We start from the raw sequence: 57,671 nt of genomic DNA, 5'->3' as shown, positions 1-57,671 counted from the left end.
AGCTCATCGCGCGCGATACCGAGCCTACATCATGCTCTCGTGGGCTTTTTCCATGTTCATCATGCAGTCGTCCTTCTCCTTCTCCTTCATCTTCATGGAATCCTTCGCCGATCAGCCGTAGTGCTCGATCTTCACTTGCTGCTGGGCCGCCATGTGCGCCATATCCTGCGCCTTTGCCATATTCTTGGGATCATCCATCAGGCGCAGATGCGCGATGGTTGCCGGATCGACCTTGCGCCCCAGATGCTCCTGCAGCCAAGCGGCTTCCAGCCTGAGGTCGTAGCGGACATAGCGGAACAGCGGCCCGCCCGGCATGCGCATGCCCTGCATGTCGCCGACCTCGCTGTTGATCTGCCAGGGAGTCGGCGTCGTGCCGAGCGCCTGCATGATGCCGATGGTCTGGGCCTCCGTGTCGCACATCAGACCGGCGAGCGCTTTGAGCGCGAGGCCCGCAGCCGTCATGCCTGCGGCCTCCTTGGCCGGCAGCGTCGGCCGGTAACCGCCGGTACCGACGGAGACGATTGTCAGCTTGTCCGGTCCGAGTTCCCAGTTCAGGCCGTTCTGGGGCAGGGCGGCCAGCATGAAGAGCGGCAGCGACGGATTGTTGTAGGGCGACACGCCGCCATCGACAAACAGTCCGGGAGGGCCGCTGCCCAGGATATCCAACGGCTCCGGATCAAAATAATGCGGCGCCGCCGTCGAGGCGCGGATGAGCTTTGCAACGGGATAATTGCGGTTACCGATATAGCTCTTGTCGTCGGGATCGTTCCAGTAAAGTGCCTTGGGATTGTTGGAAATGATCCAGGAGCTTCCCGTGTCCATGCGCTTGGTTATGACGCAGAACCCGGTCCGCAGCCGATCGGAGTCGAATGTCATGTCGCCGAAGACGCGCGACAATTCTTTCTGCAGCTCCTTGATCGTGAACTTCGCCTGCAGGCCCACAATACGCCAGCGCGATTTGCGAAACACATTGGGCGCCAGCCGGTCGTAGAGATCACTTACCTCGGCGGCGGTCATGCCGATCGACAGGGCGCCGGCGATGATCGCCCCGGTCGACGTGCCGCCGATCAGGTCAAAGTGTTCATGCAACAAAACGCGGCGGCCGGCCTGCTCGGAGAGTTGGTCCTCCATGAGCCGCAGGAATTGCAGCGTGATCGCCCCGCGCACGCCGCCGCCATCGAGTGACAGGATGCGTTTCGGTCCTTCGGAAAACAAATGTGCGTCGCGCTCGGACATGATCTCGATCTCCCTCGCCAGGAGAAATTAGCGATAATCTCCTCGTCTTGGAAAGATGAATCTGCGCGTTTGGCACGTCAAACCAAGAAGAACGGCAAAATGGCCGGCTCGAGGCACGTGGATACTGGCGGAGCGCGAAATAACGACTTTCCAATTTCGGCCCGCCGTGGAAAAATTGGCCTACGGCTGAGTTCTGTGCAGGGTGTCAACGGCTGCTTGCGGGAGAAGTTCTCTGTATTCCAGATTGAAAGCACGGCAGTGGCCACCTCTCCGCCGGATAGGGCGACGGCATGCGGGAGCGGGCGTGTGAACCGCACCGATGCGAAGCTGTCCGCGCGTCATCTCGTCGCCCGCACCCCTTTCGCCGACCAGGCGCTTGCGGCAGGACAGCGACGTGCGCGGCTGTTGTTTTCGCATGCCTCCCCCACTGCGCTGGAAGTCGTCATCCAGTTCCTCCGCGTCTTCTTCTACGAGGGCATGGAACCCGTACGGATAGACATGCTGTGCAACGATCGGCTGTCGGCGATCGAGCGGATCGTGTCGCGGGCGCCCAACCTCCGGCATATGCTGGAGGACGATCCGGGGACCGATCCATGCCCGCTGCGCTGGGCCGGGCGTCTGATCCTCCACGAGGCTCCCGCCATGGCACTCGGCGATCCGTCGCCGCTTGCGGCGGAACTCGCTGCAGCGGGACTGTTTACGGCGATCATCATCGCAAACAGCGACACGCGTGAAAATATTGCGATTGCGCGCGCCATCCGATCCGGAAACGCAGGAAGCCCGGCCTTGGCCGCCCCGATCTATGTCCAAGCGGGAGAGGCCATTGGTGATGTCGCGCCCCTGGTTCGCTATGACGGACTGCGACCGAAACCGCCAGTCGGGCTGCTCTCGACAATCCCCGGCAGCGTTGAGGCAGGCGAGGTCATCGAACCCTTCGGCATGCCGGACGAAATTCATTCTCCCGATTTTCTGATGGGGGCACGTGAGCGCCTGGCGATCAAGCTGCATGAAGCCTATCGGCAGCGGCGCAACGATGCCATGTTGCGGCAGGGCGAAACCGAACGGACCGATCTCCCCACCTGGGGCGCGCTCGACGAGACCTATCGGCAGGCCAATCGGCGTGCTGTCGATCTCATCCCGTCCCTCCGGCTGGCCGCAGGAATTGACGATTGGTGGAATACCGCTGCCGGTCTGCCGCGCGAACTGGTCGCGGACCCCGCCATGCTGGAAAAGCTATCGCGCATGGCGCATCATTCCTGGCGCGCCGACCGAGAGCTCGATGGCTGGAGACCCGCGCTCGTCGGCGATCCCGCCCGGCGCCTACACACCGATCTTGTCGACTATGATTCCCTGACCGAAGAGAAGAAGGAACTGGACCGCGAACAGATCAGGCTGTTCGCCGAATTCCCGCACATGTGAGGTTCGACAATGCGCACAGTCAGAGTCTTCATATCCTCGCCTTCGGACGCCAGCCGCGAGCGTGATCGCCTCGCCCGCGTGGCCCGCCGCCTCAATCTTATCTATGCTGAGGTCGTCGAACTCGAAATCATCCGCTGGGAGGATGACTTTTACGGTGCGCATGAGACGTTCCAGACCCAGATCCCGGAAGCGAAGGCCTGCGACATCGTCATCGGCATCCTCAAGCACCGGCTCGGCTCTCCCTTACCCTCGACATTCCCGCCCATGCCGGAGCGCGAGCCGTTCCTTGGCGAGCCTTATCCATCCGGGACGGCCTATGAAATCCTTTCGTCGATCGCCAATCGCCTTTTCGAGGACAGTGACAAACCTGACATCTATGTCTTCCGCGATGCCGAACCGCCGGTCGTCACACTGGGCTCCGATGACATGGAACGCATCGGCCGCGAATGGAGCAGGCTCGAGAATTTCGCCCGACGGTTCTTCTTCACGGCGGAAGGCGATTTCCGTTTCGCATTCCAGACCTTTCGCTCCGCCAACCAGTTCGAGCAACAGATCGAGGCGCTGCTCAGGAAGTGGATCGAGACGAATGTTTATGACGAGCATCGATCGATCTGGCCCGTCGATCTTAAGGGTTCGCCGTTCCGGGCACTCGACGTGTTCGACTATGCGCATCGCGACGTCTTCTTTGGGCGCGACCGCGACACGGCGAGGATCGCCGACCTGCTGGCTGAAATTGCCGCCGAGGCGGAAGTCGAAGGCAGTGCCAGGCTTCCCTTCCTGCTGGTGACCGGCCCAAGTGGCGCCGGCAAGTCGTCGCTGCTGCGGGCAGGCGTGGTGCCGAGCCTGACCGCAAGCGATGTCGGTGATACCGAGCAATGGCGGGTCGCGGTCATGACACCGTCCGGCGGCGGCAAGGGGCCGTTTGCAACAATGGCAGCGGCTTTGCTCGGTCTACCCAAGGATAGGGCGGCCGCAGCCAACGCGGAGCCAGCGCCGGCGAAGGGCGAGCAGATTCTCGCCTTGCCTGAACTGCGCGAGGGTCCCTTCGCAACCCCGGAGGCGCTGGCGAAACTGCTGGCGCATGGCGATGCAAGCGCTGCGCTTGTCGTCGCCGATGCACTGCATCGCGTCGAGAAGGCGCTGGCCGCCCGCGAGAAGTTCGAAAAGCCTCCTAAAGTGCGCTTGCTTCTGGTTGTCGACCAGTTGGATGAGATCTTCTCGGGCGAGGTCTCGGACACCGACAGGACGGCATTTGCGACACTGCTGTCCGAACTGGCAGGCACCGGCAATGTCTGGATCACTGCTTCGTTGCGGGCCGGCCTCTACGAGAACCTGTTGAGCGACGCTTCCTTCCTTGCGCTCAAGAATGCCGGCACGACCTATGAACTCGGGCCGCCCGGCGGCACCGAACTCGCCGATATCGTCCGTAAGCCGGCGCAGGCTGCCGATATCGTCTATGAGAAGGATCCGGTTACCGGCCGGACGTTGGACGAAATCCTGCTTGCCGATTTCGATCGACCCGACATGCTGCCGCTCCTGCAGTTCACGCTCGAAGCGCTGTTCCAGCGCCGGCAGACGGGCGATGGTGTCATCACGCTGACGCATGCGGCCTATCGGGACATGAACGGCATTGCCGGCGCCGTGCAGAATGCCGCCGAGACAGCCATGTCGAAGCTCGAAGGGAGCGAACGGCAGAAGCTTCCGAAGCTGCTCAGGCGGCTCGTTACCATGGGCCATGCCGGGGAAGGCGAGACCGCGCCTCTCATCCTCAACGATGTTCCGGTGGCGGAGCTTCGGACCGATGCGGAGATGCTGCGGCTCGCCGAGGCACTGACCGAATCCCGCATTCTGGTCGCCGGCGGTTCCTCCTCCGATACACGGACATTCCGGCTGGCGCATCAGCGGCTTCTGACCCTCTGGCATGCCGCCGAAACTGCCATTCGCGAGAATGCCACCTTCTACCGGGTTTTCGAAGAACTCGAACAGGCCCATCGCCGCTGGCGGCGCAACGGCGGAAAGCGCGTGCAGCTCATCCGCGATCCGGTGCTGCTCACGGAGGCGAACAGGCTCGCGCATACCTATCCCGACGAAATCCCGCGTGACAGCCGGGAGTTTCTGCGCCGCTCGCGGCTTCAGGCCCGGCTCGGCATGATCGTGCTCGGCACGTCCGCCGCGGTGTTTGCCATGTTCTTTGCAGCCACCATCTGGTTCTATTTCAGGGCCAGCGAGGCGGAGGCGCTGGCGGTGGACCAGAAGCAAGAAGCAGAGGAAAATCTACGCCTTGCGCAGGATACGCTTGAAGGCGTCGTCATGCATGTCGCCAGCGGACTCAAGAATGTCGAGGGCATGAGCGTCGCGAGCCGGCGCGTGATCCTGACGCGCGTCGCGAGCGCCGTCGAGATGCTGCAAAGGCGTGGCGAGGAAAATCCGGCACTCGACGAAACCCGTTTGCAGATGTTCGATGCCTTCGGTCAAACCTATGCCCAGGGCGGCGACGTCGAGAGTGCGCTCAATTCCTTCCGTGAGATGATCGCACTGAACCGAAGCATATTGGCGCGGACCGAAGGTCCGGCCCGCGCGGATATCGAGCGCAATATCGCGGTGTCCCTCGAGCGCATCGGCGACCTGCTCATCGGCCAGGGCAAACGGCAGGAGGCGCTCAAAGCTCATCAGGAGGCCCATGATATCCGCAAGAGGTTGCTCGCCGCGGAACCCGACAATGCAACCTTGAAACGCGATGTCTCGGTCAGTATCGACAGGATCGGTCAGTCACGCCAGGCGCTGGGCGATGTCGAGGGCGCCATCGCGGCGTACCAGATGGGTGTCGACAGCAGCCGCGCAGAGCTCAAGCGTTCCCCTGAAGACAGAGTCGCCAAGCGCGATCTCAGCGTCAGTCTCGAACATATCGCCGATCTCGAGACGGCGCGCGGCAACCGGGCGCGGGCAGCGGCGCTGAATGACGAGTCACTGGCGATCCGCAAGGCAGTGTCGGAAAAAAACCCCAGCGATACGCTCGCGACAGCGGACCTCATAGACGCTCTGTCGAGGAAGGCTGGGTTCTCGCGGACCGATCGAGATCTTGTCTCCGCCGAAGCGTCTTATGATCAGGCGCTCGGCCTCGCCAGAAGACTTGTCGCGACCGATCCGGAGCAGGTCGCCTGGCAGAGATATGTCACCCTCGCGCTCAACGGCCTGGCAGATATCGCAGCCGACAAGGGTGACAGTGCAAAAGCGAGTGCGCATTATGAAGAAGCGCTTGCGATCTCCCGACGCACGGCCGGCATCAACCCGACAAACATCGATCTGCAGAATGACGTAGCTTTCGGTCTGAACAGAATCGGCGACATACGTAAGGCGGAGGGAAGGTTTCCCGAGGCGATATCCGCATTTGAAGAATCGTTGGCCATCTCGCGGAAGCTCTCGGAGTTGGACGCGGCGCGCGCCGAGACCCATCGCAACATTGCCTATACGCTGCGACGCATTGCCGACGCGCAGCTTTCGGCCGGCGATCCGAAAGACGCCCAGAAACGCTTGCGGGAGGCGCTGCCAATCCTCGAAAAGCTCGTCGCCGCCAATCCTGCGAACATCATCTGGCAGCTCGATACGGTTTCGACGATCCGGCGGATCGCAGACATCGACTTCCTCGCGGGGCGGGCAACCGAAGCGCGCACCGGCTATAGGCGTTCCGTCGAGATGTACAGGCCGATCATCGCGCGCAACCCGGATCAGTCGGACTGGAAGCGCGATCTGTCGGTGACGATCAACAAGCTCGCCGACGCCAGCCTCAAGGCCGGCGACAGACCGGCGGCGGCGGCATCCTACCGCGAAGCTCTCGCCATGATCGAGGCGCTGTTGATACGGCAACCCAGCAATGCCGGCCTGAAGCGGGACCTGGCCTATTGCCTCGGCAAGGTCGGTTCCATCGATCAACTGGGCGGCGATGCGGCGGGCGCGCTGACGCAATATCAGAAGGCGCTCGCCATCGTCCGCGAACTCGCCGCCGCCGGCCCGGAAAATGCCCAGGCGCAAACGGACCTCGCCTATTCGTTGCTGACGCTATCGGGAGTGCAGACGGGCGCCGACCGGATCGCGAGCCTCACAGAGGCGGCCGCGATCGCCGAAAAAGCGCGCAAGGCCGGGCTGCTCACCGGTGCACATACCGTCCTGCCCATGATCATCCGATCGGCCATCGACAAGGCCACGCAACCATAGAACCGCGTCGCCTTGCCGATCAGGATGTTTCAATTTCAGGCGCCAGCGGTCTCGGCCGTCTCTTCCGCTTTCACTGGCTCCTTGATCCGGAACCACGCCACATAAAGCGCTGGCAGGAACAGCAGCGTAATCGCCGTGCCGGCGATGATGCCGCCCATCATTGCAAAGGCCATCGGTCCCCAGAACACCTCGCGGGCGATCGGGATCAGTGCAAGGCTCGCAGCAGCCGCTGTCAACGCAATCGGACGCATACGGTGTTCCGTCGCTTCGATCGCCGCGTCCCAAGCAGCCTTACCTTCCCGGATCAGGTCCTCGATCTGCACGATCAGGATCACCGAATTGCGGATCAGGATACCAATCAGCGCCAGCACTCCCAGAAGAGCGACAAAACCCAGCGGTGCACCGCTCGGCAAGAGCGCAGCCACCACACCGATGAGGCCGAGCGGCGCCACGGCCACGACGAGGAACAGGCGCTGGAAGCTCTGGAGCTGGAACATCAGGATGGTTGCCATCGTCAGCAGCATCAGCGGCAGGACCGCGAGGATCGGTCCCTGACTGTTCTTGCTCTCTTCCACGGAGCCGGCGGTCGTCACCGCATAGCCAGGTTGAAGCTTGGCCGCGAAGGCATCGACATCAGGTTTGAGCTCGGCCACGACAGTGGCCGGCAAGGCATCGCCGACCAGACCTGCACGGACCGTGATTGTCGGGATGCGGCTGCGCCGGGCAATCGTCGGCTGCTCCAGCCCGTACCCAATCGTGGCGACGGTGGCGAGCGGTATGGCCTCGGTGCTGCCAGTGGAAATCTGGAGATTCTGCAGCGTCTCGATCGAGCGCCGCTCACTCTCTTCGGATCGCGCCACCACATTGACGAGATAGGTGCGGTCGCGCACCTGGGTGATCGTCACGCCGCCGACAATGCTGTTGAGGCCGTTGGCTATGTCCTCCGACGTGATCCCGAGTTGTCGCGCCTTGTCCTGCAGGACATCGATCCTGATCACGCGCTGCGGTTCCATCCAGTCGAATGTCGGCGCGGTCAGCTTGCCGTTCCTGGAGATGAGACCGCCAAGATCGAGCGCCAGCTGCCGCACTGTCTGGATGTCGGGTCCGCTCACGCGATACTGCACCGGCCTGCCCACCGGCGGGCCGAGTTCGAGCAGTTTGACGAAACCGTCAACGCCGACAAAATCGTTGCGTAGCCTTTCTTCCATCCCCTTGCGTAGCCGGTCTCGCGCTTCGACATCCTTGGCGACGATCACCGTCTGCCCGAAATAGGGATTGGCTGGCTGGACATCGAAGGCGAGGACGAAGCGGACCGCACCCTGGCCGATATAGGAACTCCAGTGGTCCACGTCAGGATTGCCCGCCAACACCTCCTTCTCGAAGCGCTCGATCACATCGCGTGTTTCCGCGATCGAGGAGTTCTGCGGCAGGTTCCAGTCGATGACGAGTTCCGGCCGGTCGGATGAGGGGAAGAACTGCTGCTGGACGAAGCGCATGCCATAGAGCGAAACGCCGAAAATCAGCACGGTGGCGACGATCGTCACCCAGCGCCAGCGGACCGAAGCCACCAGGAGGCTGCGGAAGATGCGGCCCATCCGGCCTGGGCCTTGATGCTTGTGCTTCAATTGCTCGGGCAGGATGGTGACGCCAAGCAAGGGCGTGAAGAGCACGGCCACGATCCATGAGACGAGCAGCGAGATGGCGATGACCACAAAGAGCGTGAACGTGTATTCACCCGCCGAACTGGTATTGAGCCCGATCGGAATGAAGCCCGCCACCGTCACCAGCGTGCCTGTCAGCATCGGGAAGGCCGTGGACGTGTAGACATAGGTCGCGGCGCGCCGGAGCGTATCGCCCGCCTCAAGCCTTGCGATCATCATCTCGACTGCGATCATCGCATCATCAACGAGAAGGCCGAGCGCGATGATCAGCGCGCCGAGCGAAATGCGCTGCAGCGAGATGCCGGTATAGAGCATGAAGACGAAAGTGATGGCGAGCACCAGCGGGATCGACAGCGCGACCACCAGGCCAGCGCGCAGGCCGAGGCTGATGAAGGATACCGCGAGCACGATGACGACAGCTTCGAACAGCGCCCGGGTGAAGCCCGACACCGCCTCCTCCACGATCAGCGGCTGATCGGCCACGAGGTGTACCCCGACGCCAATGGGCAGGTCCGCAGTCACCTCCTCCATCTTCTTTTCGAGCGCCGCTCCGAATTCCAGAAGATTGCCGTTCGGCTTCATGCCGATCGCGAGCCCGATCGCATCCTGGCCGTTGAACCGGAAGATCGAGGTTGGCGGGTCGACATAACCACGGCTGATCTTGGCCACGTCGGTCAGTCGGAAGAAGCGGCCATCGACACGCAGATTGACGTCCTCGAGACTCTTCTCCGAGGTGAATTGGCCGCTCACCCGGATGCTGACGCGTTCCGGGCCGGCCTCGATGACTCCCGACGGCGTCACGGCATTCTGCGCCTGCAGGCTGGCCATCAGCGCTTGCTGGTTCAGTTGCAGCGCGGCGAGCTGTCGTGTCGAGAATTCAAGATAGATCGCCTCATCCTGCGCGCCGACAATATCGGCCCGGCCAGCATTCGGAACCGTCAGCACCTGCGTCCGCACGATCTCCACATAGTCGCGCAGCTGCCGCGGGCTCAACCCGTCCGCGGTAAATGCATAGATATTGCCGAACACATCGCCGAAGCGGTCATTGAAGAACGGCCCCTGCACGCCGGACGGCAGCTGCGGCTTGATGTCGTTCATCATATTGCGGACCAGCGTCCAGTTGGCCGCAACTGCATTGCTTTTCGTCGTCGCCTTGAGATTGACGAAGATGACCGCCTTGCCGGCGCTGGTGATGCTTCGCGAAAAATCGAGGCTGTCGAGCTCTTCAAGCTTCTTCTCGATCCGATCGGTGACCTGCTGGATGGTCTCGTCGACGGATGCGCCCGGCCAGTTCGCCTGGATAAGCATCGTCTTGATCGTGAAAGTCGGATCCTCCTCGCGGCCGAGGCTGACATAGGCCCCGGCGCCGGCGATCATGAAGAGCAGCATGAAATACCAGACCAGCGATTTGTGGTCCAAGGCCCAGTCGGAGAGATTGAATGCCTTCACGACGCCGCTCCGTCCACCCTGATCTTCTGGCCGTTCTTGAGGCTATGCACGCCTGCCGTCACCACGCGCTCGCCCTTGCTCAGGCCGGATTTGACGACAAAACTCTCCGCATCCCGGTCGGCGATCGTGACGGTCTTCAACTTCACGGTCTGCGATGCCGGATCGACGACCCAGACCTGCGTCGCGCCTTCCGCCTCGAGCAGAGCCGAGAGGGGTAGCCGGATGCTGCCCTCCGCCCGCATCTTCGGACCGGCCGTGATCGTCGCCCCAAGCCGGAAGCCGGGCGGCGCCGCCTCAAGAGCGATCCGGACACGGCGCGTGCGGGTGGCGCTGTCCGACTGTGGAGCAATCTCGCGCAAAGTGCCCATGGCCGATACGGAGGGCAGCGCCTGGAGCACGACCGCGAACTGGTCACCTTCATGGAAACCAGCGATCAGCGCGTCGGGTATGTCGACGACTGCCTCGCCGAGGTCCGGGCGGGCGACCGAGACAACCGTCTGGCCTGCGGACACTGTCTGGCCGACATCCGCACTCACGCCTGTGACGACGGCGTCGAAGTCGGCGGAGAGCTGGGCATAGGAAAGCTGCTCCTCGGCCTTGTCGAGCGCTGATTTCGACCGCTCGGCATTGGCCTTGGCCCTGAGGGCTGCTTCATGCGCCGCCTCGTAATCGGCCTTGGCGATGGAGCCGGTCGCGAGCAGCTTCTCGAGACGCGCATCATTGGCGCTCGCGTTGGTGACTTGCGCGAGCGCGCTGGAATAATCCGCCTTCGCCGACTGGACGGCCAGGAGCAGCGCCGTCTCGTCGAGCGTGGCGAGCGTCTCGCCCTTCTTCACGGAATCGCCCGTCTCGACTGGCTGCGACGTCAGCCGGCCAAGCAGCCGGAAGGACAGGTCGGCGGTATAGCGGGATTCGATCGTTCCGGCGAAACTCGAGGAACTCGCCGCCTCGGGCTCGACCACCACCGAGAGAACAGGTCGAACAGGCTCCGGCTTGTCGTCGCGATCATGCTCGTCCGAGCAGCCCGAAAGCAGGGGGACGAGGAGAGCTATCAACAGCGCAGGAGCGAGGTGACGGGTGGTCATGGCGTCTTTCCTTCACGCGCCTCGACCACCTGGCCGGTACTGAGCAGTTGCGCGCCCGCGACGACGACCTGCTCGCCGGACTCCAAGCCGTCGCGCACGAAAATCGAGCCATCCTCGTAGGCCGCAATCTCGACGGGCTTCAGCGACACGACCTTGCTGTCTTTATCCACGACCCACACCGCCGGCCGTCCGCCTTGGGAAAAGAGTGCGCTCCATGGCAGTTCAATCACATCCTGCGACGGGCTCGTCACCGATCCGATGATGGCCGCCCCCAGCGTCATCGCCTTGGGCGTGTCGGGGATCTCTGCCTTGACCCGTACGGATCCGGTCTTGGGATCGAGCACAGGCGCGACCTCCCTGATATTGCCGACGGCGGTCACATCGGGATCAGACAGGAGTCGCAGCGCAATCACCGGCGGTTTCTCGTTTGCGGCGACAACGATCTCGGGAACGTTGAATACCGCATCCCGGTCGCCATCTTCTGCGATCGTGTACGCTGTCTGGGCCGCCTGCACGGTCTGGCCGGCCTCGACCGAGCGGCTGGTGATGACGCCGTCGGATGCCGCCCGCAATTCCGTGAATGTGAGGTTTTCCTTGGCATTGGACAGTGCTGCGTTCGCGGCATCGAGGCTGCCCTGGGCGACGAGCAGGGATTCCTGGGCCTGGTCATAGACCTTGCGCGAGGTCAGGCCTTTCGGCAGCAACTCCTTCTGGCGGGCGAAATTGGTCGAAGCCTGCGTCAGTTGCGCGTTTGCGGCGTCGACATTGGCCTGGGCTGCGACGATGTCGGCCTGCTGTTCGGTGGGGTCGAGACGCGCGAGAAGGTCGCCCTTGGATACGTGCTGCCCGACTTCGGCGCTCCGCTCGATGACCCGGCCGGCGGTGCGGAAAGCGAGATTACCGGTCACGCGCGCGCTGATAACGCCGGTCAGATAGGCCTTGCGGCTGTGTTCCTTGCGCGCCGCGACGACGACATCGACCTTGGTGGCCTGCCTTTGGACCGCCTTGGCGCTGTCGTCATTGCATCCTGAGAGCAAGGACACCAGGCAAAGGAACAAAGGCACCGCAGCCGAAAATGGAATGCGACGGCGAACCAGCATCACTGTCATCCACGGACACCACTGTCTGGAGCTTCCCCTTCGAGAATCTTAACAGAACAGTTTCGATACTCAAGGGCGCCGACGACCCGGGCAGGCCGGCGCCTGACGATTCGGAGGGCTGCAACCCGCGCTCGGCAACTGGCTTCTACAACGAACCGGCATGTTTCGGCGGGCAGTCGAATTGGCAGGAATCTCGGTAGCCTGAAAAAGATTTGCCAAGACGGGTGCAACCTTTGCTACCTTGTCGCCAATCTGAATCGTCAGATCATTCATTGGGAGGAATGCATGACTATTTCGATCGGCCGCGTGTTGACGGCTGCGGCACTGGTATTGTTGGCAACGTCCGCACAGGCTGCAGACAAAATTCGGCTCGCAAATCTCAAATTCGCGCATTACGGCGCCATTTCCTACATGAAGGAACTGGCCCCGAAATATGATCTGGAAATCGAAGAACGCTTTTTCGCCAAGGGAATCGACATCCTGCCGGCCATCGTTGCGGGCGAAGTCGATGTGGCAGCCAGTGCCGTCGATGCCGCAATCGCGGGCCGCGCCAAGGGTGTGCCGATTTACGTCGTCGCCGGTTTTGCCAAGGGTGGCGCCAGGATCGTCGCCGGTCAAAACTCTGGCATTGCCAAGGTCGCCGACTTCAAGGGCAAGAAGGTTGGGGTGGCGCGCGGTGGTGCCCAGGAACTGCTGTTGCTAGCCGAGCTCGACATGGCCGGACTGACATGGTCGGAAAAGCCCGGCAAGGACGTCCAGCTTCTCTACATGGCTTTCGCCGACCTGAACCAGGCGCTGATGGCGGGTGATATCGATGCGATGTGCCAGTCCGAACCCCAGGCTAGCCAGGCGCTCAACAAGGGCTTCGGCATCGAGATCCTGAAACCCTATGATACGCCGCTCGGCACGCCGATCCGGTCGCTGGTCTTCTCCGAGGACTTCTACAAGAACCAGGATGTTGCCGAGCGCACGATGAAGCTGTTCGTGGAAGCGACGAAGACCTTCATCGATAATCCTGATACTGCCGAAAAATATGTCATCAACGACATGTTCAAGGGGCAGATCACCGAGAAGGACTTCAAGGACGCGATCGGCAATTCGCCCTATAGCTACGAGATCACGCCCGAGCATGTGCAGAAGACGACCGACCTCATGGTCAAATACGGTGTCGGCAAACTCGAGAACCCGCCAAAGGCGACCGACTGGGTCAAGACCGAACTGCTCGACAAAGCGCTGCAGGCACAGTGAAAATGCCGGCGCGGCTATTCCGGAACCTGGCGGCGCCCGTCCTCATTCTCGGGGTCTGGCAGCTGCTTTCCTATCTTGGGCTGATCAAGCCCGTGATCCTGCCGTCGCCGGTGGCGGTCGTTGAAAGGTTCGGGCTCTATCTCTGGCCGGCGCAGTTGCTTTCCGAAAGCGCCGGCATCTCCGATTGGGTCTGGTCAAGCGAGTTGCTTGGCGATCTGGTGGCGAGCCTGCGCCGCGTCGCGCTTGGTTTTGGTGTAGGCGCCGGCCTTGCCCTGCCGCTTGGTCTCATGATGGGGACAGACCGGCGGATCGAGGGTTTCCTCAATCCGGTCGTCCAATTCCTGCGACCTATACCGCCGATCGCCTACATACCCCTGGCAATTCTCTGGTTTGGCCTCGGCGATCCGCCTGCCGTCTTTCTCATTGCGATCGGTGCATTCTTCCCGGTTCTGATCAACACGATAGCCGGGGTGCGCAATGTCGATAGCATCTATATCAGGGCCGCCACAAATCTGGGGGCCGGCAGGATGACGATGTTCCGCCGGGTCATTCTGCCTGCGGCCATGCCCTATATTCTGACGGGCATGCGGATCGGTATCGGCACCGCCTTCATCGTCGTGATCGTCGCGGAGATGATCGCCGTCAACAGCGGTCTCGGCTACCGCATTCTCGAAGCGCGCGAATATATGTGGTCGGACAAGGTGATTGCGGGGATGATTGCAATCGGGCTGCTTGGCCTGGCGATCGACATCGGGGTCAACCGACTCAACGACTACCTGCTGCGCTGGCGCCGCGGCATCGAATCCTAGCGGGGTCACTCAATTGGCTGGAGCGAATCGTTCCCATGGTGAACCGCAGATAACCGTATCGGGCGTGAACAAGGTTTTCGGTGAGGGGTCCTCGGCCGTCGTCGCGCTTAAGGATATCAACTTAGAAATCACGCCGGGCGAATTTGTCTGCGTGCTTGGACCATCCGGATGTGGGAAGTCGACGCTGCTCAATGCGATAGCCGGCTTTTCCCTGCCGACCAGCGGTGTGCTCGAGGTGGCGGGAAAGGCGGTGACGACGCCCGGGCCCGATCGGGGCATGGTGTTCCAGGAATATGCGCTGTTTCCCTGGATGACCGTCGAACGCAACATTGCTTTCGGTCTGGAAATCCAGGGGATGCGGAAGGCCGAGGTCAAGGCCAAGGTCGATGCGCTGCTTGACATGCTCGGCATGAAGGAATTTCGCCAACGCTATCCCAAGGATCTCTCCGGCGGCATGCGCCAGCGCGTCGCCATTGCCCGGATCCTGGCGCTCGATCCACCGATCATGCTGATGGACGAGCCGTTCGGCGCATTGGACTCGCTGACGCGACGGTCGCTTCAGGACGAACTGCTGCGCATATGGCGGGCTGTCGGCAAGACGATCGTATTCGTCACCCATTCGATCGAGGAAGCGGTCTATCTTGGAACCCGGATCGTGATCCTGACCTACCGGCCAGGCACGATCAAAAGGGATGTCCGCGTCGAGCTGCCCCATCCCCGCGACAGCAATTCGATCGCCTTCAATGAGATCAAACGGGATCTTTCGGAGATCGTCCATGCCGAGCACGATCGGTTTGTTTCGGATGAACGGGCCGGCAAGACGCTGGATTGACCCCGCGGGGGTACGCCGGGCGCGCTGTGATGGAATCGGGAATTCGCGTGAGTGTCCGCGCATCGATGATCGGGGGTACAACACTTGGTAGGCAGTCCTCCGGCATTGTGCTAGTCCAGTGAAGACCGCAAGCCAAACGGCGGAAGCGTCCGCCGGAAAATGCCATGCCCGATAGAAAGCCTTTCCTAGCACCGCTCGCTAACGAAACGTTCCGCAACATCTGGCTGGCAAGCATCGTGTCCAATCTTGGCGGGCTGATCCAGGGCGTGGGCGCCGCCTGGATGATGACGTCGATCACATCATCCGAAAACATGGTGGCGCTGGTCCAGGCGTCGACGACGCTGCCGATCATGATGTTTTCGCTGGTCGCCGGGGCGGTCGCCGACAATTTCGACCGCAAGCGCGTGATGCTTGTGGCGCAGGGCTTCATGTTCGCGGTCTCCGCATTGCTCGCCGCGACCGCCTATTTCGGCGGAATGTCTCCCTGGCTCTTGCTGGCCTTCACCTTTCTTCTCGGCTGCGGGACGGCGCTGAATAATCCGGCCTGGCAGGCTTCGGTCGGCGACATGGTGCCGCGTGAAGACGTGTCGGGTGCAGTGTCGCTGAATTCGATGGGCTTCAACCTCACCCGCAGCGTCGGGCCGGCCATCGGTGGTCTTATCGTCGCTTTCGGTGGCGCGGCTGTGGCGTTCATGGCCAATGCGGCAAGCTACGTCGCGCTCATCACGGCACTTCTCAAATGGGACGCGCCGCGATCGACGGCCACGCTGCCGCGCGAGGAGATAGGACAGGCGATTGCCGCGGGTCTGCGCTATGTTTCGATGTCGCCGAACCTGCTCAAGGTCTTCCTTCGTGGCTTCGTGTTCGGCTTCTCCGCCGTCGCGATCCTGGCGCTGCTTCCTGTCGTGGCGCGCAACGTCATCGGCGGCGGTCCCTTGACCTACGGCCTGATGTTGGGCGGGTTCGGTATAGGCGCGGTGGGCGGCGCCTATTTCAACTCTGCGCTCAGGGAGAAGATGACGAGCGAGACCATCGTCCGCTCATCCTTCGCGGGTTTTGCACTGAGTGAGGCGATCATCGGGGCGACCAGCAATATTGCCCTGATCGGTATCGCCGTCATTCTGGCCGGCGCCTGCTGGGTGCTGGCGCTATCGCTGTTCAACACCATCGTCCAGCTTTCGACGCCCCGGTGGGTGGTGGGCCGCGCACTGTCCTTCTATCAGATGGCGACGTTCGGCGGCATGGCCGCGGGCAGTTGGCTCTGGGGTAGTCTGGCCGAGAGCTATGGCGTCAGCACTTCGCTGTCCGTAGCTGCAGTCGTCACGGCCTTGGGGGTCTTGGTCGGTCTTGGTCTTCCAATGCCGGTGCTGGCGTCGCTGGACCTCGATCCCATGAATACATTCCGCGAGCCTGAACTGCAGCTTGATATCCTGCCGCGCAGCGGGCCGATCGCCATTCACGTCGTCTACGAAATCCGCGACGAGGATTTGCCTGTCTTCCTCGATCTGATGGTCGAGCGCCGGCGTATCCGTATTCGCGATGGTGCCCAGGCCTGGGCCCTGATGCGGGATCTGCAGAATCCCCGGCGATGGACGGAAACCTATCATACGCCGACCTGGGTCGATTACGTGCGCCACAACATACGGCGCACAAAGGCCGATGCGGAAAATCTCGAACACCTGCGCAAGCTACATCAGGGTGATGGCTTGCCCGATGTGCACCGGATGATCGAGCGGCAGGTCATACCGCCCGCCGGCGACGTCTTCCATCAAATGCCGATCGAGCCGCACTGAAGCGTGCTGGAGTGACAGCGGCTGTCACTTTCATGCCCGCGGAGTGAGTCCCTCTAGCAGGAAGTCGAGGCCCTTCATGAAGGCGCCGTCCCAATCGTTGTCCAGCAGCAGACGGGAGCGTTCGATTGTCGGGTAATGTTCGCTGACACCCGTTAGGCGCTCTTGTGCGGCAGCCCTCTCGTCGTCCGAGAGGTGGAAGCTGGCCCTTGTGACGGTGGCGCCTATCACGAAATTCCAGAGTGACCATATCGCGACGTTTAGGTCCGGGTCCGCCACACCGGCTCTGGACAAGGTTTTGCTCAGCAATTCCAGGCGAGTCAGGATGTTCGGGCCGAGTGCCCGGCGCGGCAGCAGTGACGCCGACCAGGGATGGCGCAGCATGCTGGTACGCCAGTCTTCAAGCATATGGACGACTTCCGCGCGCCAGTCTTGTGACTCGATGGTCGACGGTGGACCATGATATTTAAGCACTGAATCGAGCGCGAGGTCGAAGACCTCGTCCTTGTTGTCGACATGCCAATAGAGGCTCATCGCGCCCGCGCCGAGGCGATCGGCCAGCCGACGCATCTTCAAACCATCGACTCCTTCGGCGTCCAACAGCTCCACAGCGGTGGCTATGATCCGTTCCAGCGAGAGAGCCCCTTCGCTGCCGGGTACCTGCGCCGAGGGGGACGACGCATTTGTCCGTCGAGACCGCTTGCTCTGTGCGCTGGGTTTGCTTGCCATCCGCTTTCCTTGCTGCTCCCTACGCTGAATTAAGCCGGTAACGCGACAATGTCGATCCTCAGCAGTTGACTCGTACGCCGTACGATGACACATAATCGTACAACGTACGAGTCAATCTTGTCGTCAACGAATCGGAGTTCCGTCTGGCAGGCCGCGGCTAGGCCGCTCGCGGAGCTCAGCGCCAGGAGAAAACCATGTCACGCGCAATCAGCCATCAGCTTATCGGAGGACTAATCATCATGATCACAGGCGTTTCCACTGCAACGACAGCCAATGCGCAAGATCGCAAGCTGACCCTCGTCAACCCGAAAACCCTCTATGACCCAACGCCGAATGGCTACAGCACCGCGGTGATCGTGCCCGCCAATGCCCGAGTGGCCTATATCTCCGGACAGGGGGGCCAGGACAGCAGGGGCGCCTTGTCGTCCGACTTCGCTACCCAGGTGAAGCAGGCCTATGCCAATCTGGGCGCTGCCCTCGACGGGATCGGGGCAAAGCCCGATCAGGTCGCCAAGCTCACGGTCTTCGTAGTCGATCACGACATGTCCAAGCTCGAGGTCTTGACCAGGAACGCCAAGGAAATGTTCGGTGAAACACTGCCGGCGCAGACGCTGGTTCCCGTTCCCAAGCTTGCCATTGACCCCATGCTTTTCGAAGTCGAAGCCGTCGTCATTCTGGAGTAACGGCGACGGCGAATCAGGTCGCTCTGATCCATCTACGCGTTGCAACTGAACGAGGTCATCGGCATTGTTGCTCTGATCACGCGAGGAGAAAGCCATGCCGAAGGTCGTTGGAATTGGTGGTGTTTTTTTCAGAGCGATGGATCCGGCTGCGCTCGCCGAATGGTACGAGACGCATCTTGGCATCGACGATCTGCACAGGTCGGTGTGGCGGCAGGAAGCCGGGACGACGATCTTTGGGCCGTTCTCCAAGGATACCGACTATTTCGGGCGAGCGGAGCAGCAATGGATGATCAACTTCCGCGTCGATGATCTCGATGGTCTCATGACGCAACTTAGCGCAAGCGGGATTGCGGTGGAGACGCGGGCGGAATGGGATTCGGAGGTCGGGCGTTTTGCCCGGATACATGATCCCGAGGGCAATCCTGTCGAGCTCTGGGAGCCGGCGAAAGAATGAGGCGAGGCGATGGCCTCGGTGGTTTGAACCGAGGCTGAGGTTCGATTTTGATCTGGCAAATATGTCAATGCGCGCGGTGTGAAGCCGCGCGCATCCATTTTGTGGATCGCTTTGTCAGCCTGGGAGCACGAAGAACCAGTTTGCCCAGAGGACGATGGCGAGCCCGGCTGCGAGCGTCAGGTAGGGGAGGAAGCCTGCTCGCTTTACACCCATATCCTGCCCGGTCAGGCCGAGATCCCTCATCGCTTCCTCGGGGAATCGTCCGCCGTCCCTGATGTAGTGACGGTAGGCGAAGACCGGCAAGATCAGCGCCGCGAAGATGAAGCCCACCCAGAGCGCGTTGGAATAGCCCCAGACCTTGGCGCCGGCGCCGAGGAACAGCACGTTGACGAAGGCGAGGATCGTGTTGACGCCGATCAGCCAGGTCGGTGCCTTCCAGGGACGCTCGATATGCGGTGAATCCATCCGATGGATCCAACCGGCATTGAGGTTGAGGAAGTTGAAGATGATGTAGCCGACATTCGACACGGCGAGCACGAAGAAGTAGCCCGCGACGTCCGAGGCGATCGCCAGGAGGAAGAGGTTGAAGGCAAAGTCGGTCCACATGGCGCGGGTCGGCGCGCCATGTTCGTTGGCATGGTCGAGATATTTCGGCAGCCAGCCGTCCTTGGAACCCTGGTAGAGCGTGCGCGACGAGCCCGCCATTGCGGTCATGATCGCGAGGAACAGGGCCATGATCATCAAGATGACGAGGATCTGGGTCACCACCGCGCCGCCATGCACCATGTTGGCCAGCGCTTCACCGACACCCGTGCCGTCGACGATGCCGGGCGCGAGCATGCCGGCATGGCCGAGAACGCCCTGGAAGGTGAAGGGGATGATGAAGAAGAATACGCAGCACAGCAGGCCGGAGAAGAAGATCGCCTTGAACGTGTCGCGCTTCGGATCCTTCAGTTCGCTTGTGTAGCAGACCGCGGTCTCGAAGCCGTAGGTCGACCAGGCAGCGATATAGAGACCGCCGAGGAAGAGCGTCCAGCCGCCGATCGTCCAGGCGCCGTCGACGCCGGAATAGCCGGCGGTCGGCGGCACCAGGCCGGTGACGTTGCTCCAGTTGATCGCGCCCGTCAGGATCGGATAGACGCCGATCAGGAAGAGCGGCACGAGCACGATGATCGCCAGCCACTTCTGCACATTGGCAGTGCCCTCGATGCCGCGATGCTGGATCGCGAAGATGATCAGCATCAGGATGCCGCCGATGACGAAGGTGGCGTTGATGTTGGCAGTGGCGAGATAAGGAATGGAGAAGCTCGCAAGCGACCAGTTGCGGATCGTCGGGGTCAGCGCCGAGATCGCATCCGTGGTCAGCAGGGCATGCATGGCCGCATCGGGCGTGGCGCCGGCATTGGCCGCGATATATTCCGCCACGCGCGGGCTGTCGGCCGCGAGCGAAGCGGCATTGGCCTTGATCCATTCCAGCACCGGCGCCGATTCGGCGATCGGGATCGGGAAGAGTGAATTGAGGATATAGCCCGCCGCGATGGCGCAGCCTAGCGACAGCACCGGCGACCAGGCGAACCAGTTGCACCATACGGAAAGCGGCGCGATGAACTTCGAGTAACGCAGCCAGGCAGTCGCGCCATAGACCGAGGCGCCGCCTGACTTATTGCCGAACATGCCGGCGATCTCGGCATAGGTGAAGGACTGCAGGAAGCCCATGATCATCGAGATGATCCAGACGAGGAAAGCCAGCTTTCCCGTCGTTCCTGCAATGCCGCCGATAGAAAACAATACGAGCGGTGGCACGCCGGCCGCCACCCAAAATGCACCTTTCCAGTCGAGTGCGCGCACGAGACTGCCGTCTGCAGTCTTTACCGCCCCCGCGTCCACTACTTGTGTCATTGATGTTGATCCCTCAGCCAGTTTTTCCGACGCGCTGACACGCGTTTCCGGTTTTGCGCCGCATCAAATTTGCTCGCCCGGCAGCCGAGTTTTCCCGGTTTTTGCCCCTGCCGGCCGGCGGGTTCCCATCCACCGGCGCAATACTAAGAGTGAATTATTTTTCATACAGGTCAAGAGGCCTTTACATCGGCAGTCGGTTTGGGGATGATATTTTTGATTGCTTCAACCGATTTGAAGGGTGTGTCTTCCCTGAGGAGTTGAGATGCAGGAAATGCTGCTGCAGCAGGACAGGTTGCTGCCGCCGAAACCGAGCCTGGTCAGGCAACCCGGCCTGACGCTTCCACCAGGCCTTGAGCGCTATCGTGTCCGCGGCGCGGGGTCGCTGGTCGTGCGCGTCGCGCCCGGCGACAGGCTGACCTTGATCGACAGCGAAGGAGCTCAGCCATGCGAAGTCACCTTCGTCGACCAGAACGGCAAGTTCGATGCCGGCGCCCTCGGCGCGCCCTTCACCTGTCGAGCGGAGGGGCTGAAGGCAATCCTGTCATCCGGTGAAGCCAGTGCGGCGCGAACACTTAGGGCGCTGACACGCCGGAATGTCGATCTTGCCCAAGCTGGCGCCGTCAGGTTGTTCGGCAGCTCAAGCCCGGCCGGCAGCACGGCCGAACTCTCTTTCTCCCGGGAAGGCCTGTTGATCGTTGCGGCACCGGGCATGCCGATGTTGCCGGACGAGCAAGAGACTGCGACGCCAATCGAACTCCGCATCCAGCGCAGCAAGATCGACCGCTCCTATGAATCGCTGTTGCCGGAACCGATGGCCGATCCGCTGCAAGACATCAGGATACGCGCCGCAGCTGCTTCGGCTTATTTCGTCCGCGCAGGCGAGTTCATCCAGATCATCGACGTGTCGGGCCGGCAATGCACTGACTTCCAGGCCTTCGCTGCCCGCAAGGTCGACAAGGGCCTGGACTATGCGCTCGACGCGACGGTGACGCGCACCTTGCTCGGCCGCAGCTACCCCACCCCCGGCCTGCCCTCCAAGGCCTTCGATCTCGATTTCGAGCCGTTGGTGGAGGTCGTGCAGGATACGGTCGGCCGTCACGATGCTTTCGCGACTGCCTGCAATTCACGCTACTACGACGACATGGGCTATCCCGGCCATGTCAATTGTACCGACAATTTCAACTATGCGCTCGCACCCTATGGCATCAGGCCGCGCAAGGGCTGGGAAGCGATCAACTATTTCTACAACACGCGCATCGACGACCATAACCAGCTCTATCTCGACGAGCCCTGGTCGCGGCCGGGCGACCATGTGCTGATGCGGGCGCTGACCGACCTCGTCTGCGTCAGTTCCTCCTGCCCCGACGATATCGATGCCGCCAATGGCTGGAACCCGACGGACATTCACGTCCGCACTTTTTCCAGCGCCGAGAAATTCACACGAGCCGTGGCCTATCGCATGACCCCTGATGCCGACGCCGAACTGACCCGCGAGACTGCGTTCCATCCGCGCTTCTCCGAACTGACGCGGGATTTCATCGAATATCGCGGCTACTGGCTGCCGAACACTATTACAGGCACCGGCGCGGTCGAGGAATACTGGGCCTGCCGCGAGGCCGCCGTGGTGACCGATCTCTCACCGCTCAGGAAATTCGAGGTCACCGGCCCGGATGCCGAAGCGCTGCTGCAATATTGTCTGACGCGCGATGTCCGAAAGCTGTCGGTCGGCCAGGTCGTCTATTCGGCCATGTGCTACGAACATGGCGGCATGGTCGATGACGGCACGCTCTTCCGCCTGGGCGAGAACAACTTCCGCTGGATCGGCGGCGATGACCAGAGCGGCATCTTCCTGCGTCAGCAGGCGGAGAAGTTGGGCTATCGCGCCTGGGTGCGATCCTCGACCGACCAGATGCACAATATCGCCGTGCAGGGGCCGAAGAGCCGCGACATCCTCAAGGATATCATCTGGACGGCGGCGAAGCAGCCCTCGGTCGCCGAGCTCGAATGGTTCCGCTTCGCCGTCGGCCGGATCGGCGATTTCAACGGCCCGCCGATCGTCGTCTCGCGTACCGGCTATACCGGGGAACTCGGTTACGAGATATTCTGTCACCCGAAGGATGCGGTGGCGGTATTCGATGCCGTCTGGCAGGCCGGTCAGCCGCATGGGCTGAAGCCGATGGGTCTGGCTGCCCTTGACATGGTCCGGATCGAGGCGGGCCTGATCTTCGCCAATTACGAATTCAACGACCAGACCGACCCGTTCGAGGCCGGCATCGGCTTCACCGTGCCGCTCAAGACGAAGACGGACGACTTCGTCGGTCGCGACGCGCTGATCAGACGCAAGGAGAATCCGCGGCATATCTTCGTCGGCCTCGATATCGATGCCAACGACGCCGCAGGCCACGGCGATTGTATCCATATCGGCCGCGCCCAGGTCGGCGTGGTCACGAGTTCGACACGCTCGCCAATCCTCAAGAAGTCGATTGCTCTGGCACGCATAGATCCGCTTTATGCTGCACCCGGCACCCATGTCGAGATCGGCAAGCTCGACGGCCATCAGAAGCGCATGCCGGCGACCGTCGTGGCGCTCTCGCATTACGATCCGAAGAAGACGCGGCCGCGAAGCTGATTGTCAGGCTGATTTGCGCTGGCCCTGCGCCTGTGAGATTGCGCGGGCTGCCGCTTCCGAGTCATTGGCAAGGTTGCGCATCTCACTGGCGAGAACGGCAAAGCCCTGTCCCGCCGAACCGGCGCGGGCGGCCTCGATGCCGGCATTGACGGCGAGCAGCTTGAGGTAACGCAGCGAATGCAGGATTTCCGATGTCTTGGAAGCCGTGATCCTCATCTCCGAGGTCTGGGCGTCCAGGCGCTGATAAAATGACTCGATATTGACGATGCTGCCTTCGAGATAAAGCAATTCGCCGTCGTCGCCCCAGACGCCGCCGCCGGTCTCGGTGACCCAGATATAGTGGCCATGGCTGTGTCGGATGCGATATTCCATCGTCCAGTCGCCCCTGATATCGAGCGCCTTGCCGACCGCCTCATCCATCCGCGGCACGTCTTCCTCGCACATGATCGAAGTGAAGGTGCGGACACGGTTGCCGAGGATCTCGTCCATCGGATAGCCGAAGACCCGGCTGATGCCGTCGGTCATCTCCAGCATCGTATAATTCTCGTCGGCGCGGCATCGATAGAGAAAGCCGTTCATGCGACCTAGGACACTGCTTTGAAAATCCATGACGGGCGCTCGCATCCGAAAGTTGATCGGAGGAGTATTCTTGATCGTGGATAATAAAGGCTTACTGAACGCTGCGATTGCTGGAAAATAGCGCATTTCTGGAGGGCGCGGCGCAAATTGCGCCGCGCCGAACGCACTCAGTTGCGGAGATAGGCCTCCATGGAATCGTCGAGCTCCTCGAGCCACGGCGTATGGTGCTTGGGGGACATCGTGCCGGTCATCAGCGAGCGATAAGCATTGTCGCGGAAGCCCATGATGTTCTCGGCCTTGTGGTGCTCCCACTCCATGAAGGTCTTGTTGGTGCCTTCAATGTCGAAGCTCGGATAATCGGTCTCCGCGATCAGTTCCTTCACATAGTCGCCCTGGAACCAGATGCACTGCTCCGCATCTTCAAGAGTTTCCTCCCGCGCGCGCCATTTGTCGAAGTCGGCCTTGAGCTCAGCTTCGCCGGGCAGCTTGATGCGGCCGAGAATGAGGTCGCGGACATACCAGGCCTGGGCGTCGAACATGTTGAATGTGTAGAACTGGTCCTGCATGCCGATGAAGAAGAGGTGCGGATTCTTGTCCGACACGACGCCCTTATGGAGTCCGTCCGACCACATGCGGTTGGCGGTGGTCAGCCGCAGGCTGTCGGGCAGGAATGGGAAGTGGTGGAGATAGCCCGTGCAGAGGATCAGCACGTCGACATCCTTGGTCGTGCCATCACGAAAATGCGCGGTCTTGCCTGTCAGTTTCATCAGCAGCGGGCGCTCCTCGAAACGCTCCGGCCACTTGAAGCCCATCGGCCGGGAGCGATAGGTCGTGGTCACCGACTTTGCGCCGTATTTCCAGCACTGCGAGCCGATGTCCTCCGCAGAATAGCTGCGGCCGACGATCAGCACGTCCTTGTCCTTGAACTCCAGCGCGTCGCGGAAGTCGTGGGCATGCATGACGCGGCCGCCGAAGCTTTCGACGCCTTCGAAATAGGGAACGTTCGGCGTCGAGAAATGGCCGCTGCAGACGATGACGTCGTCAAACTCTTCATCGTACATCGTGTCACGAACGCGGTCATGGGCGGTGACGGTGAACTTTTGCGTCGGCTCATCGAAGGTCACCATCCGGACCGGCGTGTTGAAGCGCACCCATTTCTTGACGTCGGCCTTTTCCACTCGGCCCTTGATGTAGTCCCACAGCACGGCGCGCGGGGGATAGGAGGCGATCGGCTTGCCGAAATGTTCCTCGAATGTGTAGTCGGCGAATTCTAGGCATTCCTTGGGGCCGTTGGACCAGAGATAGCGATACATGCTGCCATGCACCGGCTCGCCATGTTCGTCGAGGCCGGTGCGCCAGGTGTAGTTCCACAGGCCGCCCCAGTCGGCCTGCTTCTCGAAGCACACCACTGCAGGAATGTCGGCGCCCTTCTGGGCAGCGGACTGGAAAGCGCGCAGCTGCGCCGTGCCAGAAGGTCCGGCGCCGATGATTGCTACTCTCGTCATTCTCTCGTTCCCTCTTTGCTTGTTCTTATGTCGTGGCGATATCGGGCTCAGTCCGGCCAGATCCCCGGACTGGTCGGCGCGCCGTCGTCATGTTTCGAAAGCCAGTCGATGGTCATCTCGCGGTAGCGGGTCAGGCCCTTGTAGTCGATGAGTTCCGGCGGCAGCGTCCGGAGAACGCGTGGAAAACGGCGCGCCCATTTCGGAACGGTGACGAGTTCGTTCATGTTGATGAGATAGCAGCGGATGACGAAGAGGATGGCGTTGGAGCGTGGCAGGCGCCAGAGGCTTTGCAGCTCGACGCGGAGATGAACCTTTTCGCCGACATTGTCAGGCGTCACGGTCGCGCGGTCCGTGCCCCATTTGTGGTAGTTTTCCGGACTGGTATCGAGGCGGGGATTGATGGTCATCGTCCAGTTGAAACGGCGGGTCGGTTTGCCCTGCTGCAGGTTCAAGAGGAACTTCAGCGCCCGGTCGAAAACCCCGATCTGATGCGCCAGCGGCACTGGCCCATGCCACTCCATGAAATTCATGCCGATGTCGAAATCGAGCGACCAGTCGGCCTGGGTGGTCACCATGCCGGCATCCATCCAGAGATTGTTGTCGCGCTGGTCGACGATGCAGAAGTCGCCCTGGGCCTGGCGGGTGATATATTCCATCGGCTCATAGGGCAGGGTCGAGCGGTCGCCGAAGGTGAAGGTGTCGTCGATGCCCATGGGGCGGTTGATCCAGCGCCACTGGTCGCCATTGCGGATCAGGGTGAAATGCTCGGGGTAGCCGGCGGCCTTCTGCTCCATCAGCAGTTCCAGCGTGTCCCACTGCGCCGTCATCATATGCGGCAGCGCCTGGCAGCGTAGCGGGTCTTCCTTGAGCACCAGCGCCCGGTCGTGCATCTCGGCGACATAGTGCTCGTCGACGTCGATCAGGCTTTCATAGATCGTGTCCTTCCGGCCCAGAACATGCGGTTCCATGTTGACCGAATACATGTATTCGTCGCGGTCGAACGGGAAGGGGAACCGCCTGATATTTTCGGGACTGTTGCGGTAAGTGAAGTCATCGCGAAACGTCTCTTGCTTGAACATGATCGCCATCAACCAACTCCTTCGCTTTTCCCGGCCAGCCTAGATGTCCAGCGCCAGCGCCTTGCCCCGGAAGCGGGAGACGCAGACCATGATCTTCTTGCCGGCCGCCTTTTCCTCGTCCGTGAGGTAGACGTCGTTATGCTCGAGCGTGCCATCGCAGCTGAGCACTCCCGTTTCGCACTGGCCGCAGGCGCCGCCGCGACACATGTATGGCGCGTCGATACCAGCCTCCTCGATCGCTTCGAGAATGCTCTGGTGCTCGCCGACAGGGACCGTCTTGCCGCTGCGCACCAGCTCGACATTGAACTTCTGCCCCGCCGGCGGCGCGAGGAATCGCTCCGAATGCAGGTTCTCCTTCGGCCAGCCCGCCTCGCGGGCTGTGCGAAGACAGAAGTCGATCATGCCGCCGGGACCACAGACATAGAGATGCGTGCCGAGCGGCTGGTTGTCGAGGATCTTGGCGAAGGGCACGAAGGTCTTTTCCTCGTCGAAATAGACCTTTACCCGCTCCGATCCATACTGCCCGATAAGCTGTTGCCAATAGGCGCCGTGTGAGCGCGAGCGCATCGCATAATGCAGTTCGAAGGGCATATGGGCGCGGTTGAACTGCGACATCATCGCGAGAAACGGCGTGATGCCGATGCCGCCGGCAATCAGGATCTGCTTGCGCCCGCGATGGTCGGCGGGGAACAGGTTGACCGGCTGGCTGATGGTCAGCTGATCGCCTTCCTTGACGTGGGTGTGCATGAAGGTCGAGCCGCCGCGCGAATTCTCGACATGCAGCACGCTGATCTCATAGGCCGTGGGATCATGCGGCACCGACATCAGCGAATAGGGATTTCGCCGCGCATGGCCGTCATCGCGCATCGTGACGACGATATGGGCGCCGCCGGAGAAGATCGGCAGTGGCTGGCCGTCGATCCGCTCGAAGCGGAAACGCTTGATCTTGTCCGTGACATCAGTGACCTTGGTCACGCGAACCGGAATGTCCGAATTGACGCTCAAGGAAACAATTCCTCCGGTTCAGGGGCCGTGCCGGGTTCCTCGGCATCGATATTGACGCCCTGAAAGGCGGCAAGGCGGCGCGAATAGTGATCCCGCACCAGCAAGGTCAGGCCGCAATGGCTGCAGGTGAAGGGGCTGGCGGTCACGTCGTCGGTGATGCCCTTGCAATGGACGCATTGTACCCGACGGGCCATCGATCCGCGATGCTCGGTGATGATGGAGCGGAAGTCGATGCCGAAGTCGATGCCGAGCTGGATCACCCTGCCCATGAAGCCCTCGGTGCCCGACGTATAGAGCCGCGTGCCCATGGTGGCGTTGGTGAGCGAGCCGCGCAGGCGGAAGATCAATGTGTCGACGGACGGCGCGAGCCAGCATTGATCGGCGCCGAGGGCGGATAGCGTCGCGAAGTGCTCCTTCGGACGGGCTGCGCCCGCCGTGTAGAGGATCTCGCTGCGCGACATGGCCGCCTGGTCCGGGCGCTGCTCGAGGAGAGCGAGTGCGCCTTCGCCCTCGAGCGCGAAGATGTGCCGCTTGGCATGGGGGTCGATTGCTAGGCCGTCATAGACCGGGCGGCTCTTGATGCCTTGGACAAGCATGGCTGATCTCCTTCAGCCGACCGCGTTCCGCTTCGTCTTCTTCGGATCGTCGAAGGTGATCGTATGCGCAATTGCCGGCGCCTTGACACTCTTGCCGCGCACTTCGAGCTTGGCGCCCTGAACGGCATAGGGAACGTCGACGCGCATGATCGCCATCGAGCGGTTGGTCAGCTTGGAATAGCAGGGGCAGGTGATGACGCCCACCTTCTTGCCGTCGGCCCAGACCTCGTCGCCGAGATCGGTCGGGGCATCGGCTTCGGCCAGCAGGCCGAAGATCTTGAAGCGCTCCTTGCCCTTGAGACGGTAATGCTCCTCGGCGCCGCGGAAGCCGGTCTTGCCGGGGCTGACGGTGAAGTCGAGGCCGAGTTCCCACAGGCTGTCGCCGGGCTGTTCGTTGGCGAAGGGATACATCTGCGAATTGTCGTAGGGGTAGAAAAGCAGGTAGCTCTCGACCCGGAGCATGTCTAGAACGCTGAAGCAGACGGGGATGATGCCCATCGACTTGCCTTCCTCAAGGATCGTATCCCAGACGAGGCCGGCGTCCTGACCGCGGACGAAAATCTCGTAGCCGCGTTCGCCGGTGTAGCCGGTGCGCGAGATCATGACCGGCGCGCCGAACAGCGATGTCTGCATGTGGTGGAAATATTTGAGGTCGCGGATCGCTGGGACGTGCTTTTCGAGATAATCGACGGCGAGCGGGCCCTGGAGCGAAAGATCGTGCAGGTCGTCGTCGAACAGCACCGCGCAATTGCGGCCCGCAGCCTGCTTGACGACTTCCTCATGGCCGGAGCCCGAGCCATGCACCAGCATCCAGGAATTCGGGCCGGTGCGATAGATGATGCAGTCGTCGGTGAACATGCCGCGCTCGTTGAGCATGCAGGCATAGACCGACTTGCCCGGATAGAGCTTGGTGACGTCACGGGTGGTGATATAGTCGAGCACCGCAATGGCGTGTGGGCCGACGAGGTGGATCTTCTTGAGACCCGACACATCCATCAGGCCGGCCTTCGTGCGGACGGCGATATGCTCGTCGTAGATGTCCTTGTCATAGGTCCAGGCGGTTCCCATTCCGCTCCAGTCCTCGAGTTTCGAACCCAGTGCGCGATGACGGTCGGCCAGCGCGGAGAAACGCCAGGATGCAGTCATTTCCAGTTCCCTCTTTTTCACTATGCGGAAAAATTATTTCCTGACTATAGCCGCGATTGCGCGCTTGGCAAGACACATCTGCGCCCCGATGGCCATGCAATTTGTCTCACTCTAGCCGACAGCACTCCCGGCGTCGGAGAACACATCCGTGGCCGCGGTGTGGGCAGAGCCTCGGCAAATGATAGCCGATTTTGAAGTCAGTCCGTCACGCGAACGCGGGCCGACCGTCGACGGACTTGATCAAGGCAGCTGATGCGGGCTCCAGCTAAGCTTTTCCGTTCGACGTCGCGCTGAGAAACGACATTCTCCCGGGCGGCGATTTCGCGGCCAATAATATCTATCTTTTTATATATATTCTATAAATAATGGATTACAGCTCGGCCGCACAGGGGCGGTCGGCACAAAGGGAGCTATTTCGATGCCTATTTCCAGACGCACATTCACAGGTATCCTCGCCGGCGGTCTCGCCATGCCGTTCATCAGCAGCAGGGCGGCCTTCGCGGCCGACAAGGTTCTGCGCATCGGTTTCCAAAAGTACGGCACGCTCGTGCTGCTCAAGGGCAAGGGCCTGCTGGAGCCCAAGCTGGAAAAGATCGGCTACACGGTTGAATGGACCGAATTCCCGGCCGGTCCGCAGCTTCTGGAGGGGCTGAATGTGGGCGCCGTCGATTTTGGTTCGACTGGCGAAACGCCGCCGATCTTCGCGCAGGCCGCCGGCGCGCCGTTGATCTATGTGGCGCATGAGCCACCGGCACCGCGCGGCGAAGCCATCCTCGTCCAGAAGGACAGCCCGATCAAGACGGTTGCAGATCTCAAGGGCAAGACCGTCGCGCTCAACAAGGGCTCGAACGTGCACTACCTGCTCGTCAAGGCGCTCGAGGAAGCCGGCCTGAAATATAGCGACATCACCACATCCTTCCTGCCGCCGGCCGACGGACGCGCCGCTTTCGAGCGTGGCGCCGTCGATGCCTGGGTGATCTGGGATCCCTTCCAGGCCGCCGCCGAAGTGGCGATCGAAGCGCGGGAGTTGCGCAATGGCGAAGGCATCGTCCCCAACCATCAGTTCTATCTCGGTGCCCAGAGCTATGTTGAAGCCCATCCCGAGGCCATCGATGTCCTCATCGAAGCCATCGGCGAGATCGATGTCTGGACCAAGGCCAACACCGCCGCCGCTGCCGCCGAACTCGCGCCTTCGGTCGGCATTCCGGAGCCGGTTCTCGTCAAAGCGCTGGATCGCCAGTCCTATGGTGTCAAGGCCATCGATGATGCCGTCGTCGCCCAGCAGCAGGCAATCGCCGACACATTCTTCGATCTCAAGCTGATCCCGAAGAAACTGTCCATCGCTGACGTCGTGCGGAAAGGCAAAGCCTGATGGCAGAGGTGACCATCTCCCAGTATGCGCGAGCAGAAAGGGAGGCGTCGTCGCTCCCCCGCCTGAGCACGCTCTGGAGAATCTTCGCACCATGGGCATTGCCTGTAGTGCTCTTGATTCTCTGGGAAATCGCCGCCCGGACCGGCCTGATCACGGCCCGGCTGATGCCCGCACCCAGCACGATCGCGGTTGCTGGCTGGACGGCGTTGATGGATGGCACGCTCGTCTATCATACGCTGGTGTCCACCCGGCGGGCCCTGATCGGCCTTGCGATCGGCGGCGGTCTCGGATTTGTGGCGGGTATCGTCAACGGACTCTGGAAGTCCGCCGAAACGCTGCTCGACAGCACCTTGCAGATGGTGCGCAACGTACCGCATCTGGCGCTGATCCCGCTCGTGATCCTCTGGTTCGGCATCGACGAGTCCGCCAAGATCTTCCTCGTCTCGATCGGCGTCTTCTTCCCGATCTATATCAATACGCTGCATGGCGTGCGCACGGTCGATCCGCAGGTGGTCGAGATGGCGCAGATCTATGGCCTCGATCGCAAGGCGTTGATTACCCGGATCATCCTGCCGGGCGCGCTGCCGTCGATCCTGGTGGGCTTCCGCTACGCCCTGGGTTTCATGTGGCTGACGCTGATCGTCGCGGAGACCATCTCCGCCAAGGACGGCATCGGCTATATGACGATGAACGCGCGCGAATTCTTCCTCACTGACGTCGTGCTTCTGGGCATCATCATCTATGCGCTTCTCGGCAAGATCGCCGACAGCCTGACCCGGCTGATCGAGCGGCGCGTTCTCTCTTGGCATCCCGCCTATCAGGTCCAAAAGGAGAAGAACTGATGGCTCTTGCAGAAACTTGGGGCCACGAGGAACCTGAAGACGACGTGAGCGCCGGCGGCGGCGGATTGCCGATCCGGCTCACCGGTGTGGACAAGGCCTTTGGTCGATTGCGCGTGCTCAATCGCTTCGAACTCGATGTGCCCGCGGGTCAGTTCATCGCCATCGTCGGTCGCTCTGGCGGTGGCAAGTCGACGCTGCTGCGGCTGATTTCGGGACTCGACCAGCCGACCGCCGGCCGGGTCACCATCGGCGGCAAGCCGCTACAGGGATTGAGCCCTGATGTCCGCCTGCTGTTCCAGGAAGCGCGCTTGGTGCCATGGCAGCGGGTCGTCCAGAATGTCGGCATTGCACGCGGTCCGAACTGGCAGCAGGACGCGCTGGCAACGCTCTCGGATGTCGGCCTTGAAGGTCGCGGCAATGACTGGCCGAGCGTGCTCTCGGGCGGTCAGCGGCAGCGTGTTGCGCTCGCGCGTGCCCTGGTCAGCCGGCCGCGGGTGCTGCTGCTCGACGAGCCTTTCGGCGCGCTCGATGCGTTGACGCGGCTCGAAATGCACAAGCTGCTGGAGGGCATCTGGCGCAAGCGGCAGTTCACGACGGTGCTGATTACCCATGACGTGGCGGAGGCGGTCGCGCTCGCCGATCGGGTCATCGTGCTTCGCGAGGGGGCCATTGCGCTCGATATCCCGGTACCGCTCGAACGGCCGCGCCGCGAGCTGGCCGACGCGCAGGCCGTCGACCTGCAGCGGCAGATCCTCGAGGCCGTCTGAGCCGGAAATAGGCGAGGGGCGACCTCACGCCATGACGAAAGGACCGGTTCGGATGAAGTCCGAACCGGTCTTTTCGTTTCGAGCATTGATAGTGTGTCGAATGCTGGGCCATGGAACCCCGCATTCCTCGTGTGAGCTTACGAGCCGGAGCCGTGCACGACCCTGAGGTTGCCGCCATGGCCGCCGCCGCCGAAGACCTGTTCATGGCCGAAGGAGGTCGGCAGGCGATGATGTGGAATGCCGAGTCCGATCTCCGGGAAGAGCAGTTCGGAGACGCGATAGGCTTCCTCGAGATGCGGATAGCCGGAGCCGATCACCGTATCGATGCCGACATCCTGGTATTCGCGCAGTCGTGCCGCGACAGTCTTTGCCGAGCCCACGAGTGCCGTGCCGGCGCCGGAGCGGACGAGGCCGATGCCGGCCCAGAGATTGGGCGAAACTTCGAGCTTGTCGCGACGGCCGCCATGCAGCTCCCACATGCGGGTCTGGCCGACGGAATCGTTCTGCTTGGTGAAGCGCTCGCGGGCCGCCTCAATGGTGTCATCCGACAGCTTGGAAATGAGGCGGTTGGCGGCATCCCAGGCTTCGTCGTCGGTTTCGCGTACGATGAAGTGCAGGCGGATGCCGAAGGAGACCTTGCGGCCGCGTGCCGCAGCCGCCTTGCGAACGCGCTCGATCTTTTCGCCGACCTGTGCCGGGGTCTCGCCCCAGGTCAGGTATTTGTCCATATGCTCGGCGGCGAAGTCTATCCCGGAGTCCGAGGAACCGCCGAAATAGAGCGGAGGCCGCGGCGATTGCACGGGTGGCAGGCCAAGCTGCGCATTGGTCGCCTTGATATACTTGCCGTCGAGCGTCGAGTGACCTTGTGCCAGCAGCTCGTTGAAGACTTTGAAGAATTCCTCTGCATGGGCATAGCGCTCGTCATGCGGCAGGAAGATGCCGTCGCCGGCCAGTTCCTGGGCGCTGCCGCCGACCACGACGTTGAGCAGGAGACGGCCATTGGAGAAGCGGTCGAGCGAGGATGCAAGACGCGCATAATAAGCGGGCGACGCCACGCCGGGACGCACCGCAACGAGGAATTTCAGCCGTTCGGTGGTCTGCGCGAGCGCCGCGGCAACAATGAAGGATTCCTCGCAGGCGACGCCGGTCGGGATCAACACGCCGGAATAGCCGAGGCGGTCGGAGGCGGCGGCAATTTCCTTCAGGTAGGCGGGATCGGTCGGACGCGCGAGGTCGTTGGAGCCGAGATAGGTGCCATCGCCCGAGGTCGGGATGAACCAGAGGAAATCAAGGGGTTTGGGTGAGGACATGAGTTTGCTCCGTTATTCTGAAACGATCGTCAGCCGGCGTTGGGCAAGGCGCTGTCGCCGCTGGTGAAATGTGTTGGCTGGCCGCTCCATCGGGGAAGCGTGTCCGCCTGATCTGCGGCGGGCTGATCACTTTCCGAGTCTTCCGGACCTGCAGGCGCTGCCAGCGTCTCGGGTGCGAATGCCATCTGGAAGGTGGGAAAAATGCCCACGGCGATTGAGGCGCCGATCCATCCGAGTCTGTGCTTGTTCATCATGAGTCTGACAGCCCTTGGTGATTAATTGCGGTAATCATATTGATATAATCTACAAAAACAATCGACAATATAAAATCGCAAAAACGAACTTCTCTGCGCCTCCCTTTTCCGAAGATTCGAGGACGGAAGAAATCTCATTCCAAATGGTTCGATACGGTCGCTTTCTCAGGAAATGAGAGCATGCGGACCCGGTGTCAGGGCCGGATCCGCATGCCTACGGGCGGCGGTGCTGGAGGGCGATACCGCCGGATCCCGTTAATTCCTTCGCTATGCTGGTGCTCTCGATGCTCCTGTGTCGAAGTGGCATTGACAATCAGGCGGCGTTCTCTGCCGCGGTATCGCGACTGAGAACGGCGGCAACTTCTTCGGCCACGGCGGCGGCATGTTCCGACACTTGCGGCAGGCCCATCAATTCGCCGAAAGTGCCGCGCGCCAAGGGTCCGGCGACATAGAGACCGGAGACCGGCCAACCATCACGATCGAGCAGGCGAGAATGCTTGTCGCAGGCAAGGCCGAGGCCGGTTGGATCCTTGGCGACCAGGCCATGATCGGCGAGCCCGCTCAGATAACCTTGGCTATCGAAGATGGCGCCATGCGCCGGACCTGTGGTCACGACCACGGCGTCGAAATCCCGGATCAACGTGCCCTGGCCGTGAGCGCGCTTGAGCGCCACCCGGATCCGCTGGCCATGGTATGACACCGCTGCCACCGATGCCGCCAGCGTTTCGAGCTGGCCTCGGGCCGTCGCTTCGGCGAGCGCATTCTCTACTTGCGGGGCGATGCGGAAGCGATGGACATCCCAGAAAGCGCGGAGATGTCGGACTACCCTTTGCCGCTCGACCAGCGGCAGATTGTTCCAGATCGCGCCGCCCTGCGCGCGGACCGCATCGATCACGGCGTGCCAGCTCACGTCGAAGAGTGCCGCCTGTTCGATCGCTTCGCGGACGCGACGGGTGGCCAGGCGTGCAGAGCGGATCGGCCGGGTCAGGAAATCGCCATGCGGATCCTGTGGCCGCGGCGCGTGGCCGCGTGAGCGCAGTCCGCGGCGCGAGATCGACGTGATGCCGCGTGTGTGCCCGCGCTCGAGCAGCGAGGCGATCGCATCCGCCGAGGTCAGCCCGTTGCCGACGACGAGCACGGCGTCGCCGGCGCGAATATTGGCCAGAGCATCCGGCTCGGTCGCATCAGCGACGAAGCGTGGGTGGCCTTCGAGCATCGAAGAGAGCAGCCGCGGGGCGGCGGGCGCAGGGTGGGTCGTCGCGACGATGACGCAATCGGCTTCCGCGCTTGTCCCGTCCTCCAGAGTCAGCCGCCAGCTGGCGCCAGCGGGCTCGACATTTGCCACGCGCTTTCTGACATGCTCGACGGCACCGGCAGAAACATAGGGCTCGATTCGAGACCATACATAGGCGCCGAAAGCGGCCCGGCGGGGAAATACGCCACCGTCCGCGGTCAGCGCCCTGGCATCGCTCGCAGCATAGCCGGTTTCTGCCAGCCAGCGCAGGAAGTCCTCCGGGTCTCCGGGATGCAGGCTCATCTTCGCGGCAGGCACGTTGATCCGGTGGACCGCATCGTTCGTGTCATAGGCAAGGCCGCCGCCCAGTCGTTCGCGCGGTTCGAAGACGGCGATGTGCGTTGTCGAAGCCGGCAATGTCCGGGCAAGATTCCAGGCCACGGCGCCGCCTGTGAAACCTCCGCCGATAATCGCTATCTTGCGCATCGCTCCATTCTCCAAACCGTTCGGCCATAATCATGCAGGATGATCATATTGTCTATAAATTTAATTGACAATATGTCATGATGCAGGTTTATTGTCGATCCCGAGCCAGGTGCATGAGGGAATCGACAGTGGCCATCCTGCAGAATTTTCCGCCGGTTGCTGAAGCAAAGCCAGACAGCAACGGTTGCAGCGGCATCTCGATTCCCTGAAAGAGAACATCATTCCATGCTGACAAAGAAGGGCAAATATGGCTTGAAGGCGCTTATCGCGCTCGCTCGCCTGCCCGAAGGTGAAAAGGCGTTCAGCGCCGAGATAGCAGCCTCGAACCAGATACCGAAGAAGTTCCTCGACAATATCCTGATGGAGCTTCGCAACGCCGGCATCGTCCGATCCCGCAAGGGGCCGATGGGCGGCTATTCGCTCTTCCGGCCGGCGTCGGAAATCCGGATCGGTCACGCGATCCGGGTCATCGATGGCCCGCTGGCGCCGATCCGCTGCGCGAGCCGCACCGCCTATGAAGGATGCGAGGATTGCCTCGATCCGAAATCGTGCCTCGTCCGCAAGGCAATGACCGAGGTGAGGGACGCCATGTCGGCGATCCTCGATGAACTGACACTCGAGCAAATGGCCGGAAATCCCGGGCTCGAAGAGGATGGCGATTTCGATTCGATCATGCTCGACGGCATACCGCAGCAAATGAAGGAAGAGCTGGCGACGTGATTGCCGGCACGCGGGCGAGCAAGCCCGTGCCTTCGGTTCCCGCACTGTTCCCCGATCAAATGCCGTGCGCGGTCAAAGACAAGAGGTCGAGAGATGTCCACAGTGTCTCAGATAAGAGCCGGCATTCATCGAATTCACCGCATCGCTGATGAAGGCGAAGCGCTCGAGGTCGCCCATCGTCTGGCTGAGCGCTTCAAGACGGGTGCAGCAGAGCGTGACCGTGAGCGGCAGCTGCCGCATCAGGAACTCGACGATCTTGCCATGTCGGGCCTGCTGGCTATCACGGTGCCCGAGGAATTCGGCGGCATCGATGTCTCCAATTCGGTGCTGGCCGAGGTCACGGCGATTCTGTCGGAGGCAGACAGCTCCATCGGCCAGATCCCGCAGAACCACTTCTATATCCTCGAGGCGCTTCGACTCGATGGCAGCGAAGCGCAGAAGGCTTTCTTCTATGAGCGCGTGCTGGCCGGCGACAAGTTCGGCAACGCGCTCTCCGAAACCGGCACCAGGACGGTGGGACACTACAACACCAAGCTCACGCCCGATGGACGGGACTACCGGATCAATGGCCGCAAGTTCTATTCCACCGGCGTCTTGTTCGCCGATTGGATCGTGATCTTCGCCAACGACCCCGAGGACAGGCTCACCATGTCCTTCGTGCCGAAGGGTAGCGAAGGCATCGAGATCGTCGACGACTGGGACGGCTTCGGTCAGCGCACGACTGGCAGCGGCACCACCATTCTCGACAATGTGCCTGTACCCGCGAACTCGGTGATCTGGCACCACAGGGGTTTCGAGCGGCCAGGAACAATCGGTTCGGTCGGGCAGATCATCCATGCGGCCGTAGATCTCGGCATCGCGCGCGCGGCGCTGGCCGAGACGATCGAATTCGTAAGGACTCGCGCGCGGCCGTGGATGGATTCGGGCGTCGAAAGCGCCGCCCACGATCCGCTCACTATCAGCAAGGTCGGAGAGATCGCGATCCGCATCGAGGCCGCTGCTGCACTCCTCGACATCGCCGGCCGCAAGGTGGATACGGCACAGCTCAGCACGACGGAGGCCAATGCGGTCGCCGCCTCTCTCTCGGTGGCCGCAGCCAAGGTGCTGACGACGGAAGTCGCGATCGACGCCACCAATGTGCTCTTTGAACTCGCCGGCACATCGTCGGTGCGATCGGGCCTGAACCTCGATCGCCACTGGCGTAATGCCCGCACCCATACGCTCCACGACCCTGTCCGCTGGAAGTTCCACGTGGTCGGAAACTATCACCTGAACGGCGTTGCTCCGCCCAGGAACGGCGCGCTCTGAGCGTGATCGACAGGATCCTCGTCCGAGGAGAGGAAGCATGAGCCGCGCCGCGTCCGGCGCTGCTACCGGATCAGCTTGGCGTGGCGATTGACATCCTTGTAGAGCAGATAGCGGAATTTGCCGGGGCCGCCGGCGTAGCAGGCCTGTGGGCAGAAGGCGCGTAGCCACATGAAGTCCCCGGCCTCGACTTCGACCCAATCCTGGTTCAGCCGGTAGACCGCCTTGCCCTCGAGCACGTAGAGGCCGTGCTCCATCACATGGGTCTCGGCGAAGGGGATGATGGCGCCGGGCTCGAAGGTCACGATCGTGACATGCATGTCGTGCCGGAGATCGGAGGGGTCGACGAAGCGCGTCGTCGCCCATTTGCCCTCTGTGCCGGCCATTGGATTGGGCTTGATGTCCTGCTCGTTGAGGAAGAGGGCTTCGGGAATATCGAGACCCGGTACCTTGTCATAGGCCTTGCGGATCCAATGGAAGCGGGCGTGATCCGCGCCATGGTTGCGCATTTTCCAGCTGCTCGACGGCGGCAGGTAGGCATAGCCGCCGGGCGTGAGCAGATGCGTGTTGCCGGCCAGTTCGACGGTCACCTCGCCTTCGGTGACGAAGATCACGCCCTCCGCCCCAGGGTCGAGTTCCGGCTGGTCGCTGCCGCCGCCGGGGGCGACCTCCATGATATATTGCGAGAATGTCTCGGCAAAGCCGGAGAGCGGACGGGCGATGATCCACGCCCGTGTGCCGTTCCAGAACGGCAGGTAACTGGTGACGATATCCATCATCACGCCCTTGGGGATCACCGCATAGGCTTCGGTGAAGACGGCGCGGCCGGTGAGGAGCTCCGTCTGGGCCGGGTTGCCGCCGCGCGGCGCGAAATAGGTAGGCTTGGTCACTTTGCACTCCGGGATCTGTGTGCATATGTCGTTGAGCGATCGACGGTGTCGGTCGACGCAATGGAAGGTGGTGTCGATTTACCCGTATCCGATGGTTTTGTTTAGTCGTTTCTGGTTCTCAAAAGCAAAACAGCGCGGCCGATATGGCTCCGATAATTTGAAAGTCTTTCGCGTTTTCCCTGGAGATCCCGATCTAGCTCGCGGTCGGCGCGAAGTACAAGCTGCCCTGCCTGTATGTGGTCGTGAACAATTCCTATCTCGGCCTTATCCGCCAGGCGTAGCGCGGCGTCAGCATGGATTTCGAGGTCAGTCTTTCGTTCGACAATATCAATGTGTCGGAAGAAACTAGGAAGGGCTATGGCGTCGACCACGTTGCCGTCGCCGAGGGGCTCGGCTGCAAGGCGATCCGTGTGAGGAACCCCAGTGAATTCCAGGAAGCGTTCACCACGGCACAAGCTTTGAAGCGGGAACATCGGGTCCCGGTCGTGATAGAGTTCATTCTCGAGTCACTGACATTGCCATGGGCGCCGATATCAATGCCGTCGTCGAGTTCGAGAAGCTTGCCGAGCGTGGCGAGGATGCTCCGACCGCCACGCTGGCTTTGCTCGATTGAGGGGAGAAGAGGAAAATCATGCCGAAATTTGCAGCCAACTTGACCATGCTCTTCAATGAAGTGCCGTTCATGGAGCGCTTCGCGCTGGCCGCGAAAGCCGGCTTCGAGGCGGTCGAATTTCTCTTCCCCTACGAATTTGACAAAGACGAGCTGCGCGCTGCACTCGACAAGCATGGTCTCAAGCAGGCGCTGCACAACTTGCCGCCCGGCGACTGGGCGGGCGGCGAACGTGGCATCGCGATCCTGCCCGACCGCATCGACGAATTCCGACGAGGTGTCGCCACGGCGATCGACTATGCGACTGTTCTGGGTTGCAAGCAGCTCAACTGCATCGCCGGCATCGTGCCGTCAGGCGTGTCGGAGGACGTGCTGCGGACGACCTTCGTCGCCAATCTCAGATTTGCGGCGAGCGAACTCGGCAAGCATGGAATCCAAGCGCTGATCGAGCCGATCAACCGCTTCGATATTCCGGGCTTCTATCTCAACACGCTGGACCAGGCAGCCTCTGTCATCGAGGAGGTCGGCAGCGACAACCTGTTCATCCAGTACGACCTCTACCACCAGCAGCGCACCGAGGGTGAACTGATCGGGACATTCAGGAAGCACCAGGCGAAGATCGCTCATATGCAGCTCGCCGACAATCCGGGCCGCAACGAGCCGGGCACTGGCGAGATCGCTTATCCCTTTGTTTTCGAGACGCTCGACGCGCTAGGTTACGACGGCTGGATCGGCTGCGAATACAGGCCGCGCACGACGACGGAGGACGGACTCGGCTGGTTCGCCGCCGCCCGGCGGCCGACTAAGAGCGGAGACATTCTCAAGATCGGGAGCTAATAGCAATGGCAACGATAGGTTTCATCGGCCTTGGCATCATGGGCACGCCGATGGCGCGCCATCTGCAGAATGCCGGCCACACGATCGTCACCTCGAAATTCTCGATCCCGCCGCGGCGGGAGCTCGTCGATAATGGACTGGAATTTGCCGAGACACCGAAGGCACTCGCCGAGGCCGTCGACACCATCATCCTGATGCTGCCGGATATGCCCGAGGTGAAGGATGTGCTCTTCGGTGAGAATGGCGTAGCCTATCGCCTTTCGGCCGGCAAGCTCGTCATCGACATGAGCTCGATCTGCCGATCGAGACCGAGGAATTCACTGCATCGCGGTGGTTTCGGCGATCTGCGCAAGCCGGCAAGGGTCTGACATAGGGGGCTCGCAGGTGGACTGTTCGCCCCCTGCGAGCCTTGGCGTTGTGTCGTCTCGGCCTCGCTGTCGAGGACGGATCATCTTTTTAGTAGCCGCTGTTGCACTTGGAGACGATGATGCGGCAATTGTAGGAATAGCCGGTGCAGGCGTGGACGGCCTTGTTTTCCGCAGCCTGAAGATTGCGGCCCCAATCGGAACCCCAGCCACCATCGCCCCCGACCGCCAGCGCGCCGCACGCGTCACGGAACCAGACGGCAATCTTGCAATCATTCCCGCGCTCACGGCATCTTGCGAGCGCCCCCTGCTCGGCCGCGCGTTGTGAGCTGAAGTCCGTCGACCAGCCGTAACTTCCGGTGTTTTGCGAATAGGCTATCGCGCCGTAGCTGTTCGCAGCATAAGTCGCCTGGGGAAGGCAGAAGCCAAGTGCTGCAAGCGCGGTGGCTTTGAGAAGCAAGTTCATCGTCGTCATGTATTCCTCCTCATCCTTGGTTCACATGCGAGTGAGACAGGAAAAACTATGTCGCGCGGTTTTGGTCTGTCCAGAGGAATTTTTGGACTCCCGGTCGCTTGCGCGCTTGATGGGGATGGCAAAGCGGCAGGTGGCGATCCTCACGCCGTCTTCGCTTCCTCGATGCCAAGCTCCTTCTTCATGGCGTCGCGGATCAGGTATTTCTGGATCTTTCCCGTCACCGTCATCGGGAAGCTCTGTACGAAACGCACATAGCGCGGGATCTTGTAATGTGCGATCCGGCCGCGGCAGTAGTCGATGATCTCCGCTTCCGTCGGTGTCTCGCCATCCTGCGAAATGATCCAGGCGCAGAGTTCTTCGCCGAGCCTCGCATCAGGAATGCCGACGACCTGAACGTCGCGGACCTTCGGATGCGCATAGAGGAATTCCTCGACCTCGCGCGGATAGACGTTCTCGCCGCCGCGGATCACCATGTCCTTGATGCGGCCGACGATGTTGCCATAGCTTTCACCGTCGATCGTGGCGACATCGCCGGTATGCATCCAGCCCTCGGAATCCACGGCCTCGGCCGTCTTCTCCGGGTCGTCCCAATAGCCTCTCATCACCGAATAGCCGCGGGTGCAGAGCTCGCCGGGAACGCCGCGGGGCAGGGTGTTGCCGTCTTCGTCGACGATCTTGACTTCGCAATGCGGCTGCACGCGGCCGACGGTGGACACGCGGTGTTCGATGGTGTCGTCCGTGCTGCTCTGGAAGGAGACGGGGGATGTCTCAGTCATGCCATAGGCGATCGTCACCTCGTTCATGCCGAGGACGTTGATCACCTTCTTCATCACCTCGACCGGACAAGGGCTGCCCGCCATAATGCCGGTGCGCAGTTTGGGGAACTGATATTTCGGCCTGTCGGGATGGTCGAGGAGCGCGATGAACATGGTCGGCACGCCATAGATGCCGACACAGCCTTCCTCAGCGACTGTTCTCAGCACCGCGGCGGGATCGAAGGACGCCGAGGGATATACGATGGTGGAACCGTGGGTGAGGCATCCGAGATTGCCCATGACCATGCCGAAGCAGTGATAGAGCGGCACCGGGACGGCCAGTCGATCGCCGGGCTTGAGCCTGATCGCCTCGCCGACGAAGAAGCCGTTGTTGAGGATGTTCCGGTGGCTCAGCGTCGCGCCCTTTGGTGCGCCCGTCGTGCCAGAGGTGAATTGGATGTTGATCGGGTCATTGGCGTCGAGCGTCTCGCCGAGCGACTGCAGCGTTTCCAGTTCACCTTTGGACGGAGGCACCAGGAGATTGTCGAAGTTCAGCATGCCCTGCGTCTTCTCTGCCCCCAACCGGATGATCCAGCGCAGCGACGGCAGATTGTGGGCTTCAAGGCCCCCGGGTGCGCTATGCGCCAGTTCCACGGCGAGCTCGTTGAGCATGGCGACATAGTCGCTTGTCTTGAAGGACGGCGAGATGACCAGCGCCCGGCAGCCGACCTTGTTGATCGCATATTTCAGCTCCCAGGTCCGGTAGGCGGGGTTGATATTGACCAGGATGATGCCGAGCTTGGCGGTGGCGAACTGGGTGAGCGCCCATTCGGCGGTGTTGAGGGCCCAGATTCCGAGCCGGTCGCCCTTGCGCAGGCCGAGGCGCCGGAGCGAGACCGCGAGCGCATTCACCTTGTCGCGAAGCTCGGCATAGGTCAGGCGGATATTCTGGTGGGCCGAGATCAGCGCGTCTACATCGGGATAGTTGGCGCATGTGGTATCAAAAAGCTGTCCGATCGTCGTCTCGATCAGCGGATGGGTTTTGTCCCCACTTACATGCGCTAGATCAGTCATGCCAACGTCCTCCCGTGGGCCTGCAAAATCGACGCGCCGGACAGGTGCATCACCGCCCGGCAGTTCCTGACGCCCTGAACCGAGCTCCTCTTCCCGATCCGGATCAGTATCTGCTCAAATGCTTACGCCTTCACTCGGGCGGCGACAATCATCCTCCGCATTGCGCCGAGCTCGCCCTCAGGCGTCGGCAATCACCTCGTGCAGCGCCTTCAGCACATAGCGCGAGCGCAGGTCGTCAGGATCGATTCTCATCTGGTTCATCGTATAGGAAAAGCCCGTACCGACAGAGGGCCAGCCGCCATGAATCGACCCGCCGGCGCCAGAATGGCCGAAGGCATCGGGCGGGGGGCCGAAGCGGCCCTGTTCGGTCTGGAGCGCGAAAACCGTTCCATAGGCCATGGGTTCGACAACGAAGGGGTCGTAGAATTTCGAGCGCAGTTTGAGACCCTCCTTAATGGTCTCCGGCTTCAGGATACTGCTACCGTCAAGTTCGCCGCCCTGTGCGATACAGCAATAGTAGCGCGCCATGGCGCGGGCCGTGGCGATGCCGCCGGCGCCGCCGATCTCGGCGGCATGATAGGCGCGGCTGTTCCAGGCAAGATCCTCATAGCTCGGAAAGAGCAGGGGATTTCCCCAGATCGAGCGATGGGTCGCGTCTTCGGGCGGATCGTCATTCCAGGCGCTTTCCGGATCCAGTTCCATCCTGCCGACGCGATGCTCTTCGCTCTCCGGCAGGCCGATCCAGGCTTCGAGCTTGAGAGGGCCTGCCACTTCGTCGGCGAAGAAGCGGCCAAGCGTGCGGCCGTCGACCCGGCGGATGATAGCCCCGCAGAGCCAGCCGATCGTGAGCGCATGGTAGCTATGATAGGCCTCGGGATCGGTCGACGGCGCCTGGGCTGCCAGCAATCCCTCCATCTTCTCGTAGTCGGGGATGTCGGCACTTGCGAGCGGCAAGACGATGCCCGGCAGGCCGGCGCGATGGGACACGACGTGTCGCACGCGTATTTTCTCCTTGCCGTTGGCGGCAAATTCCGGCCAGTATTTCGCGACCGGCGCATCGAGATCGATGAGGCCGCGCTCGATCAGGATCAGCATGCAAGAGGCTAGCAGGCCCTTGGTGCTGGAATAGATGACCTGGAGTGTGTCTTCCTTCCACCGCGTGCCGGGGGCCGCCATGCCACCCCAGAGGTCGACGACCTTGCGGCCCTTGTGCACGGCTGCGAAGGCGGCGCCGACATCACCGCGTTCGGTGAAATTGCGCTCGAACTCGGCGGCGACCGGCTCGAAGCCATTCGCGACAGTGCCCTTGATCGTGCCGTCGTAAAAGACGTCGTCCACGCGGTCCTCCCCTCACGTCCCTGCTCAGTCGCCGTGACTGGTGGCGTCGAATTCCTCGCCGCCCGCCATCAGGTTCAGCACTTCCTCACGTGATTTCTCGCCGCGCAGGAATTGCGATGCGACGCGACCCTGGATCAGCACGGTGAAACGGTCGCCGACCGAGAGCGCATGCGTGGCATTGTGCGTGATGAAAACCAGCGCGATGCCCTTGGCGCGGGCGGTCTTGATGAGATCGATGACGACACGCGCTTCCTTGACGCCAAGCGCCGCTGTCGGTTCGTCGAGGATCAGGAGCTTCGCGCCGAAATAGAGTGCGCGGGCGATCGCCAGTGCCTGCCGCTCGCCGCCCGACATGGTGCCGACCAGCTGCTCGGCGTCGTTGACGCGGCGGATGCCCATGGCGCGGATCTGTTCGAGCGAGACCTTGTTGGCCTTGTCCTGGTCGATCCGGATGAAGGGCCCCCAACCCTTGGTCGGCTCCTTGCCGAGGAAGAAATTGCGCGACACCGAGATCAGCGGGATCGTGCCGACATCCTGATGCACGGTGCCGATGCCGAGATCCTGGGCTTCGCGCGGGCTTTTGAAGCTGACGCGGTTGCCGCCGAATTCGATGTGGCCGCCCGACGGTGTCACGACGCCGGACATGGTCTTGATCAGGGTCGACTTGCCCGCGCCGTTATCTCCCAGCAGGCAATGGACTTCGCCCGGATAGGCTTCGATCGTGACGTTGTCGAGCGCGAGATTGTTGCCGAAGCTGCGGGAGACGCCGCGCAGCGCCATCAATGGTGTGTTCATGGCGGTCACCCCTGCTTCTTTCGGCCGAGGGCCAATTCGCGGATCACGTTGTTGGTGAGCACCGCGATGACGAGCAGCACACCGATGAAGGTCGCGAGCCAGTCGGTCGGCCAGCCGGTGTAGAAAAGACCGAGGCTGACGATGCCGTAGATCATGCAGCCGAAGACGATGCCGACAACCGAACCGAAGCCGCCCTGCAGCAGCACGCCGCCGATGACGGCCGCAATCGCCGTCTGGAAGACATAACCCTGGCCGGAGACGGCGTTGCCCTGGTTGTACATGACCGCGGACATGATGCCGACGAAAGCGGCGCTCACGGCAGTCCAGATGAAGAGCACCAGCTTGACGCGGGAGACCGGGACGCCGGCGCGGCGCGCGGCATCCTGGTTGCCGCCGACGGCGAAGATCCAGTTACCGAAAGGCGTTCGCTTCAGCACCCAGGCGGCCAGCGCTGCTGCCAGCATCCACCACAGGATCGAGACGTTGAAGAACTGGTATTTCGAGGCCAGGACATACTCGGCCCATCCGGCATCGCGGATCGACACGTTCGCGGAGCCGGAGATCAGGCGCGAGAGGCCGAGTGCGGAGCCAGCAAGGATGAAGTTCGATGCGAGCGTCACGATAAAGGAAGGCAGTCGCGTCTTGTTGACCAAGAACGCGTTGAAGCAGCCGACAACGACGCCCAGGCTAAGCGCCATGACAATGGTAGCCGCGACCGGCAGGCCGTAAAGGCCCGTTCCCAGCGCCACGATGATCGAAGCCGATCCGACAACGGAGCCCGTCGAAAGGTCGAATTCACCCGCGATCATCAGGAGCCCGATCGGCAAGGCGATGATGCCGAGTTCGGCCGCGGCGTTCAGCCAGCCCGCGGTCCCGGCAATCGATGTGAAACCCGTTGCGCCGCCGAAGATGGCGAAGAAGACGTAGATGACGAGTGCCGCCACCGCTGGCCCGAGCCAGACAATACGGAGGAGGCGGGTAATGAGCGTCATTGTACGGGGTGTTGTTGTCTGGGAAGTCGTCGTCAGGCGTGAAGTTTCGGTCATCGTCATTGTCCGGTCTTCCGTTCAAACTGATGAAAGGTAAGCCGGTCGTGCCGGCAGTCACAATAGACTTCGTATGGCGACTGAGCCTCACCACGCTGCGTCCCGCGGTCCCGTCTCCCGCCGGAGCGGGAAACGTGTCAGGTGAGGGGGCAGTCACGTCCTGGGAGGTCAGTTCGCGCCGCGCGAACCGGGATATTTCTCGCTGACGGCCAGAACGGCTGCAGCATTCGACTGGTCGATGAAGAACGGACCCGTGTTGATCTCGTTTGCCGGCGCCAGACGATAGTTGACAAACTGGTGCGAGATCAGCACCCCGTAATAGCCCTGCATGAAGGGCTGCTGATCGATGGCATAGCTCATTTCGCCGTCGCGGACGGCTTCCAATACGACCTTGCCAAGGTCGATGGTGCCGAGATCGACCTTGCGTCCGGCGGCTCGCACAACCTTCACGGATTCGAGCGCATCGACCGCCACGGCAGCGCCGAGAGTGATGATGCCGTCGATGGTCGGGTCGGCCATCAGCATAGCGGAGACTGCGGCCTGGACCTTCTGGCTGTTGCCGATGTCCTCGGAAGGCAGGGTCACGAGCTTGGCCTTTCCGCCGGCTTCGACGATTGCGTCGATATAGCCCTTGCAGCGCATTTCCAGCACTGGATTGGCGGCGATCTGGTTGATGCAGAGGCCATTTTTGACGCCGTTGGCAACCGCCTTCTTGCCTCCGGCATTGCCCATCAGCCACGGGTCCTCGCCGACGAAGCCAATCCCGCCGATTTCCTTCCAGTTGTTGCGGCCGGAATTATAGACGAGCACGGCAATATCCTCGGCAACCGCCTGCTTGATCAACGGCTCAAGGGAATCCGGGAAGAAGTTGCCGACCACGATCGCTGCCGGCTTGCGGGCGATCGCCGCTTCCATCATCCTCGTGAAGACCGGTACGATATCGGTGAAGTCCTGTGGCGCGGACCATTGAGTCTTGACCCCGAGCTCCTTGGTCGCTGTGTCGAAGCCCTGCTGAACCGCGCCCCAGAAGGGGTCGGAGCTCGGCCCTGCCAGGAAGATGATCGTGTTGTCTTCGTCTGCGTGGGAATAGGTCGCGGGCGCAGCCAAGGCCACGACGGCGGCGAGCACGAGCGTGCCCAGTCTTGCCAGTTTCATTGTCTTCCTCCCGTTATAGCGGATTCCGCTCCTCACGGATGACCGCCTCCCTGCGGCAAATGGCGTGCCGCCAAAGCCTAGAAGGAAACATTATTAGATAATATGTATGATGTAAATAGGCTATTTGGTCTCGCGAAGTTTGAGGATTGCCCGTACCTCATCCGCGAGCGCGCGGCCTAGCGCCTCGTGATCCTCTGGCTCCATATGGCAGCCGTCCATGCCGGCCTTTGCCACGCGGTTCGCGTCATAGTGGAAGCAGCCGGTTCGGTTGGCGACCTGTTCGAGATAGTAGGCGTGGTCGATGCATTTCTTCCAGGCTTCCCCCCACATGGCGGGTTCGGCGATGTCGGTGATCGAGGGTGGCGTGACGATCAGTATTTCGGGGGAGGTTTCTGTCAGCGCGTAATGGCCTTTGATGGTCTGGACCAGGGTCAGCATGCCGCGCGCGGAATTATAGGCGGAGATGCCGTATTGCTCTTTGAAATCATTGCCGCCGAGCATGATGATCAGCACGTCGAGCGGTGCGTGGCTTTCCAGCACCGGGATGATCGTGCGCATGCCGTTCTTGTGAATGCCTTCGATCGGGTCGTCGAAAACGGTCGTCCGCCCACTCAGTCCTTCCTCGACAATCCAGCTATCCGGGCCGAGATAACGGCCGAGCACATTGGGATAGCGCTGGTGCGGCGGGATTCGGTCGGGCGTTTGCGCAATGTTGGCAAAAGGCGGGCAGCCCCATGTGTTGGAATCGCCGAAGCAGACAATGGTATGCATGTCGAAATGTCTCCCCGAGCGGCGACGCAGCGGATTGCCAGGTGGTTGCAATCCATGCCTTGGCTGCTATATAGATCATACATGTCCAACTTAGCAACGAGACCTTGAAACCGGGTGGCCCGTTTGAGCGGGCCGAAATATCGATCGCCGGTTTCATAGGAGAACGATTTGAGCGTCTATCGCAGACCAGATCCGATCCCTCGCCCCCGAGCCGAGGCATCGGCGACTTCAGGACCCTTGCAGGCCATTCGGTCAGAACCGGATGATCTCTCACATCTTGTTGCGCGCAAGATTTTTGCCGCCATCAACGCCGGACATTTCGCTGAAGGCGCGATACTGCCGAACGAGCATGCGTTGGGTGAGACGCTCGGCGTCAGCCGCACCGCGTTGCGCGAAGCCATCAAGGGCCTGTCGTCGAAAGGCATGCTGGAGACTCGTCGCCGTCGCGGCACCCAGGTGACCGAGCGCGACCAGTGGACGCTTATCGACGGCGAAGTCATCAGCTGGTCGCGCAAGGACGGCGACAGCAGGATTTCCGAGGAGCTATGGCAGGCCCTGAAACTGGTCATGCCAGAACTGGCCCGGCTTGCAGCCGTCAATTCCATGCGGGTTCGGCTCGGCTCGGCGTCCATGGCAGACGGCCAGCGGACGCTTGGCATCGCCGCTCTGCTCACTGAGATCGCGCGGCTGTCCGGCAATCGCTTTCTCACCTCGCTCGCCTCGATCAGCCTGATCAATCTGGCCAGAGACGACCGGCCGTTTCTCGACAAGCGCTTCGGCGACGTCTCCGAGAACACAGTCGAGACGCTGCGGCATGCGGTGATTTCAGGTGATGCCACGGGTGCTGCTCTGGCGATCGGTACCTTGTTCGAGCCTGCGGGGCAGGCGGCCCAGGTAGAGCCAGATATCTTTGCCGAGTAGGCTTGCGGCGTGAATTCCCGCAAAAGATCATGAATCGCACCCAGGCACGCCGCGCAGAGTCACATCCCAAGATCTTCCTATTTCGCCGACACTGGTGATCGGGCAAACTGGACGTGTGCTCAGGGAGCAATCCATGATGGCCGACCGAGAGTTGTTCTATAATCTCGTGACACGAGACGCGCTGCTCATTCATAGCGACGTGGCCCATTCGCTTGAAGGGCCGTTCGACTCGCGCGACGATGCAGAGCAAGCAGCGGAGGTGCTCATCGACCGCCTGCAGATGAATGATGAGCAAAACGGTTCTCGCGGATTTTCGATCGTGACCCCGACAACAAAATGAGGAACCCAAAGGCCGGTTGCGTCATTCCCCAATAAGCGGAAATGTCGCAAAGCAGGGTAATGGGTCGTTTAGTTGTAGTTTCGAACAGAGTGCCTCTTCCAGACAAAAATGGTGCACAGGCGGGCGGACTGGCGGTTGCGCTCCAATCCGCGCTCGAAGCGCGCGGTGGCGTCTGGCTGGGATGGTCGGGGAAGATCAGTGACGACGGGACGCTACAGGTGTCCCAGGTCGGCAATATTGAATATGCGCTGACCGATCTCACAGAACGTGACATCGAGGAATACTATCGCGGTTTTGCAAACCGCGTGCTGTGGCCGATCTTTCATTACAGGCTGGACCTCGCCGAATATGGCCGTCGGGAAATGGCGGGCTATTTCCGCGTCAACCGCTTCTTCGCTGATCAACTGATGCCGCTGATCAATGATGACGATGTGATCTGGATTCATGATTATCATCTCATTCCGCTTGCTGCGGAGCTCAGAAAGCGCGGCGTGAAGAACCGGATCGGCTTCTTTCTCCATATTCCGTGGCCGGCACCCGACGTGTTCTACGCGATGCCTGTCAACGAGGAGATTCTCCTCAGTCTGGCTTCCTACGACGTGATCGGCTTCCAGACCGAAATCGATCTGGAGAACTTCGCCGATTCCGTCACTCGTCAGGGATTGGGCGAAAGAGTGGATGAAGCGACGTTCCAGATGTCGGGCAGGCAGTTCCTGGCGCGGCCTTATCCGATCGGCATCGAGACCGATGCGTTCGCGAATATCGCCAAGCGAGCGTCAATTACCCCTCTTGCCAAACGAATGCATGAAAGTCTCGGCGGCAAGGATCTGATCATCGGTGTCGACCGGCTCGACTATTCGAAGGGCATCACCCAGCGCATCGATGCCTTCGAAAGGTTCGTGACGCATTATGCCGATGCGCAAGGCAATGTGACGCTTCTGCAGATCACACCGAAATCGCGTTCAGAGGTGCCCGAATATGAGGCCATGCAACGAGCCCTCGCTGAGCAGGCCGGTCGCGTGAATGGAGCGGTTGGGACGGTCGATTGGGTTCCGATCCGCTATGTGAACCGGTCGTTGAGCCGGCAGGGGCTGGCGGCGCTTTACCGTATGGCGAAGGTCGCGCTGGTCACGCCGCTGCGCGATGGGATGAACCTCGTTGCCAAGGAATTTGTCGCTTCGCAGAGTGAGGACGACCCGGGTGTTCTGATCCTGTCCCGTTTTGCAGGCGCGGCGAAAGAATTGTCATCGGCACTGATCGTCAATCCCTACGACATCGAAGGCACCGCTGATGCCATCGGGCGGGGCATACGTATGCCTCTCGAGGAACGTCGCGAGCGCTGGCAGGATATGATGGTGATCATTCGCAAGAACGACGTCTTCAACTGGTGCTCGACCTATCTGTCGGATCTGACGGCGGATGTTGCTCGCCCATAGGCGAGTTTCGACACCAAAGTGGAACTGCTTTCCGAACTTCCAGCGCCCTTTCGCGTTTCATGAACGATTGAGAGAAAAGTGCCATGACTGACGCGATATTTCCGACAGAACGATGGGCCGCTGTGCGCGCCGACATGCAGCACCAGCAGCAAACCAACGGCGGCGGGTTCGAAGCACGTGCCGGATCCGACATTCGCGTGGAAGGTCGGCTTCCCGACGCGATATCACTTCCCATGACCCAATATTTCCAGCGACCTACCAGACAATACGGTCGCGTTGCCGGATAGGGGGCTCCCGCTCATACCATGGGCCGGGCGTAGAAATCCACAATACGGAGTATCTCTCACCCTATCGCTGTTCCGCAACCTCATTGAGGCGTTATGCTGGATGTGGAATCACAGGTGAGAGTCTTGCATGACCGGGCAAAGCCAACAGTATTTCGGGGAGAGGATGACGATCCGCGGGCGGCTTGATCCCGCGTCTTTCGTCCCCTGGATCCGGCGACACGCGGCCAAACTCGGTCTTGTACACAAAATCGCCCAAACGAGCCCTGATATGATCGAGCTCGAAATATCAGGGGCACCAGAACTGATCGACATGATGGAAATGGGGTGCTCGCTCGGGCCTATCGACGTCTGGGTCGAGACCATCGATCGCGCCCCTGTAGCGCGGGGAAATACCTAATTTTCCGTGTGATTGGAGCCTGTTTGCACTTAATTTAATCAATGTTGCAATTGCGAAATAACTATGCAAACGTCGCTCGGTTGAGTGTAAAGAGACTCTCCGGATGCGTCCCAGGCTCGACATTGTTGATTGTGAGATACAGAGAGTAAGGTCATGCTGACCGATCGGACGGCTTCCTGGATGCCGGTCGCCCTTTCCCAGGACCTGCCCGTGGGAACCGTGATACCGGCGCGGATATCATCCGGCTCCATCGCCCTCTGGCGGAGTCAATCGGGACGGGTGGCGGCGTCTGTCGACCGCTGTCCCCATCGCGGGATGCGGCTCTCACACGGCTTCGTGCGCGGCGAGGCGCTGTCCTGCATCTACCATGGCTGGAGCTATTCGCAGGCCGGGACCTGCCTGCGCATTCCTGCCCATCCGGGACTTTCGCCGCCGGAGACAATCCGCGTCAAGACCTATGTGGTCGAGGAAGCTGGCGGTATCGTCTGGATTGCCGAGGGAGAGCCTGCGGATAAGCCGCTAATATCGGAGGGTTTCGTGCCGCTCCGGTCGTTGACGATCCGAGCTGGGCGGGAGGCGATCGAGACGGCATCGGGAGAAAAAGCCGATGAAACTGGAATCCTCTGTCAGTTGCCGGGCGCCCCGGCGCTGCGGCTGGTGCCGGTGATGCAAGACAAGGATGAAACGCTGGTCCATGTTCTGGTGCCGCAGAACTGCAGCGCCTCAGAGCGCATCGCCGCTTCACGCGCCGCAGAGCGTCTGCGGCGAGCCGCGGAGCAGATCCAAGCGGAAGGAGCCGTGTCATGATTGGTGGTGCGATGCTCGACGAATGGTACCCGGTCGGGCTCTTTCGCCAGCTCGATCGCGAGGGCTTGGAGACCGCGCTGATGGGTGAGCCGATCACGGTAGCACTCGGCGCCGACGGCATTGCCAAGGTGACCGGGAAAGGAGGGCGCGCACTGCCCGTCTCGGTGCGCTACGGCCATGTCTGGTCTTCGCTCGGGGAACCCAAGAAGCCGGTATTCCCGATCCCCGAGGCGGACCAGCCGGGTCGTCGTCTCGTCGAGGTCGGCGTGGTGCGGGTACGCTGCTCTCCGCTGCGCGCGGTGGAGAATTTCCTCGACATCGCTCATTTCCCCTTCGTCCATACCGACGTTCTCGGTGCCGAGCCGCATACCGAGGTGCAGGATTACAAGGTGGAAATCCGCGATGAAGACGATGAAGTCTGGGCGACGCAGGTGAAGTTCTACCAGCCGCAGGCCGCGAAGTCGGCAGAAGGCGGCATCACCACGGAATATATGTATCGCGTGCCGGCTCCGACCTGCTCGGTTCTCTACAAGACTTGCCCGCCGCGGCCCGGTGAATGGGATGTCATCACGCTCTTCGTCCAGCCCCTCGCCGAGGATCTCTGCGACGTCTGGCCGTGGATGGCGCTGTTCGACGACGAGACGCCGATGACCGACCTCATCCATTTCCAGCAGATGATCTTCCTGCAGGATCGCTCGATCCTTGAAAACCAGATCCCGCGGCTTCTGCCGCTCGATCCCGGCATGGAGATCCCGACCCGGGCGGACCTGACCTCCGTCGCCTATCGCCGCTGGCTGAAACGCCACAATTACACCTATGGCGCACAGCTGGTGGCGCAATGAAGCTTTACGACTACATCCTGTCTCCAAGTTGCTACAAGGTGCGCCTGATGGCGTCGCTGACCGGCGTGAAGCTCGAGATCCGCCCGGTCGATTTCCATCCCGGCATGGAGCACCGTGGTGCGGAACTCATGGCGCTCAATCCGGGAGGCTCGATTCCGATCCTGGAGGACGGCAATCTCGTCCTCACCGAATCCTCCGCCATGCTCGCCTATATCGCCGCAAAGGCCGCGCGGGACTGGCTCGGCAGTGGTGCGGCTGATGAGACCGCGCGTATCCAGCAATGGCTGTCCTTCTCGCACCGCCTGACCGCCAATCTTGGCGGCGCGCGCCTGCACGAAATGCTGTTGCGGCCCGGCGACATCGGAAAGCTGCAGTCGCAGGGCATCGCAGCGCTACGCGAGCTGGAAGCCGGTCTCTTCGAACAGAAGCTCCGCGGCTTCAGGTTCCTGGCGTCGGATCGGCCGTCGATCGCCGATATCGCCTGCTTTCCCTATGTAGCACTCGCGCCGGACGGCGGCATTTCGCTGGACTCCTATCCAACGATCCGGCTCTGGTCACGTGCGCTCCGCAGCCTCGATGGCTTCATCGAAATGCCCGGCATCCACCGGCTGCACGACTTGAAGCCCGAACCACAACACGAACCGGGCGAAGCGTGACATGGCGGGTTATCTCCTGAAAAATTGCGCTGCTGTTATCGTCGATGACGGCAAGGGCTTGAGCGTTCGGCGCAACGTGGACGTTCTCACCAACGGCCCGGCGATATCAGCGATCGGCGAGGGGCTGAGCAGGGGTGGTTTGCCGGCGGGCACAATCACCCAGGACGCCAGCGGCTGGTTCGTCTATCCCGGCCTCGTCAACACGCACCATCACTTCTTCCAGTGCTTCGTGCGCAATCGCGCCGAACTCGACTGGACCAAGCTCTCGGTCATCGAATGGCTCGATCGCATCTATCCGATCTTCTCGCGGCTGACGGAGGATTGCTTCTACCACTCCTCCGTCACAGCAATGGCAGAGATGATCAAGCATGGCTGCACCACCGCCTTCGACCATCAGTACAATTTCCCCCGACATGCGGGGAAGAGGATCGTCGACCGGCAATTCGAAGCGGCCGAATTGTTAGGCATGCGTTTCCATGCGGGCCGCGGCGGCAATACGCTGCCGAAATCGGAGGGATCGACCATCCCTGACGAAATGCTGGAGACGACGGACGAGTTCATCGGCGACTGCGCGCGCCTCATCGATACTTATCACGACGCCAGCCCCTTCAGCATGAAACAGGTCGTGGTCGCCCCCTGCCAGCCGGTCAACTGCTACCGTGAGACCTTCGTGGAGTCCGTCGCTTTGGCGCGTGATCGCGGCGTGCAGATGCACACCCATGTCGGTGAGGGTGAAAGCCCTGTTATCGCCGCTCGTCACGGAATGCGCACGGTCGACTATCTCGAGGAGATCGGCTTTGCCGGTCCCGACGCCTTCTATGCCCATTGCTGGGAACTGACCCACGACGAGATCCGCACCATGTCGAAGAGTGGCAGCGGTGTCTCGCATTGCCCGGAGCCGGTCTATCTGGTGGGCGCCGAGGTAACCGACATTCCAGCCATGTCGGCCTTCGGTTTGCGTCTCGGCCTTGGCTGCGATGGCGCGGCATCGAACGACAATTCCAACCTGATGCATTGCATCCATTCCGCCTACATGCTGCAATGCCTTGTTGCCTCGACACGTGCCCATCCGGTGCCACCGCCGGCCGAATTCCTCGGCTACGCGACCACGGGTGGGGCAACACTTCTTGGCCGCAAAGATATCGGCCGGCTGGCGCCCGGCATGGCCGCCGACCTTTTTGCAATCGACACAAGGCGGATGGACTATGTCGGCACGCGTCACGATCCGCTGAGCCTGATCGCCAAGGTCGGTATCGGCATGCCGGTCGATATGACCATGATCAATGGACGCATCGTTTGGGAGAACGGTGGGTTCGTCGGGCTGGACGAGGCCAAGCTTGCAGCGGACGCTGAAGCCGTGCTGGCCACAGTGGAATTCTGAAAACCGAAAACAGGGGAACTGGCGTGCTGAACAACCTGACGCGCAGAACGTTCCCCAGGGCACGCTGATGCGCCTTGCCGCAAAGGCAACCGGATTGGACCTGCCGTCACAGTTGCTCAAGCTCAACGGCGCCGCTTCGCTCGGCGAACCCTTCGAACGCCAGCAGAGTCGAGACATTGCCTACGCCGCTATCGACGCGGCGGTGAAGGTTTCGGTGAGGCTTTGCGTCGTGAACGGCTTCATCAGGACCGGCAGGTCGACCGCATGACCGGTTTCGATCGCCTCGCTGAAGCCGGTCATAAGGATGATGGTGATACTGGGATTGAGGACCTTGATGTAATCGGCGAGTTCCAGCCCGGACATGCCCGGCATGCGTATGTCGGTCAGAACCGCGTCGATGCCCGTGTCACGATGCAGCGCTGCCAGTGCCGCCCGGCCGCTCGGCACGGCGATAACCTCGATGCCGAGATCTTCCATGGTGAGTTTCGATGCCTCCAGCGACGACGATGTGTCGTCGACGACGAGGACCTTGGCCGGAAGCCTGGACGTCGTGCTCGTCGCTGTCGCCTGCGCGGCGGAGCGGGAGAAAACCGGAATGTGGCGCGGAAGATAGAGATTGAAGGCGGCGCCCCGCGGCTCGGCCCGGGTAACCGTCACCGCCCCTCCCGACCGCTCGGCAAAAGCATGCACCTGACTGAGGCCCAGGCCGGGGGAGTCGCCCTTCTTGGTCGTGTAGAATGGCTCGAAAATCCGCTGCATGTCCCCGGCGGCAATGCCACTGCCATTGTCGATCACAGTCACCGCGATCCCGGGGCCACTCAACCGGTCTGTCTCGGATTTGAGTTCGGAGATATTGCGCGCCGAGATCTCTACCAATCCGCCTGTCGGCATGGCCTCGCGGGCATTGGTGACGAGATTGATCAGCGTCGACTCGAAAGCCTGAGGATCGATATTGACTGGCCAGAGATCCTCGGGGAAGGCGATTTTCAATTCAACCGCGTCCTGCGCAGCCTTGCCGAGGGTTTCCGCCAGCAATTCCACCTGATCCTGAATCCGCGTCGGCGTCGCGCTCTTGTTCGAGCGTCGGGAGTAGGAGAGCAGCCGTTGTGTCAGGGTCCTGCCGCGGTTGACTGCGTCCAGCATGCCCTGCAGCAGGCGCTCGACCCGGGCGTCATCAGTGCGGCGGCGCAAGAGACTCTCGGCCGAAGACTGGAAGACCATCAGGAGATTGTTGAAGTCATGGGCAATGCCGCCCGTGAGCTTACCAAGCGCATCCATGCGCTGCCAGCCCGCAAGTGCCGCTTCGTTGCGGCGACGGGCCTCGAGTTCACGCAGCAGCAACGCCAGGGCCAGTGCCGAAAGCAGCACGGTCAGGCCGCCTGCCGCCGCCAGGATATAGAGGCTCTGTGACGAGGTTGCCTGATACTCCGCCATCGGCATGCCGACGCTCACCGTCCAGTCGGACCCTGCAACGACCACCGATGAAACGCGGAGTTCCTCGCCGGAGTAGAGACGGCCGCCAGACAGTTCATGTTCGGGCAGACCGCTGACCTGGACCAACTGATCAGCCGGGAGGGTAATGAGCTGGGGAACTGCGGCCGTCGTGGCAACCAGCCGCCCCTTGCCGTCGGTGATCCAGCCGATCCAGCTCTGCGGCAGGCCATTCGCTTGCAGAATTCCATTGAGGGACTGCGGCCGTATCACCGCCGTCAGCCCGGACACGACCTCGCCCTGCCGGATGACCGGCACGCGCACCGGAAAGGCCGGCAATTTACGCGGACCCAGCGCCACATTGCCGATGACCGCCTTTTTGGTCGCGATCAGCCGCTTGTGGCTCTCGTCATCCACGACACGCTGCTGTGGTTGCCTGGGCGGCGGCACAGAAATCAAAAGCTGGCCATCGAGGTCCGTGACGCGCAGCATTTCCCAGATCGGAATACGCGCCCTGAGCCGCTCACCGATCTCGGCAAAAGCCTGCGGTTGAAGTGGCGGATCGAGCCGGGGCGACTCTGACAAAACCGACAGAAGCTGGACCTGCGTTTCGAGTTCGCGGGACAGTGCGACTGCCAGCCGGTTCGTGCGCTCGTCGATCACCGAGTCCAGCGAGGACATCTGCGACCGGACCGATATGAAGCCGACCACACCCAGGATCAGCACGACCGGAATGACGGCGCTGAGCAGCAGGAGGAGCGCGGGCCGTATATTGGTCGCGCGACGGCCTATTGTTGATCCAGCTCGGGACGCTTGATTCACTGTGATTCGCCGTCTGCCATGTCACTACATCTCTAATCGCCACTCCAGATTTCGCAATCTGTTTGTGGCCTCGGCGCCAATTCGGTCTGGATGGCATTCGTCCGGAAGCTGCCGCGCGGGCTATGGAGAGTGACGGCAACTCTTCGCTCGTAAGGGTTGTTTTCCGCCGGCAATGTGATCGTGAATGCTGTGGCGAGGTCGACCACAGGTGATATCACCGCCGCAAGCCGGACGTCGTCTTGCCGGAACGCAAGATCCGTCAATGCAACGGCATAGGCCGCGCTTGTTGCGGCGAAGGGGTAGATAAATCATCGCCAGCCACAATCAATGATGGTGCCAATGCTCTCGGGCTTGGCGGGAAGAGGCCCTTTCCGTCAAGTCCGGTCGACCCGCCCGAGCCTTCAATTATTGATTGTTGTCGAGAGGTTGGATCTTAGAGCGGCTGGTTCCAAAGATATTCGGATACGGCCTGTGTATTCCGAAAATAGTGTGACAATTGACTTTTGCCGCCTGTGCTTCTTCCGGCCTGCTCGATAGTGCAGCCCAAAAGCACAAATCGTGGAATTACTTCTTCTCGGCGAATATTCCGAAAACGATTCCGGTTTTCGAATCGCAAATCAAGACCTGTTCACAAAAGGTAAACCGGCTTCGCTTTGGAGATGTGCAACCTATGCGGTTTCTTGCAGTCTATGATTAACGATCAGATAACCATTTGATGATGAAGTTGCATCACTGATCTAGACAACGCAAAGCAAGTATGCGGCGGCCTGATCCCTTGGAAGAAAGCGGGGATGGCGGGCCACGG

Annotated in this window: 47 protein-coding genes and 3 pseudogenes; 26 read left to right on the top strand and 24 right to left on the bottom strand. The window is 61.5% G+C overall.

All coding sequences use genetic code 11. The features are described 5' to 3' along the window. Positions 1-111: 111 nt before the first annotated feature. On the bottom strand, positions 112-1,236 hold the full coding sequence (locus AC2YI2_RS28055; protein WP_487389831.1) for a patatin-like phospholipase family protein: 1,125 nt from the start codon (positions 1,234-1,236) through the stop codon (positions 112-114). Between AC2YI2_RS28055 and AC2YI2_RS28050 the strand changes: the two genes are divergently transcribed. Next, positions 1,216-2,655, top strand: coding sequence for a RyR domain-containing protein (locus tag AC2YI2_RS28050; RefSeq protein WP_487389830.1), 1,440 nt, complete (start codon positions 1,216-1,218; stop codon positions 2,653-2,655). The two genes, AC2YI2_RS28055 and AC2YI2_RS28050, sit on opposite strands and share 21 nt — an antisense overlap. A gap of 9 nt (positions 2,656-2,664) precedes the next feature. After that, positions 2,665-6,867, top strand: a complete 4,203-nt coding sequence (locus AC2YI2_RS28045; RefSeq protein WP_487389829.1) for an nSTAND1 domain-containing NTPase — start codon at positions 2,665-2,667, stop codon at positions 6,865-6,867. Positions 6,868-6,902: 35 nt separating this feature from the next. Here the strand turns inward: AC2YI2_RS28045 and AC2YI2_RS28040 are convergent, their stop codons facing one another. Genes AC2YI2_RS28040 through AC2YI2_RS28030 form a run of 3 tightly spaced genes read right to left on the bottom strand, consistent with a single transcriptional unit; the run spans position 6,903 to position 12,162 of the window. Further along, entirely contained in the window at positions 6,903-9,977 is a 3,075-nt protein-coding gene (locus AC2YI2_RS28040) for an efflux RND transporter permease subunit (RefSeq protein ID WP_487389828.1), read from the bottom strand. Beyond that, entirely contained in the window at positions 9,974-11,062 is a 1,089-nt protein-coding gene (locus AC2YI2_RS28035; protein ID WP_487389827.1) for an efflux RND transporter periplasmic adaptor subunit, read from the bottom strand. Before AC2YI2_RS28035 ends, AC2YI2_RS28040 begins: the two co-directional genes overlap by 4 nt. Further along, positions 11,059-12,162, bottom strand: coding sequence for an efflux RND transporter periplasmic adaptor subunit (locus AC2YI2_RS28030; protein ID WP_487389826.1), 1,104 nt, complete (start codon positions 12,160-12,162; stop codon positions 11,059-11,061). The genes AC2YI2_RS28035 and AC2YI2_RS28030 overlap by 4 nt, the downstream gene beginning before the upstream one ends. A gap of 285 nt (positions 12,163-12,447) precedes the next feature. Here AC2YI2_RS28030 and AC2YI2_RS28025 point away from each other — a divergent pair, with 285 nt between their 5' ends. The 4 genes from AC2YI2_RS28025 (at position 12,448) to AC2YI2_RS28010 (ending at position 16,844) form a co-directional block, all read left to right on the top strand. Then, the gene (locus tag AC2YI2_RS28025) at positions 12,448-13,410 is read left to right on the top strand and encodes an ABC transporter substrate-binding protein (RefSeq protein ID WP_487389825.1); all 963 of its coding nucleotides are present in this window, start codon (positions 12,448-12,450) and stop codon (positions 13,408-13,410) included. A 2-nt stretch (positions 13,411-13,412) separates the two neighbouring features. Further along, entirely contained in the window at positions 13,413-14,219 is an 807-nt protein-coding gene (locus AC2YI2_RS28020; RefSeq protein ID WP_487389824.1) for an ABC transporter permease, read from the top strand. A gap of 13 nt (positions 14,220-14,232) precedes the next feature. Then, on the top strand, positions 14,233-15,051 hold the full coding sequence (locus tag AC2YI2_RS28015) for an ABC transporter ATP-binding protein (RefSeq protein WP_487389823.1): 819 nt from the start codon (positions 14,233-14,235) through the stop codon (positions 15,049-15,051). A 164-nt stretch (positions 15,052-15,215) separates the two neighbouring features. Beyond that, the gene (locus tag AC2YI2_RS28010; protein ID WP_487389822.1) at positions 15,216-16,844 is read left to right on the top strand and encodes an MFS transporter; all 1,629 of its coding nucleotides are present in this window, start codon (positions 15,216-15,218) and stop codon (positions 16,842-16,844) included. Between the two features lie 30 nt (positions 16,845-16,874). On the opposite strand, the gene AC2YI2_RS28005 is transcribed toward AC2YI2_RS28010, so the two are convergent. Beyond that, complete coding sequence (locus tag AC2YI2_RS28005) at positions 16,875-17,570, bottom strand: TetR/AcrR family transcriptional regulator C-terminal domain-containing protein (protein WP_487389821.1); 696 nt, start codon at positions 17,568-17,570, stop codon at positions 16,875-16,877. A 194-nt stretch (positions 17,571-17,764) separates the two neighbouring features. On the opposite strand from AC2YI2_RS28005, the gene AC2YI2_RS28000 reads away from it, so the two are divergent. Together AC2YI2_RS28000 and AC2YI2_RS27995 are read left to right on the top strand one after the other, a co-directional pair. After that, positions 17,765-18,253, top strand: a complete 489-nt coding sequence (locus tag AC2YI2_RS28000) for a RidA family protein (RefSeq protein ID WP_487389820.1) — start codon at positions 17,765-17,767, stop codon at positions 18,251-18,253. A 94-nt stretch (positions 18,254-18,347) separates the two neighbouring features. Beyond that, positions 18,348-18,707, top strand: coding sequence for a VOC family protein (locus AC2YI2_RS27995; RefSeq protein WP_487389819.1), 360 nt, complete (start codon positions 18,348-18,350; stop codon positions 18,705-18,707). 114 nt (positions 18,708-18,821) lie between these two features. Here AC2YI2_RS27995 and AC2YI2_RS27990 read toward each other — a convergent pair whose 3' ends face one another. Further along, the gene (locus tag AC2YI2_RS27990; RefSeq protein WP_487389818.1) at positions 18,822-20,606 is read right to left on the bottom strand and encodes a trimethylamine N-oxide permease; all 1,785 of its coding nucleotides are present in this window, start codon (positions 20,604-20,606) and stop codon (positions 18,822-18,824) included. Between the two features lie 262 nt (positions 20,607-20,868). Between AC2YI2_RS27990 and AC2YI2_RS27985 the strand changes: the two genes are divergently transcribed. Next, entirely contained in the window at positions 20,869-23,235 is a 2,367-nt protein-coding gene (locus AC2YI2_RS27985; RefSeq protein ID WP_487389817.1) for a trimethylamine N-oxide demethylase, read from the top strand. Positions 23,236-23,238: 3 nt separating this feature from the next. On the opposite strand, the gene AC2YI2_RS27980 is transcribed toward AC2YI2_RS27985, so the two are convergent. From AC2YI2_RS27980 to AC2YI2_RS27955, 6 genes are all read right to left on the bottom strand, one after another. Further along, positions 23,239-23,844, bottom strand: a complete 606-nt coding sequence (locus tag AC2YI2_RS27980) for a PAS domain-containing protein (RefSeq protein ID WP_487389816.1) — start codon at positions 23,842-23,844, stop codon at positions 23,239-23,241. Between the two features lie 137 nt (positions 23,845-23,981). Continuing rightward, a complete protein-coding gene (locus tag AC2YI2_RS27975; RefSeq protein ID WP_487389815.1) occupies positions 23,982-25,319 on the bottom strand; it encodes an NAD(P)-binding domain-containing protein in 1,338 nt (445 codons plus the stop codon). Positions 25,320-25,366: 47 nt separating this feature from the next. Further along, positions 25,367-26,407, bottom strand: coding sequence for a heme-dependent oxidative N-demethylase family protein (locus tag AC2YI2_RS27970; protein WP_487389814.1), 1,041 nt, complete (start codon positions 26,405-26,407; stop codon positions 25,367-25,369). 30 nt (positions 26,408-26,437) lie between these two features. Then, a complete protein-coding gene (locus AC2YI2_RS27965; RefSeq protein ID WP_487389813.1) occupies positions 26,438-27,403 on the bottom strand; it encodes a PDR/VanB family oxidoreductase in 966 nt (321 codons plus the stop codon). Further along, positions 27,400-27,999, bottom strand: a complete 600-nt coding sequence (locus tag AC2YI2_RS27960; RefSeq protein ID WP_487389812.1) for a dimethylamine monooxygenase subunit DmmA family protein — start codon at positions 27,997-27,999, stop codon at positions 27,400-27,402. The genes AC2YI2_RS27965 and AC2YI2_RS27960 overlap by 4 nt, the downstream gene beginning before the upstream one ends. A 12-nt stretch (positions 28,000-28,011) precedes the next feature. Further along, complete coding sequence (locus tag AC2YI2_RS27955) at positions 28,012-29,145, bottom strand: aminomethyl transferase family protein (RefSeq protein ID WP_487389811.1); 1,134 nt, start codon at positions 29,143-29,145, stop codon at positions 28,012-28,014. A 418-nt stretch (positions 29,146-29,563) separates the two neighbouring features. On the opposite strand from AC2YI2_RS27955, the gene AC2YI2_RS27950 reads away from it, so the two are divergent. Genes AC2YI2_RS27950 through AC2YI2_RS27940 form a run of 3 tightly spaced genes read left to right on the top strand, consistent with a single transcriptional unit; the run spans position 29,564 to position 32,126 of the window. Next, the gene (locus AC2YI2_RS27950; RefSeq protein ID WP_487389810.1) at positions 29,564-30,517 is read left to right on the top strand and encodes a sulfonate ABC transporter substrate-binding protein; all 954 of its coding nucleotides are present in this window, start codon (positions 29,564-29,566) and stop codon (positions 30,515-30,517) included. Then, on the top strand, positions 30,517-31,359 hold the full coding sequence (locus AC2YI2_RS27945; RefSeq protein ID WP_487389809.1) for an ABC transporter permease subunit: 843 nt from the start codon (positions 30,517-30,519) through the stop codon (positions 31,357-31,359). The genes AC2YI2_RS27950 and AC2YI2_RS27945 overlap by 1 nt, the downstream gene beginning before the upstream one ends. Continuing rightward, a complete protein-coding gene (locus AC2YI2_RS27940; protein ID WP_487389808.1) occupies positions 31,359-32,126 on the top strand; it encodes an ABC transporter ATP-binding protein in 768 nt (255 codons plus the stop codon). The genes AC2YI2_RS27945 and AC2YI2_RS27940 overlap by 1 nt, the downstream gene beginning before the upstream one ends. Before the next feature lie 137 nt (positions 32,127-32,263). Here the strand turns inward: AC2YI2_RS27940 and ssuD are convergent, their stop codons facing one another. From ssuD to AC2YI2_RS27925, 3 genes are all read right to left on the bottom strand, one after another. Further along, positions 32,264-33,436, bottom strand: coding sequence for an FMNH2-dependent alkanesulfonate monooxygenase (gene ssuD / locus AC2YI2_RS27935; RefSeq protein WP_487389807.1), 1,173 nt, complete (start codon positions 33,434-33,436; stop codon positions 32,264-32,266). Positions 33,437-33,465: 29 nt separating this feature from the next. Next, the gene (locus tag AC2YI2_RS27930) at positions 33,466-33,687 is read right to left on the bottom strand and encodes a hypothetical protein (protein WP_487389806.1); all 222 of its coding nucleotides are present in this window, start codon (positions 33,685-33,687) and stop codon (positions 33,466-33,468) included. A 316-nt stretch (positions 33,688-34,003) separates the two neighbouring features. Further along, entirely contained in the window at positions 34,004-35,410 is a 1,407-nt protein-coding gene (locus AC2YI2_RS27925; RefSeq protein WP_487389805.1) for an FAD/NAD(P)-binding protein, read from the bottom strand. Positions 35,411-35,635: 225 nt separating this feature from the next. On the opposite strand from AC2YI2_RS27925, the gene AC2YI2_RS27920 reads away from it, so the two are divergent. Both AC2YI2_RS27920 and AC2YI2_RS27915 read left to right on the top strand, forming a co-directional pair. Beyond that, entirely contained in the window at positions 35,636-36,130 is a 495-nt protein-coding gene (locus AC2YI2_RS27920) for an RrF2 family transcriptional regulator (protein ID WP_487389804.1), read from the top strand. Between the two features lie 93 nt (positions 36,131-36,223). Next, complete coding sequence (locus AC2YI2_RS27915) at positions 36,224-37,438, top strand: SfnB family sulfur acquisition oxidoreductase (RefSeq protein ID WP_487389803.1); 1,215 nt, start codon at positions 36,224-36,226, stop codon at positions 37,436-37,438. A gap of 62 nt (positions 37,439-37,500) precedes the next feature. On the opposite strand, the gene AC2YI2_RS27910 is transcribed toward AC2YI2_RS27915, so the two are convergent. Further along, the gene (locus tag AC2YI2_RS27910; protein ID WP_487389802.1) at positions 37,501-38,325 is read right to left on the bottom strand and encodes a bifunctional allantoicase/(S)-ureidoglycine aminohydrolase; all 825 of its coding nucleotides are present in this window, start codon (positions 38,323-38,325) and stop codon (positions 37,501-37,503) included. Between the two features lie 197 nt (positions 38,326-38,522). On the opposite strand from AC2YI2_RS27910, the pseudogene AC2YI2_RS27905 reads away from it, so the two are divergent. The 3 genes and pseudogenes from AC2YI2_RS27905 to AC2YI2_RS27895 all read left to right on the top strand — a co-directional run. Continuing rightward, a pseudogene (locus AC2YI2_RS27905) lies at positions 38,523-38,938 on the top strand (thiamine pyrophosphate-dependent enzyme); the annotation flags it as partial. A gap of 18 nt (positions 38,939-38,956) precedes the next feature. Then, on the top strand, positions 38,957-39,772 hold the full coding sequence (gene otnI, locus AC2YI2_RS27900; RefSeq protein WP_487389801.1) for a 2-oxo-tetronate isomerase: 816 nt from the start codon (positions 38,957-38,959) through the stop codon (positions 39,770-39,772). A gap of 5 nt (positions 39,773-39,777) precedes the next feature. Next, positions 39,778-40,091, top strand: a pseudogene (locus AC2YI2_RS27895) (NAD(P)-dependent oxidoreductase); the annotation flags it as partial. A 137-nt stretch (positions 40,092-40,228) separates the two neighbouring features. On the opposite strand, the gene AC2YI2_RS27890 reads toward AC2YI2_RS27895, so the two are convergent. From AC2YI2_RS27890 to AC2YI2_RS27860, 7 genes are all read right to left on the bottom strand, one after another. After that, entirely contained in the window at positions 40,229-40,612 is a 384-nt protein-coding gene (locus AC2YI2_RS27890; RefSeq protein ID WP_487389800.1) for a DUF4189 domain-containing protein, read from the bottom strand. Between the two features lie 140 nt (positions 40,613-40,752). Next, positions 40,753-42,441, bottom strand: coding sequence for an AMP-binding protein (locus AC2YI2_RS27885; RefSeq protein ID WP_487389799.1), 1,689 nt, complete (start codon positions 42,439-42,441; stop codon positions 40,753-40,755). Positions 42,442-42,618: 177 nt separating this feature from the next. Continuing rightward, entirely contained in the window at positions 42,619-43,779 is a 1,161-nt protein-coding gene (locus tag AC2YI2_RS27880) for a serine hydrolase domain-containing protein (RefSeq protein ID WP_487389798.1), read from the bottom strand. A gap of 24 nt (positions 43,780-43,803) precedes the next feature. Next, a complete protein-coding gene (locus AC2YI2_RS27875) occupies positions 43,804-44,574 on the bottom strand; it encodes an ATP-binding cassette domain-containing protein (RefSeq protein WP_487389797.1) in 771 nt (256 codons plus the stop codon). 5 nt (positions 44,575-44,579) lie between these two features. Beyond that, on the bottom strand, positions 44,580-45,620 hold the full coding sequence (locus AC2YI2_RS27870) for an ABC transporter permease (protein ID WP_487389796.1): 1,041 nt from the start codon (positions 45,618-45,620) through the stop codon (positions 44,580-44,582). A gap of 168 nt (positions 45,621-45,788) precedes the next feature. Then, on the bottom strand, positions 45,789-46,775 hold the full coding sequence (locus AC2YI2_RS27865) for a sugar ABC transporter substrate-binding protein (RefSeq protein WP_487389795.1): 987 nt from the start codon (positions 46,773-46,775) through the stop codon (positions 45,789-45,791). Between the two features lie 120 nt (positions 46,776-46,895). Next, positions 46,896-47,546, bottom strand: coding sequence for a GDSL-type esterase/lipase family protein (locus AC2YI2_RS27860; protein WP_487389794.1), 651 nt, complete (start codon positions 47,544-47,546; stop codon positions 46,896-46,898). Positions 47,547-47,783: 237 nt separating this feature from the next. On the opposite strand from AC2YI2_RS27860, the gene AC2YI2_RS27855 reads away from it, so the two are divergent. The 9 genes and pseudogenes from AC2YI2_RS27855 to AC2YI2_RS27815 form a co-directional block, all read left to right on the top strand. After that, entirely contained in the window at positions 47,784-48,467 is a 684-nt protein-coding gene (locus AC2YI2_RS27855) for a FadR/GntR family transcriptional regulator (RefSeq protein ID WP_487389793.1), read from the top strand. A gap of 133 nt (positions 48,468-48,600) precedes the next feature. Further along, complete coding sequence (locus AC2YI2_RS27850) at positions 48,601-48,807, top strand: hypothetical protein (protein WP_487389792.1); 207 nt, start codon at positions 48,601-48,603, stop codon at positions 48,805-48,807. 59 nt (positions 48,808-48,866) lie between these two features. After that, on the top strand, positions 48,867-50,243 hold the full coding sequence (otsA, locus tag AC2YI2_RS27845; protein ID WP_487389791.1) for an alpha,alpha-trehalose-phosphate synthase (UDP-forming): 1,377 nt from the start codon (positions 48,867-48,869) through the stop codon (positions 50,241-50,243). Between the two features lie 414 nt (positions 50,244-50,657). Next, positions 50,658-50,927, top strand: coding sequence for an acylphosphatase (locus AC2YI2_RS27840; protein WP_487389790.1), 270 nt, complete (start codon positions 50,658-50,660; stop codon positions 50,925-50,927). A 153-nt stretch (positions 50,928-51,080) separates the two neighbouring features. Then, entirely contained in the window at positions 51,081-51,734 is a 654-nt protein-coding gene (locus tag AC2YI2_RS27835) for a Rieske 2Fe-2S domain-containing protein (protein ID WP_487389789.1), read from the top strand. Further along, positions 51,731-52,576: an aromatic ring-hydroxylating dioxygenase subunit alpha gene (locus AC2YI2_RS27830; protein WP_487389788.1), complete on the top strand. Its 846-nt coding sequence runs from the start codon at positions 51,731-51,733 to the stop codon at positions 52,574-52,576. Before AC2YI2_RS27835 ends, AC2YI2_RS27830 begins: the two co-directional genes overlap by 4 nt. Next, complete coding sequence (locus AC2YI2_RS27825) at positions 52,573-53,232, top strand: glutathione S-transferase family protein (protein ID WP_487389787.1); 660 nt, start codon at positions 52,573-52,575, stop codon at positions 53,230-53,232. The genes AC2YI2_RS27830 and AC2YI2_RS27825 overlap by 4 nt, the downstream gene beginning before the upstream one ends. 1 nt (position 53,233) lies before the next feature. After that, positions 53,234-54,613, top strand: coding sequence for an amidohydrolase (locus tag AC2YI2_RS27820; protein WP_487389786.1), 1,380 nt, complete (start codon positions 53,234-53,236; stop codon positions 54,611-54,613). Positions 54,614-54,674: 61 nt separating this feature from the next. Then, a pseudogene (locus tag AC2YI2_RS27815) lies at positions 54,675-54,773 on the top strand (ABC transporter permease); the annotation flags it as partial. A 20-nt stretch (positions 54,774-54,793) separates the two neighbouring features. On the opposite strand, the gene AC2YI2_RS27810 reads toward AC2YI2_RS27815, so the two are convergent. Then, a complete protein-coding gene (locus tag AC2YI2_RS27810) occupies positions 54,794-56,866 on the bottom strand; it encodes a hybrid sensor histidine kinase/response regulator (RefSeq protein WP_487389785.1) in 2,073 nt (690 codons plus the stop codon). Positions 56,867-57,671 lie beyond the last annotated feature (805 nt).

Source organism: Rhizobium sp. SRI_017, from assembly GCF_057586295.1.
Note: the sequence above shows the minus strand (reverse complement) of the source record. Positions and strands in the feature narration are given on the sequence as shown.

Excerpts from the sequence above, each read along its gene's own strand:
- AC2YI2_RS27980 (WP_487389816.1), bottom strand. The coding sequence starts at position 23,844 with ATGGATTTTCAAAGCAGTGTCCTAGGTCGCATGAACGGCTTTCTCTAT.
- AC2YI2_RS27970 (WP_487389814.1), bottom strand. The coding sequence starts at position 26,407 with ATGGCGATCATGTTCAAGCAAGAGACGTTTCGCGATGACTTCACTTAC.
- AC2YI2_RS27870 (WP_487389796.1), bottom strand. The coding sequence starts at position 45,620 with ATGACCGAAACTTCACGCCTGACGACGACTTCCCAGACAACAACACCC.
- AC2YI2_RS27925 (WP_487389805.1), bottom strand. The coding sequence starts at position 35,410 with ATGCGCAAGATAGCGATTATCGGCGGAGGTTTCACAGGCGGCGCCGTG.
- AC2YI2_RS28010 (WP_487389822.1), top strand. The coding sequence starts at position 15,216 with ATGCCCGATAGAAAGCCTTTCCTAGCACCGCTCGCTAACGAAACGTTC.
- AC2YI2_RS28030 (WP_487389826.1), bottom strand. The coding sequence starts at position 12,162 with ATGCTGGTTCGCCGTCGCATTCCATTTTCGGCTGCGGTGCCTTTGTTC.
- AC2YI2_RS27930 (WP_487389806.1), bottom strand. The coding sequence starts at position 33,687 with ATGAACAAGCACAGACTCGGATGGATCGGCGCCTCAATCGCCGTGGGC.
- AC2YI2_RS28050 (WP_487389830.1), top strand. The coding sequence starts at position 1,216 with ATGTGCGTCGCGCTCGGACATGATCTCGATCTCCCTCGCCAGGAGAAA.
- AC2YI2_RS27840 (WP_487389790.1), top strand. The coding sequence starts at position 50,658 with ATGACCGGGCAAAGCCAACAGTATTTCGGGGAGAGGATGACGATCCGC.
- AC2YI2_RS27940 (WP_487389808.1), top strand. The coding sequence starts at position 31,359 with ATGGCTCTTGCAGAAACTTGGGGCCACGAGGAACCTGAAGACGACGTG.
- AC2YI2_RS27850 (WP_487389792.1), top strand. The coding sequence starts at position 48,601 with ATGATGGCCGACCGAGAGTTGTTCTATAATCTCGTGACACGAGACGCG.
- AC2YI2_RS28045 (WP_487389829.1), top strand. The coding sequence starts at position 2,665 with ATGCGCACAGTCAGAGTCTTCATATCCTCGCCTTCGGACGCCAGCCGC.
- AC2YI2_RS28000 (WP_487389820.1), top strand. The coding sequence starts at position 17,765 with ATGTCACGCGCAATCAGCCATCAGCTTATCGGAGGACTAATCATCATG.
- AC2YI2_RS27920 (WP_487389804.1), top strand. The coding sequence starts at position 35,636 with ATGCTGACAAAGAAGGGCAAATATGGCTTGAAGGCGCTTATCGCGCTC.
- AC2YI2_RS27985 (WP_487389817.1), top strand. The coding sequence starts at position 20,869 with ATGCAGGAAATGCTGCTGCAGCAGGACAGGTTGCTGCCGCCGAAACCG.
- otnI (WP_487389801.1), top strand. The coding sequence starts at position 38,957 with ATGCCGAAATTTGCAGCCAACTTGACCATGCTCTTCAATGAAGTGCCG.
- AC2YI2_RS28035 (WP_487389827.1), bottom strand. The coding sequence starts at position 11,062 with ATGACCACCCGTCACCTCGCTCCTGCGCTGTTGATAGCTCTCCTCGTC.
- AC2YI2_RS28055 (WP_487389831.1), bottom strand. The coding sequence starts at position 1,236 with ATGTCCGAGCGCGACGCACATTTGTTTTCCGAAGGACCGAAACGCATC.
- AC2YI2_RS27865 (WP_487389795.1), bottom strand. The coding sequence starts at position 46,775 with ATGAAACTGGCAAGACTGGGCACGCTCGTGCTCGCCGCCGTCGTGGCC.
- AC2YI2_RS27915 (WP_487389803.1), top strand. The coding sequence starts at position 36,224 with ATGTCCACAGTGTCTCAGATAAGAGCCGGCATTCATCGAATTCACCGC.
- ssuD (WP_487389807.1), bottom strand. The coding sequence starts at position 33,436 with ATGTCCTCACCCAAACCCCTTGATTTCCTCTGGTTCATCCCGACCTCG.
- AC2YI2_RS27955 (WP_487389811.1), bottom strand. The coding sequence starts at position 29,145 with ATGACTGCATCCTGGCGTTTCTCCGCGCTGGCCGACCGTCATCGCGCA.
- AC2YI2_RS27835 (WP_487389789.1), top strand. The coding sequence starts at position 51,081 with ATGCTGACCGATCGGACGGCTTCCTGGATGCCGGTCGCCCTTTCCCAG.
- AC2YI2_RS27990 (WP_487389818.1), bottom strand. The coding sequence starts at position 20,606 with ATGACACAAGTAGTGGACGCGGGGGCGGTAAAGACTGCAGACGGCAGT.
- AC2YI2_RS27890 (WP_487389800.1), bottom strand. The coding sequence starts at position 40,612 with ATGACGACGATGAACTTGCTTCTCAAAGCCACCGCGCTTGCAGCACTT.
- AC2YI2_RS27945 (WP_487389809.1), top strand. The coding sequence starts at position 30,517 with ATGGCAGAGGTGACCATCTCCCAGTATGCGCGAGCAGAAAGGGAGGCG.
- AC2YI2_RS28020 (WP_487389824.1), top strand. The coding sequence starts at position 13,413 with ATGCCGGCGCGGCTATTCCGGAACCTGGCGGCGCCCGTCCTCATTCTC.
- AC2YI2_RS27860 (WP_487389794.1), bottom strand. The coding sequence starts at position 47,546 with ATGCATACCATTGTCTGCTTCGGCGATTCCAACACATGGGGCTGCCCG.
- AC2YI2_RS27885 (WP_487389799.1), bottom strand. The coding sequence starts at position 42,441 with ATGACTGATCTAGCGCATGTAAGTGGGGACAAAACCCATCCGCTGATC.
- AC2YI2_RS27875 (WP_487389797.1), bottom strand. The coding sequence starts at position 44,574 with ATGAACACACCATTGATGGCGCTGCGCGGCGTCTCCCGCAGCTTCGGC.
- AC2YI2_RS27995 (WP_487389819.1), top strand. The coding sequence starts at position 18,348 with ATGCCGAAGGTCGTTGGAATTGGTGGTGTTTTTTTCAGAGCGATGGAT.
- AC2YI2_RS27820 (WP_487389786.1), top strand. The coding sequence starts at position 53,234 with ATGGCGGGTTATCTCCTGAAAAATTGCGCTGCTGTTATCGTCGATGAC.
- AC2YI2_RS27975 (WP_487389815.1), bottom strand. The coding sequence starts at position 25,319 with ATGACGAGAGTAGCAATCATCGGCGCCGGACCTTCTGGCACGGCGCAG.
- AC2YI2_RS28025 (WP_487389825.1), top strand. The coding sequence starts at position 12,448 with ATGACTATTTCGATCGGCCGCGTGTTGACGGCTGCGGCACTGGTATTG.
- AC2YI2_RS27950 (WP_487389810.1), top strand. The coding sequence starts at position 29,564 with ATGCCTATTTCCAGACGCACATTCACAGGTATCCTCGCCGGCGGTCTC.
- AC2YI2_RS27960 (WP_487389812.1), bottom strand. The coding sequence starts at position 27,999 with ATGCTTGTCCAAGGCATCAAGAGCCGCCCGGTCTATGACGGCCTAGCA.
- AC2YI2_RS27825 (WP_487389787.1), top strand. The coding sequence starts at position 52,573 with ATGAAGCTTTACGACTACATCCTGTCTCCAAGTTGCTACAAGGTGCGC.
- otsA (WP_487389791.1), top strand. The coding sequence starts at position 48,867 with ATGGGTCGTTTAGTTGTAGTTTCGAACAGAGTGCCTCTTCCAGACAAA.
- AC2YI2_RS28005 (WP_487389821.1), bottom strand. The coding sequence starts at position 17,570 with ATGGCAAGCAAACCCAGCGCACAGAGCAAGCGGTCTCGACGGACAAAT.
- AC2YI2_RS27830 (WP_487389788.1), top strand. The coding sequence starts at position 51,731 with ATGATTGGTGGTGCGATGCTCGACGAATGGTACCCGGTCGGGCTCTTT.